57 protein-coding genes and 1 pseudogene are annotated in these 55,881 nt (G+C 63.4%); 35 read left to right on the top strand and 23 right to left on the bottom strand.

Translation table 11 applies throughout. From position 1 onward, the window contains the following. Positions 1-70 precede the first annotated feature (70 nt). The gene (locus tag K289_RS0128290; RefSeq protein ID WP_027554590.1) at positions 71-526 is read left to right on the top strand and encodes an iron-sulfur cluster assembly scaffold protein; all 456 of its coding nucleotides are present in this window, start codon (positions 71-73) and stop codon (positions 524-526) included. A gap of 86 nt (positions 527-612) precedes the next feature. Here K289_RS0128290 and K289_RS0128285 read toward each other — a convergent pair whose 3' ends face one another. Continuing rightward, positions 613-1,470 carry a hypothetical protein gene (locus K289_RS0128285; protein WP_245284022.1) on the bottom strand — a complete coding sequence of 286 codons (858 nt, stop codon included), beginning with the start codon at positions 1,468-1,470 and terminating at the stop codon, positions 613-615. Positions 1,471-1,762: 292 nt separating this feature from the next. Between K289_RS0128285 and yidD the strand changes: the two genes are divergently transcribed. After that, positions 1,763-2,101, top strand: a complete 339-nt coding sequence (gene yidD, locus K289_RS0128280) for a membrane protein insertion efficiency factor YidD (RefSeq protein ID WP_027554588.1) — start codon at positions 1,763-1,765, stop codon at positions 2,099-2,101. Positions 2,102-2,192: 91 nt separating this feature from the next. Continuing rightward, positions 2,193-2,405, top strand: a complete 213-nt coding sequence (locus K289_RS0128275) for a hypothetical protein (protein ID WP_027554587.1) — start codon at positions 2,193-2,195, stop codon at positions 2,403-2,405. Here the strand turns inward: K289_RS0128275 and K289_RS0128270 are convergent, their stop codons facing one another. Continuing rightward, positions 2,406-3,620 (bottom strand): hypothetical protein, encoded by a 1,215-nt coding sequence (locus tag K289_RS0128270; RefSeq protein ID WP_156918223.1) that lies wholly within the window; start codon positions 3,618-3,620, stop codon positions 2,406-2,408. Beyond that, positions 3,605-4,990 (bottom strand): APC family permease, encoded by a 1,386-nt coding sequence (locus K289_RS0128265; protein ID WP_027554585.1) that lies wholly within the window; start codon positions 4,988-4,990, stop codon positions 3,605-3,607. The genes K289_RS0128270 and K289_RS0128265 overlap by 16 nt, the downstream gene beginning before the upstream one ends. 312 nt (positions 4,991-5,302) lie before the next feature. Between K289_RS0128265 and K289_RS0128260 the strand changes: the two genes are divergently transcribed. Together K289_RS0128260 and K289_RS0128255 are read left to right on the top strand one after the other, a co-directional pair. After that, positions 5,303-6,616, top strand: a complete 1,314-nt coding sequence (locus tag K289_RS0128260; RefSeq protein ID WP_035686060.1) for an alpha/beta hydrolase — start codon at positions 5,303-5,305, stop codon at positions 6,614-6,616. A 299-nt stretch (positions 6,617-6,915) separates the two neighbouring features. After that, the gene (locus K289_RS0128255) at positions 6,916-7,242 is read left to right on the top strand and encodes a GrlR family regulatory protein (RefSeq protein ID WP_027554583.1); all 327 of its coding nucleotides are present in this window, start codon (positions 6,916-6,918) and stop codon (positions 7,240-7,242) included. A 48-nt stretch (positions 7,243-7,290) separates the two neighbouring features. Here K289_RS0128255 and K289_RS0128250 read toward each other — a convergent pair whose 3' ends face one another. After that, complete coding sequence (locus tag K289_RS0128250; RefSeq protein WP_027554582.1) at positions 7,291-7,665, bottom strand: hypothetical protein; 375 nt, start codon at positions 7,663-7,665, stop codon at positions 7,291-7,293. Positions 7,666-7,753: 88 nt separating this feature from the next. Then, positions 7,754-8,929, bottom strand: coding sequence for an MFS transporter (locus K289_RS0128245; protein ID WP_027554581.1), 1,176 nt, complete (start codon positions 8,927-8,929; stop codon positions 7,754-7,756). Positions 8,930-9,115: 186 nt separating this feature from the next. On the opposite strand from K289_RS0128245, the gene thrS reads away from it, so the two are divergent. From thrS to K289_RS0128230, 3 genes are all read left to right on the top strand, one after another. Further along, positions 9,116-11,158 (top strand): threonine--tRNA ligase, encoded by a 2,043-nt coding sequence (thrS, locus tag K289_RS0128240; RefSeq protein WP_051310888.1) that lies wholly within the window; start codon positions 9,116-9,118, stop codon positions 11,156-11,158. A 94-nt stretch (positions 11,159-11,252) separates the two neighbouring features. After that, positions 11,253-11,816, top strand: coding sequence for a nitroreductase (locus K289_RS0128235; RefSeq protein WP_027554579.1), 564 nt, complete (start codon positions 11,253-11,255; stop codon positions 11,814-11,816). Between the two features lie 63 nt (positions 11,817-11,879). Continuing rightward, positions 11,880-13,148: a serine hydrolase gene (locus K289_RS0128230; protein ID WP_027554578.1), complete on the top strand. Its 1,269-nt coding sequence runs from the start codon at positions 11,880-11,882 to the stop codon at positions 13,146-13,148. On the opposite strand, the gene K289_RS0128225 is transcribed toward K289_RS0128230, so the two are convergent. Continuing rightward, positions 13,134-15,596: a bifunctional diguanylate cyclase/phosphodiesterase gene (locus tag K289_RS0128225; protein WP_027554577.1), complete on the bottom strand. Its 2,463-nt coding sequence runs from the start codon at positions 15,594-15,596 to the stop codon at positions 13,134-13,136. The genes K289_RS0128230 and K289_RS0128225 overlap by 15 nt on opposite strands. Before the next feature lie 222 nt (positions 15,597-15,818). Then, positions 15,819-16,670: a LysR family transcriptional regulator gene (locus tag K289_RS0128220; RefSeq protein WP_027554576.1), complete on the bottom strand. Its 852-nt coding sequence runs from the start codon at positions 16,668-16,670 to the stop codon at positions 15,819-15,821. Between the two features lie 107 nt (positions 16,671-16,777). Between K289_RS0128220 and K289_RS0128215 the strand changes: the two genes are divergently transcribed. Further along, on the top strand, positions 16,778-17,770 hold the full coding sequence (locus tag K289_RS0128215; RefSeq protein ID WP_245284021.1) for a zinc-dependent alcohol dehydrogenase family protein: 993 nt from the start codon (positions 16,778-16,780) through the stop codon (positions 17,768-17,770). Between the two features lie 103 nt (positions 17,771-17,873). Here K289_RS0128215 and K289_RS0128210 read toward each other — a convergent pair whose 3' ends face one another. Further along, positions 17,874-18,068, bottom strand: coding sequence for a hypothetical protein (locus tag K289_RS0128210; RefSeq protein WP_027554574.1), 195 nt, complete (start codon positions 18,066-18,068; stop codon positions 17,874-17,876). A gap of 262 nt (positions 18,069-18,330) precedes the next feature. Continuing rightward, on the bottom strand, positions 18,331-19,314 hold the full coding sequence (locus K289_RS0128205) for an aldo/keto reductase (protein WP_027554573.1): 984 nt from the start codon (positions 19,312-19,314) through the stop codon (positions 18,331-18,333). Between the two features lie 104 nt (positions 19,315-19,418). Here K289_RS0128205 and K289_RS0128200 point away from each other — a divergent pair, with 104 nt between their 5' ends. Beyond that, the gene (locus K289_RS0128200; protein WP_027554572.1) at positions 19,419-20,312 is read left to right on the top strand and encodes a LysR family transcriptional regulator; all 894 of its coding nucleotides are present in this window, start codon (positions 19,419-19,421) and stop codon (positions 20,310-20,312) included. A 153-nt stretch (positions 20,313-20,465) separates the two neighbouring features. Here the strand turns inward: K289_RS0128200 and K289_RS0128195 are convergent, their stop codons facing one another. Further along, a complete protein-coding gene (locus tag K289_RS0128195) occupies positions 20,466-21,539 on the bottom strand; it encodes a hypothetical protein (protein ID WP_027554571.1) in 1,074 nt (357 codons plus the stop codon). A 238-nt stretch (positions 21,540-21,777) separates the two neighbouring features. Here K289_RS0128195 and K289_RS0128190 point away from each other — a divergent pair, with 238 nt between their 5' ends. Next, positions 21,778-22,806, top strand: coding sequence for a patatin-like phospholipase family protein (locus K289_RS0128190; RefSeq protein ID WP_027554570.1), 1,029 nt, complete (start codon positions 21,778-21,780; stop codon positions 22,804-22,806). Between the two features lie 7 nt (positions 22,807-22,813). Here the strand turns inward: K289_RS0128190 and K289_RS0128185 are convergent, their stop codons facing one another. Together K289_RS0128185 and K289_RS0128180 are read right to left on the bottom strand one after the other, a co-directional pair. Beyond that, positions 22,814-23,242, bottom strand: coding sequence for a CBS domain-containing protein (locus K289_RS0128185; RefSeq protein ID WP_027554569.1), 429 nt, complete (start codon positions 23,240-23,242; stop codon positions 22,814-22,816). Between the two features lie 190 nt (positions 23,243-23,432). Next, a complete protein-coding gene (locus K289_RS0128180) occupies positions 23,433-24,239 on the bottom strand; it encodes a rhomboid family intramembrane serine protease (protein ID WP_027554568.1) in 807 nt (268 codons plus the stop codon). Between the two features lie 500 nt (positions 24,240-24,739). On the opposite strand from K289_RS0128180, the gene K289_RS50740 reads away from it, so the two are divergent. Continuing rightward, a complete protein-coding gene (locus K289_RS50740) occupies positions 24,740-25,030 on the top strand; it encodes a hypothetical protein (RefSeq protein ID WP_156918222.1) in 291 nt (96 codons plus the stop codon). A 15-nt stretch (positions 25,031-25,045) separates the two neighbouring features. Here the strand turns inward: K289_RS50740 and K289_RS51755 are convergent, their stop codons facing one another. Together K289_RS51755 and K289_RS45380 are read right to left on the bottom strand one after the other, a co-directional pair. Beyond that, entirely contained in the window at positions 25,046-26,218 is a 1,173-nt protein-coding gene (locus tag K289_RS51755; RefSeq protein WP_245284020.1) for a gamma-glutamylcyclotransferase family protein, read from the bottom strand. Further along, the gene (locus tag K289_RS45380; protein ID WP_051310886.1) at positions 26,130-27,128 is read right to left on the bottom strand and encodes a hypothetical protein; all 999 of its coding nucleotides are present in this window, start codon (positions 27,126-27,128) and stop codon (positions 26,130-26,132) included. The genes K289_RS51755 and K289_RS45380 overlap by 89 nt, the downstream gene beginning before the upstream one ends. Before the next feature lie 635 nt (positions 27,129-27,763). Between K289_RS45380 and K289_RS0128165 the strand changes: the two genes are divergently transcribed. Together K289_RS0128165 and K289_RS45375 are read left to right on the top strand one after the other, a co-directional pair. Further along, positions 27,764-28,318: a PAS domain-containing protein gene (locus K289_RS0128165; protein WP_027554567.1), complete on the top strand. Its 555-nt coding sequence runs from the start codon at positions 27,764-27,766 to the stop codon at positions 28,316-28,318. Between the two features lie 223 nt (positions 28,319-28,541). Next, positions 28,542-29,330, top strand: a complete 789-nt coding sequence (locus K289_RS45375; protein WP_035686055.1) for a Crp/Fnr family transcriptional regulator — start codon at positions 28,542-28,544, stop codon at positions 29,328-29,330. Positions 29,331-29,607: 277 nt separating this feature from the next. Here K289_RS45375 and K289_RS0128155 read toward each other — a convergent pair whose 3' ends face one another. Next, on the bottom strand, positions 29,608-30,099 hold the full coding sequence (locus K289_RS0128155; protein WP_245284019.1) for a phasin: 492 nt from the start codon (positions 30,097-30,099) through the stop codon (positions 29,608-29,610). A 423-nt stretch (positions 30,100-30,522) separates the two neighbouring features. Between K289_RS0128155 and K289_RS0128150 the strand changes: the two genes are divergently transcribed. Then, positions 30,523-31,656: a DJ-1/PfpI family protein gene (locus K289_RS0128150; protein WP_027554565.1), complete on the top strand. Its 1,134-nt coding sequence runs from the start codon at positions 30,523-30,525 to the stop codon at positions 31,654-31,656. A 72-nt stretch (positions 31,657-31,728) separates the two neighbouring features. On the opposite strand, the gene K289_RS0128145 is transcribed toward K289_RS0128150, so the two are convergent. Beyond that, positions 31,729-32,118 (bottom strand): hypothetical protein, encoded by a 390-nt coding sequence (locus tag K289_RS0128145; RefSeq protein WP_027554564.1) that lies wholly within the window; start codon positions 32,116-32,118, stop codon positions 31,729-31,731. 146 nt (positions 32,119-32,264) lie between these two features. Between K289_RS0128145 and K289_RS0128140 the strand changes: the two genes are divergently transcribed. After that, the gene (locus K289_RS0128140; protein WP_027554563.1) at positions 32,265-32,786 is read left to right on the top strand and encodes a GNAT family N-acetyltransferase; all 522 of its coding nucleotides are present in this window, start codon (positions 32,265-32,267) and stop codon (positions 32,784-32,786) included. Between the two features lie 36 nt (positions 32,787-32,822). On the opposite strand, the gene K289_RS0128135 is transcribed toward K289_RS0128140, so the two are convergent. Next, complete coding sequence (locus K289_RS0128135) at positions 32,823-34,778, bottom strand: DEAD/DEAH box helicase (RefSeq protein ID WP_027554562.1); 1,956 nt, start codon at positions 34,776-34,778, stop codon at positions 32,823-32,825. 378 nt (positions 34,779-35,156) lie between these two features. On the opposite strand from K289_RS0128135, the gene K289_RS0128130 reads away from it, so the two are divergent. Next, on the top strand, positions 35,157-35,510 hold the full coding sequence (locus tag K289_RS0128130; RefSeq protein ID WP_027554561.1) for a cupin domain-containing protein: 354 nt from the start codon (positions 35,157-35,159) through the stop codon (positions 35,508-35,510). A 22-nt stretch (positions 35,511-35,532) separates the two neighbouring features. Here K289_RS0128130 and K289_RS0128125 read toward each other — a convergent pair whose 3' ends face one another. From K289_RS0128125 to K289_RS0128100, 5 genes are all read right to left on the bottom strand, one after another. Further along, positions 35,533-36,045 carry a hypothetical protein gene (locus K289_RS0128125; RefSeq protein WP_027554560.1) on the bottom strand — a complete coding sequence of 171 codons (513 nt, stop codon included), beginning with the start codon at positions 36,043-36,045 and terminating at the stop codon, positions 35,533-35,535. A 200-nt stretch (positions 36,046-36,245) separates the two neighbouring features. Next, positions 36,246-36,671 (bottom strand): VOC family protein, encoded by a 426-nt coding sequence (locus tag K289_RS0128115; RefSeq protein ID WP_156918221.1) that lies wholly within the window; start codon positions 36,669-36,671, stop codon positions 36,246-36,248. 41 nt (positions 36,672-36,712) lie between these two features. Beyond that, positions 36,713-37,195 carry a DUF5680 domain-containing protein gene (locus tag K289_RS0128110; protein ID WP_027554558.1) on the bottom strand — a complete coding sequence of 161 codons (483 nt, stop codon included), beginning with the start codon at positions 37,193-37,195 and terminating at the stop codon, positions 36,713-36,715. A gap of 3 nt (positions 37,196-37,198) precedes the next feature. Continuing rightward, a complete protein-coding gene (locus K289_RS0128105) occupies positions 37,199-38,350 on the bottom strand; it encodes a zinc-binding dehydrogenase (RefSeq protein ID WP_027554557.1) in 1,152 nt (383 codons plus the stop codon). A gap of 174 nt (positions 38,351-38,524) precedes the next feature. After that, positions 38,525-39,193 (bottom strand): HAD family phosphatase, encoded by a 669-nt coding sequence (locus K289_RS0128100; RefSeq protein ID WP_027554556.1) that lies wholly within the window; start codon positions 39,191-39,193, stop codon positions 38,525-38,527. Positions 39,194-39,436: 243 nt separating this feature from the next. On the opposite strand from K289_RS0128100, the gene K289_RS0128095 reads away from it, so the two are divergent. The 18 genes from K289_RS0128095 to K289_RS0127985 all read left to right on the top strand — a co-directional run bounded on the left by K289_RS0128095 (position 39,437) and on the right by K289_RS0127985 (position 55,110). Beyond that, positions 39,437-40,678 (top strand): MFS transporter, encoded by a 1,242-nt coding sequence (locus K289_RS0128095; protein WP_027554555.1) that lies wholly within the window; start codon positions 39,437-39,439, stop codon positions 40,676-40,678. A 73-nt stretch (positions 40,679-40,751) separates the two neighbouring features. Beyond that, positions 40,752-41,942 carry an MFS transporter gene (locus K289_RS45365; RefSeq protein WP_051310884.1) on the top strand — a complete coding sequence of 397 codons (1,191 nt, stop codon included), beginning with the start codon at positions 40,752-40,754 and terminating at the stop codon, positions 41,940-41,942. Positions 41,943-42,009: 67 nt separating this feature from the next. Continuing rightward, positions 42,010-42,621, top strand: a complete 612-nt coding sequence (locus tag K289_RS0128085) for a PilZ domain-containing protein (protein ID WP_027554554.1) — start codon at positions 42,010-42,012, stop codon at positions 42,619-42,621. A gap of 331 nt (positions 42,622-42,952) precedes the next feature. Continuing rightward, positions 42,953-43,579, top strand: coding sequence for a transglutaminase-like cysteine peptidase (locus tag K289_RS0128080; RefSeq protein WP_027554553.1), 627 nt, complete (start codon positions 42,953-42,955; stop codon positions 43,577-43,579). A 255-nt stretch (positions 43,580-43,834) separates the two neighbouring features. Beyond that, positions 43,835-44,038, top strand: coding sequence for a hypothetical protein (locus tag K289_RS0128075; protein ID WP_027554552.1), 204 nt, complete (start codon positions 43,835-43,837; stop codon positions 44,036-44,038). 177 nt (positions 44,039-44,215) lie between these two features. Beyond that, positions 44,216-45,349, top strand: a complete 1,134-nt coding sequence (locus K289_RS0128070; protein ID WP_027554551.1) for a hypothetical protein — start codon at positions 44,216-44,218, stop codon at positions 45,347-45,349. A 586-nt stretch (positions 45,350-45,935) separates the two neighbouring features. After that, positions 45,936-46,610, top strand: a complete 675-nt coding sequence (locus K289_RS0128060) for a recombinase family protein (RefSeq protein ID WP_027554550.1) — start codon at positions 45,936-45,938, stop codon at positions 46,608-46,610. Between the two features lie 1,144 nt (positions 46,611-47,754). Continuing rightward, positions 47,755-48,159, top strand: coding sequence for a hypothetical protein (locus K289_RS45355; RefSeq protein WP_051310882.1), 405 nt, complete (start codon positions 47,755-47,757; stop codon positions 48,157-48,159). Continuing rightward, positions 48,156-49,730: a hypothetical protein gene (locus K289_RS45350; RefSeq protein WP_063614204.1), complete on the top strand. Its 1,575-nt coding sequence runs from the start codon at positions 48,156-48,158 to the stop codon at positions 49,728-49,730. Before K289_RS45355 ends, K289_RS45350 begins: the two co-directional genes overlap by 4 nt. After that, entirely contained in the window at positions 49,727-49,990 is a 264-nt protein-coding gene (locus K289_RS0128030; protein WP_027554549.1) for a hypothetical protein, read from the top strand. Before K289_RS45350 ends, K289_RS0128030 begins: the two co-directional genes overlap by 4 nt. After that, entirely contained in the window at positions 49,987-50,682 is a 696-nt protein-coding gene (locus K289_RS0128025; RefSeq protein ID WP_035686041.1) for a hypothetical protein, read from the top strand. The genes K289_RS0128030 and K289_RS0128025 overlap by 4 nt, the downstream gene beginning before the upstream one ends. Positions 50,683-50,699: 17 nt before the next feature. Continuing rightward, a complete protein-coding gene (locus tag K289_RS0128020) occupies positions 50,700-51,077 on the top strand; it encodes a hypothetical protein (RefSeq protein WP_027554547.1) in 378 nt (125 codons plus the stop codon). Between the two features lie 17 nt (positions 51,078-51,094). Next, the gene (locus K289_RS0128015; protein WP_027554546.1) at positions 51,095-51,283 is read left to right on the top strand and encodes a hypothetical protein; all 189 of its coding nucleotides are present in this window, start codon (positions 51,095-51,097) and stop codon (positions 51,281-51,283) included. Between the two features lie 4 nt (positions 51,284-51,287). Beyond that, positions 51,288-51,866 carry a hypothetical protein gene (locus K289_RS0128010; protein WP_027554545.1) on the top strand — a complete coding sequence of 193 codons (579 nt, stop codon included), beginning with the start codon at positions 51,288-51,290 and terminating at the stop codon, positions 51,864-51,866. Next, on the top strand, positions 51,867-52,127 hold the full coding sequence (locus K289_RS0128005; protein ID WP_027554544.1) for a hypothetical protein: 261 nt from the start codon (positions 51,867-51,869) through the stop codon (positions 52,125-52,127). It abuts the gene before it with no gap. Beyond that, positions 52,124-54,028 (top strand): phage tail tape measure protein, encoded by a 1,905-nt coding sequence (locus K289_RS0128000; protein WP_027554543.1) that lies wholly within the window; start codon positions 52,124-52,126, stop codon positions 54,026-54,028. The genes K289_RS0128005 and K289_RS0128000 overlap by 4 nt, the downstream gene beginning before the upstream one ends. Before the next feature lie 207 nt (positions 54,029-54,235). After that, the gene (locus K289_RS49060) at positions 54,236-54,442 is read left to right on the top strand and encodes a cold-shock protein (protein ID WP_027554542.1); all 207 of its coding nucleotides are present in this window, start codon (positions 54,236-54,238) and stop codon (positions 54,440-54,442) included. Between the two features lie 8 nt (positions 54,443-54,450). Then, a complete protein-coding gene (locus tag K289_RS0127985) occupies positions 54,451-55,110 on the top strand; it encodes a hypothetical protein (RefSeq protein ID WP_027554541.1) in 660 nt (219 codons plus the stop codon). A 500-nt stretch (positions 55,111-55,610) separates the two neighbouring features. Here K289_RS0127985 and K289_RS45340 read toward each other — a convergent pair. Further along, positions 55,611-55,881: pseudogene (locus K289_RS45340) on the bottom strand (IS256 family transposase); the annotation flags it as partial.

Raw genomic sequence — 55,881 nt, 5'->3', positions numbered from 1 at the left:
CGACCCTATATAGGACCATGGACGGCGCCCGCCAAGGCCGATCCGGCCCGGAAGTGTTGAGCTCCATCACATGCTAAACGACATCTACAACAAGCGGATCATCGAACTGGCCGGGAATATTCCGCGCCTCGGGCGGCTTTCGGACCCCGATGCCACCGCTACCGCCCACTCCAAACTGTGCGGCTCGACCGTCAAGGTGGACCTGAAGATGGAGGGCGACACCGTCACCGACTTCGCCCATGACGTGAAGGCCTGCGCGCTGGGCCAGGCGTCTTCATCCATCATGGCAAGTCACGTCGTCGGCTCGACTGCGAGCGAACTCCGTGAGTTACGCGAAACCGTTCGCAAGATGCTGAAGGAAAACGGCGCGCCGCCGGACGGAAAATGGGCCGAGATCAAGTTCCTCGAGCCGGTCCGTGACTACAAGGCGCGCCATGCTTCGACGCTGCTCACCTTCGACGCCGTGGTCGATGCCATCGGCCAGATCGAGGCCAAGGTCAAGCAGCCGGCCGCGGCGCAGGGCTGAGCTGTCGCTCCCGTCGTTCTGAACCGTCATTCCAGGGCGCCCGCGAAGCGGAGAACCCGGAATGACGAGAGCGATTGTCGTTGGATTTACTTCTGCGACGCAGCCACGGGCGCCGCGCCCGTCGGCACCGCCGCTTCCGCAGTCTTGGTCGACTTGGCCGGATGCGGCTGCTCCGATTCCTCGCCGAACCTGTCCTGCGTCTTTGGCGCAAGGTCGGCCATCGCGGGCGCCGAGACATCCACGTTCGGCAGCACGTCGGCGACCAGATCCGTGGTCACGAGATTGGTCAGCTTCAGCTCGCCAGCGTCCAGCTCGTGCAGGTCTTCCCACGGCGGCACGCTCAGCGCGAGCGACAGCAGATCACCGGCGCCGCCCATGTCGAAGGTGTATTTGGCGAGCCGGCCGATGTCGCGCTCCACGATCATCAGGTCCTGCGCGCTGTAGCTCGCCGCCTTGGCGTCGTCGGCGCGGTCGCCCATCCAGATCTGATGGACCCGCACATGCGCAGCGTCGGGCACGTAGCGCTTCTTGCCGGCCAGCAGCAGGAACGCGCACATGGATTCGCAATAGGCCTCGGGCGCGACCGCCGGACGAACGCCCGGCCTGCCGCGGTTCTGCTGGGTGATGCCGACCGTGGTCATGAGACCGAGGTTACGGAAGCGCCGACCAAGCGTGATCGCGTCGTTGACGGAACCACCGCTGGAGTCGAGCACGACGGTCGCGCCGCCAAGCTGGCGCCCGCGCGCGAAGTCCTCGAAGTCCTTCGGCGTGTCGGAGGTGATGATGCCGACTGCGCTGACCCAGCCGCGGCAGTTCGGCTCGCACGCGACCCAGTTGAACTTCATCGGCAGCTTGCGCTCTTCGAGCGCAGCGCCGGCATGTGCAGAAGAGGTGAAGGTCGCGACTGCGCTCGTCAGCGCGAAGCAACAAGCGGCGGTTCCCATCAGCAACCAACCGCGAAGATCAAGCGACCTCAGGAGTTTCAAACTGGTTCCTTCCCCAAGTCCCAATATTGCGCGAGTTATCCCCGCTTCGCGCCCGATGAGTCCATCATACAGACGTTTGTTCCTATCCCACGAGTGTCACAAAAATGGTATCCGGGGGAATACAGATCGTCCATAGGTACTTGCTGCACTGCTCCCAAAAAGCACGCAAAATATGGCGCGCTTACAACAACTTGCAGTTCCCTGCATCGGAACCGCGCAACGTGCTGCACAGGATCGTAGCAAGCCGCTCATGAAGCATTCAGCGTCCGAACAAGGGGCCAGTATCGTTGCGGTCGTGCTGCGACTGCCGCGCAGGTTCGGCCGCGCGCTGATCTGGCTCTACCGCCACACGCTATCACCGCTGGTCGGCTACAATTGCCGGCACCTGCCGACCTGCTCCGTCTATGGTGACGAGGCGATCGAACGTTTCGGACTCTGGGCCGGCGGCTGGATGACACTGGCGCGGCTGTTGCGCTGCCATCCCTTCGGCACCTCAGGTATCGACCGCGTGCCGCTCACCGCCCCCGAAGGTGCGCGCTGGTATCTTCCGTGGCGCTATGGCCGCTGGCGGGGCGTCAATGCGTCCTGAGTTTGCTGCGGTGCTCTGCGCATCGCTGCCCCGACCGGAACTGGAACTTCCCGCTCGCGTTATTTTGATACTCCCGCGGGAGGAAACAACAATGCGCTGGAAAATCAGCCCTCATTTTCACTTCAACCTTGGTTCGCATCTGCGAATTGGCCCGAGGGGACACGATCCCAGAACGATCGATCTGCTCGCAATCATTGCGCTCCTGGCGCTCGTGCTTGGCTCCGGCTGGTATCTGGCAACAAGCTTTTCCACGGCGCCGAGCACGACGGCGTTCATCGTGCCAAGTCAGAGCGTGCACTGGTAGCTAACGGAACCAGAAGAAGCGCCCGGGCGATGGCGGGATCGGCTCGGGCGGGCGCAACCGCTTCGGACGCGCCGGTTTGGGCGGAGGCTCCGCGGACGAAGTGGCTTCCACCGCCGGCACCGTCTCGCTGCCTGGCACTTTCACGGACAGCAGCAGGTTCGATTCATGCGTGCGCCAGCGATAGCCGATGCCGAAATCGATCGGCTGGGCGCGCGTGAACAGTTCGGCGTAGCGTTCCTGGTAGCGGCCGGGGAATTCGTCGATCGGCCCGAGATAGCGGCCGAACGGGAAGAAGCGCCATTGACGCGCGTTGTAGTTCGCAAGCGGTATTCCGGAATCGTCCTGGATAATGGTCGCGCTGTTCGCGAGCAGCCAGTCGCGCACCGTGGTGAAGTTGCCGGAATGCAGGAGATAGGACGCGCTCTTGAGCAGGCTGTTGCCGGGCCCGAGCGTCTCGCAGAATTTCAGGAAGCCTGTGCCGCGCGCACTGGGATTGGAGAGATCGGTCGAGAAATAATACAGCGTGCGCACCTCGCCGTCGCTGCCGACGAAGGTGATGCGGACGCCGCGCGTGGCGTTCGGTCCGGGATTGTCGTTGCCGGCATGCATCCCGGCCTTGTTGTCGAGCGCGATCATCTCGACGTTGCGGATGGTCTTGCCGGAGCGCGCGAGGAAGACATAGAGGATCGGCAAGGTGCCGTGGACCTGGTTCGCATGCAGGTCGACCTTCATGTGCTTGGTGATGAAGAAAGAGAAGCTCAGGATCGAACTGAGCGAGCGCTCGACATTGTAGAGCGCGGTACTGACCGCACCGCGCGGCACTTTCGTCAGGTCGGGTACCACACCGACCGGCTCGAGTGCGCCGAGCACATAGGTGCTCGCCTTGGAATAGAAGGCGTCGGCGTAGAGGAAATCCGGGCCGCTGAACATGTAGAACATGGTCGGCCTGGGTGCGGCGAGATTGACGTCGGCCCAGTTGCGGATCTTCGACAATTGCCGCTGATCGAGCTGCGCGAAGGCGCCGTCGAAGAATTTCGCGTGGTGCTGCCAGGCAGGGTCCCTGGTCAGCGCCACCAGCGGCGAGTCCGCCGAAGGCTGCATGCCGGCAAGGAAGCGCGCGGTATCGTCAAAGGTCACCTCGGCGGCGCGCGCGGAGGGGACGACCGCAAACAGCAGGGCAAGAGCGACGGCCGCAATCTTCATGGGTCGAAACATGTCTCTTCGCGGTGTGATGAATCGGCAGCGGCGACCGGCCGCCTGCGGAAAAGGGCATAAATCAGCAGGCCCGCGAGCATGACGAGCATCCCCGAGAGCGACTGCACCGGCCGCTCCATCAACAGGTAGTACATCATGAAGGCAGTCACGAGCAGGAAAACCAACGGCGTGAACGGGTATCCCCAGGCCCGATAGGGACGCGGCAGATCGGGATCGGTGATGCGCAGCTTGATGACGCCTGCGACCGTGAAGAACGAACAGAACAGCAGCGCGAACTGAATGAAGTCGAGCACCGCCTCGAAGCTGCGCGTGAACAGGAGCAGGTTGGCGACAGCGAGCTGAAACAGGATGGCGTAGGCCGGCGCGCCGCTCACCGATCTCCGTGAGAACATGCGCAAGGCCGGGATGTCCTCTCCCATCGTCATCATCACGCGCGGGCCGATCCACATCATCGCGCTGATGGAGGAGATCAGGCCGACACAGATCATCGCGCCGACGATCCTGCCGCCGATGCCGCCAAAGATGGCGCTGCCGGCGACGCTCGCGACATCGAGCTGGCCCGCGAGCGCATCGATCGGCGTCGAGTAGAGAAACACCGCGTTGAGCGCGACGTACAGCACGAGCACGATCAGCGTGCCCGCGAGCAGCGCGCGCGGCAGGCTCTGCTGCGGCGTGCGCATCTCGCCGATGATGTAGGTCGCAGCATTCCAGCCCGAGAACGAGTACATCACGAAGACCAGCCCGATCGCGAAGGGGGCGCTGGCGATATGGCCGAGGTCGCCGGCCTGCGGCGTGAAGGAGATCGGCTGTCGCGCGCCGATGACAAAGCCTGCGACCAGGAACGCGACGATGAGCACGACCTTCAGGATGGTCGAGATCAGCTGAAAGGTCGAGGAATGCCTGACGCCGGTCAGCTGCACGATTGAGACCAGCCACACCACGCCGATGGCGAGCGGGATTGGCGGCAGATCGGGAAAGACCGACTTCGCATATTCGCCGAAGGCCATCGCCGCGAGCGCGACGGGTGCCGCAAAACCGACCGTCGCCGAGACCCAGCCGGCAAGAAATCCGAAGGCGGGATGATAGGCGCGGCCGAGGAAATTGTATTCGCCGCTGGAGCGCGGAAACATCGCACCCAGCTCGCTGTAGGAGAACACGCCGCACAAAGCGACGATACCGCCGACGGTCCAGAGCAGCAGGATCGAGAAACCGGACGGGATGTCCTTGACCTGGAAGCCGAGGCTGGTGAAGACGCCGACTCCAACCATGTCCGCAACGACGATGGCGGTCGCGACCAGAGCGGAAACGCCGCCCGCCCTTCCGGTCAGCCGGCCAGTCCAAGGCGCAGTACCCGCATCTGATGCCGTCATCGGGGTCTTAACCTCAGGCGTCACGCCTCGTGGGAAAGCATCGCGCAGTTTGGTCCAGTCAATTCAAGCAGGGTTAACAAGGGTTAAATGAGGCAGCCGAAATAGGTATCTCGCCACCTCTTATGCCATTCCAAGGCGATAAACCCGTCCAGACCCGTGAAAATCCGCAGTCCCCTCCCACACTCAGGACACGATTGCATGGTCCTTTCCAGTGTTCCGGATGTGGGGAGTTTCTCCGGACATTTAAGGTCGCCTAAACGCCAGTCGGCTCAATTAGCCTAAAGATTGCCGCTGGATCGGGGTCATGGGTGGATGGTCGGGGCCGTTCCGAAACTGAGAGCTGACACGCGTGCGCACCGGACGACGTCCGGTGTGTACGCTCGTGCGCTCCGGATCGGCCTGATCTCCGCGTTGGTGCCACTTTCGCTGACGCTGGTTCAATGCGGCAGGGCGCCCAATCCGGCAGCGCTCGCGGCCAACTCGCAAGCCAACACGCAGGTCGTTGCAAAGACCAAGGCAGCGAGCGGCGACACGTTCGACGATCGCTTCCCTGCCCCGCAATTCACGGATCGCTTCCCGTCCGCCAGTGAGAGCCTCCTGCAACGGCAGATGTCGGACTTCTCGCCCAAGCGCGCCGTGCAGCAACAGCCGGAGCAGGCCGCCTACAAGGTAGCATCGCTGGAGCCGCAGGTTCCGTACCAGCGTCCGCAGCGCGAGGACCTGACGACTCTCGTCAGCATGAAATCGTCGGCCTTCCCCTATTTCGGCAACAACCCCGCCTCCGACGCGCCGTTCCTCAACATTTCCAAGGGCGACCGCCGCGGCCATCGCAGCTATTCGGGACGCGTCTACTGGCAGGACGAAACCTACAGCGACAGCCGCGTGCTGGTGCACGTCCCCGAACACTTTGACGTCCGTAAGCCGGGCGTGATCGTGGTGTTCTTCCACGGCAACGGCGCGACGCTGGAGCGCGACGTGCGCGACCGGCAACTGGTGCCGCAGCAGGTCACCGATTCCGGCGCCAACGCCATTCTCCTTGCACCGCAGATGGCGGTCGATGCCGCCGATTCCAGCGCCGGCAAGTTCTGGCAGGCGGGCGGACTGAAGCGCTTCATGGCCGAGTCGGCCGATCACCTCGCCCGCCTCACCGGCGATCCCAACAGCGCGCGGGCCTTCGCCAACATGCCCATCGTGATCGTCGGCTACAGCGGCGGCTTCCTGCCCACCGCCTGGAGCCTCGAGGTCGGTGGCATCAGCGACCGCGTTCGCGGCGTCGTGCTGCTCGATGCCGTCTATGGCGAGCTCGACAAGTTCGCCTCATGGATCGAGAGCCATCGCTCCGGCTTCTTCGTCAGCTCCTACACTCACTACACCGCGCGGCGCGACCGCGAGCTGATGAGCACGCTGCGCCAGAAGGGCATCAGCGTCTCCGAGGACATGGACGGGCCACTGCGTCCCGGAAGCGTTGTGTTCGTCCAAACCGGCGACGGCATCACGCATCGCGATTACGTGAACCGCGCCTGGACACGCAATCCGCTCAAGGACGTGCTGGTGAAGATGTCCGAGACGCCATCCCTGGCGCTGACGCGCGTCGCGGCCACCAATTCATCCGCGTCGAGCCGCTAGAGCATGATCCGGAAAAGTGTGCAGCGGTTTTCCCTCGCGACAAACGCGGAACGCGTTTGCGCGGAGATCATGCTCAAACAATAACCTAAAGCGCGATGACGATTCATCCTAATCTCATCGCGCTTTAGGCCGGATATTGCGCGAGCCGGTATTTGGCTGCACTGCCTGCAATTCCGTCAGGTGTTGATCAAAATCTGATGTTGATGGCCGAAGTCCCCCGGGAGCTACCGGATTGCTTCCACGAGCGTCGGTCCTAATTTGCCAGCCGGGCTGCAATTAGAATTCTGCGGGAACGGACAGTGCGCCAGGGTCTCTACAAGGTCGACTTCCACACGGTTCACGGCACCGGCTGTGGCGTGGTCTATGTGGCCGATGGCAAGATGCGGGGCGGCAATTCCGCCTTCGCTTTCATCGGCACCTATACGGGGGAAGGCGACGGCATCAAGGTCAAGATATCGACCGAGCGATACAACGACGATCCGTCCTTCAAACCGCTGTTCGGGACCGACAGGATCACTCTGACGCTCACCGGCCGCGAAGACGGCAACATGGCCGAGTTCGAAGGCAGCGCGCTGCAAGTGCCGGGCGTTGCCTTCCGGGCAGTGCTGAGCCGGATCAGCGACTGAGCGCTGCACTCAGTCTTGTTCTACTCAGATCTCTACTCAGGTCTCTACTCAGGTCTTGGGCAGCTTCGGAATGCTCTCGGCAAAACCGTTGAAGCAGGCCAGCCGTTCGTCCTCCTCCTTGAGGAAGCGGCAGTCGGCCACGCCCTTGGCCTTCGGCGCCTTCGGCTTCGGCGCCGGCGGGATCACCGCGTCGTAGCAGCTGAGGCGATCCTTGGTGCCGTCGTCGATGTCGAGGCAGGCCTGCAGCCGCACCGCGATCGACTGCGGCTTGCCCTTCGGCGCCGCCACCGCGGTGGTGGCCGCCGCCTTCCCCTTGGACTGGACCTGCACCAGCGGCTTGTCCCCGACCATTGGTGGCTTGTCGGCTTGCGCGAACGCGGAGGCCGAATAGAGCACGGCGGCAACCGCCAAAATCATCCTCATCTCAGTCAACTCTCTTTGGGTCCCCAAGCCCTGCCTTCTAGCGCCCTCCCGCGCCGTTTGCCAAGCGCCTTGCGCAGACGACCCAGGGCTAGGCCCGCGCGGCGGCGGCCGGCCGTGGCCGGGTCAGCATGACCAAAAGCAACGCCAGGACGACGAAACCGACCGCCACGAAACCGAGTGTGTGCAGGAGCTCACGGGCAAACAGGAGCCCGCCGACGGCGGAGCCGACAGCCTGGCCGATATAGAGGACCGAGGTGTTGAGCGCGACGGTCACCGAGGCGAGCGGCGGCGCGGCCGCGACCAGCCGCACCTGCTGCATCGAATTGGTCGAGGCAAAGCCCAGTCCCCAGATCGCGACCGAAGTGGCCATCATCACATAGGTGCCGGCGCTCAGCGCCCAGCCGGTGATGCCCGCAAGCAGCAGGCACGTGAACAACAGCGACGTGCGATACGGCCCCCAGGCGTCGACGATCCGGCTGGCGACGGCGGCGCCAAGGAAACCGCAGATGCCGTAGAGCGCGAACACCAGGCCGATCGCATCCGGGCTTGCGTCGGTCAACTTCTTGAGCAGCGGCCCCATGAAGGTGAACACCACGAACTGCCCGGACATGTGGAGCATCGTGATCGCAAGCAGCAACGGGATCGTCCGGCTACGGCCGACCGCGCTCCAGGTCTTCAGGTCTACTGGCGTGCCTTTCAATCCCGCGGGCAACCGCAGCAGCAATAGCAGGAAGCTGACACAGCCGAGCGCACCGATCCCGCCATAGGACGCACGCCAGCCGTAGCGGCTGGCGATAAACGTGATCAACGGCAGACCAACGGCGGCGGCGAGCGACCAGCCGAGAAAGACGTAGGCGATGGTGCTGCCGCGCCGCTCCACCGGCACGATGAGTGCCGCCGTGCCGGCCGCCTGCGGCGTATAGAGCGCGCCGACCGCGAGCATCACCAGGCGAACGGCGAGCAGGTTCGCGTAGTCGGGAGCAAACGCCGAGGCGAGATTGCCCGCGGCAAGCAGCGCAAGCGTCACCGTGAGCAGCGTCCGCCGTTCGATGCGGCTGGTCAGCCAGGCCGTCAGCGGCGAGCCGATGCACAGCGTGATCGCGCCGAAAGTGATCAGCAGCCCGGCCGCACGGACGCTGACGTCGAGCCCGGCGGCCAATTCCGGCAGCATCCCCGCCGGCGCCAGCACCGAGCAGCCGGTGACGATATTTCCAAGCATCAGGGCGGTGGGCGCGAAACGGCCGGCGGCGGGGGCACTTTTCATGCAGCTGCATGTAGCGGGCGTCAGGGGCGAGTTAAAGGGCGCGGCGCGAAATAGTTGTTGCAAGGCAGGTGTTTCACGCAGCCATTTTCTTGGAAATGCCCGATTGCACGGGCCGAATCGCCTGATATATCGCTCGTTCCCGCTTACCTGCGCTCGTTCGCAGGAGTGAGCCTCAGGAGAAATGCAATGACTGACCAGCCCAAGTCCGAGTCCGGCTTCCAGTACAGCCTCAGCAACCTCAAGCCCGTGACGCCGACTCCCAAAGTCACCCTCACCTTCCCCGACGGTGCCCAGCGCCAGTTCGACAAGGACATCACCGGCCTCGACATCGCCAAGGGCATCTCGCCGTCGCTGGCCAAGCGCACGGTGGCGATGGCGCTCGACGGCGAGCTCGCCGATCTCAACGATCCCATCGAGGCCGATGCGAAGATCGAGTTCGTCAACCGCGACGATCCGCGCGCGCTGGAATTGATCCGCCATGACTGCGCCCACGTGCTGGCCGAGGCCGTGCAATCGCTCTGGCCGGGCACTCAGGTCACGATCGGCCCGGTGATCGAGAACGGCTTCTATTACGACTTCTTCCGCAACGAGCCGTTCACCCCGGAAGATTTTGCCGCGATCGAGAAGAAGATGCGCGAGATCATCGCGCGCGACAAACCCTTCACCAAGGAAGTCTGGGATCGCGAAAAGACCAAGCAGGTGTTCCGCGACAAGGGTGAGGCCTTCAAGGTCGAGCTGGTCGACGCCATTCCCGGCAACGAGCCGATCAAGATCTACTACCAGGGCGACTGGTTCGATCTGTGCCGCGGCCCGCACATGACCTCGACGGGCAAGGTCGGAAACGCCTTCAAGCTGATGAAGGTGGCCGGCGCCTATTGGCGTGGCGACAGCAACAACCCGATGCTGACCCGCATCTACGGCACGGCGTTCGCCAAGCAGGAGGACCTCGACGCCTACCTCAAGCAGATCGAGGAAGCCGAAAAGCGCGACCATCGCAAGCTCGGGCGCGAGCTCGACCTCTTCCACTTCCAGGAGGAAGGTCCGGGCGTCGTGTTCTGGCATCCGAAGGGCTGGACCATCTTCCAGCAGCTCATCGCCTATATGCGGCGTCGCCTGACCGGCGATTACAGCGAGGTCAACGCGCCGCAGATCCTCGACAAGGTGTTGTGGGAGACCTCCGGCCATTGGGGCTGGTACCGCGAGAACATGTTCGCGGCGCAATCCGCCGGCGACGAGGCCGAGGACAAACGCTGGTTCGCGCTGAAGCCGATGAACTGCCCGGGCCACGTGCAGATCTTCAAGCACGGCCTGAAGAGCTATCGCGACCTCCCCTTGCGCCTTGCCGAATTCGGCGTGGTGCACCGCTATGAGCCGTCCGGCGCCATGCACGGGTTGATGCGCGTGCGCGGCTTCACCCAGGACGATGCGCACATCTTCTGCACCGAGGATCAGCTCGCCGATGAGTGCCTGAAGATCAACGATCTGATCCTGTCGACCTATGCGGACTTCGGCTTCACCGGCGATCTCACCGTGAAGCTGTCGACCCGGCCGGACAAGCGCGTCGGCACGGACGCGATGTGGGACCATGCCGAGCGCGTGATGGCGACGGTGCTGCGCGAGATCCAGACGCAGAACAACCACATCAAGACCGAGATCAATCCGGGCGAAGGCGCCTTCTACGGGCCGAAGTTCGAATATGTGCTGCGCGATGCCATCGGCCGCGACTGGCAGTGCGGCACCACGCAGGTCGACTTCAACCTGCCGGAGCGGTTCGGCGCATTCTACATCGACCATGACGGCGGCAAGAAACCGCCCGTGATGGTGCACCGCGCGATCTGCGGCTCGATGGAGCGCTACATCGGCATCTTGATCGAGCACTATGCGGGCAACTTCCCCCTCTGGCTGTCGCCGGTGCAGGTCGTCGTCACCACCATCACCTCCGAGGCCGACGAATACGCCAAGCAGGTGGTCGAGCAGGCGCGGCGCGCAGGCCTTCGGGTCGAGATCGACCTGCGCAACGAAAAGATCAACTACAAGGTCCGCGAGCACTCGCTGGCCAAGATCCCGGCGCTGCTGGTGGTTGGCAAGAAAGAGGCCGAGACGCAGTCGGTCTCCGTCCGCCGCCTCGGCAGCGACGGGCAGAAGGTGATGACGACGCAGGAGGCGATTGCCGCGCTTCTCGACGAGGCGACCCCGCCCGACGTCCAGCGGATGCGGGGCGCGGCCTGATCCCTGAAATCGATCTAAATCGGCTTTCGGTTGCGGGCGTGCATGACTATCTCCAGCGTGCACGGCCGACGACCAGCTGAAGAGGATACCGAAAGTGCCCGACGCCATCGAACTCCTGAAGACCCGCCGCTCGGTCAAGCCGCGCGAGATGACCGGGCCCGGTCCCTCGCCTGCCGAGCTCGAAACCATCTTGACCATCGGTGCGCGCGTGCCCGATCACGGCAAGCTCGCGCCCTGGCGCTTCATCATCTTCGAAGGCGACGCTCGCGCGCGTGCCGGCGAGGTGATCGCCAAGGTCTTCGCCCGGAAGAATCCCGGCGCAGCGGCGACCGACATCGACATCGAGCGCAAGCGGCTCACCGACGCGCCGCTGGTGATCGGCATCGTCAGCTTCACCAAGCCGCATCCGAAGGTGCCGGCGTGGGAGCAGGAATTGTCCGCGGGCGCGAGCGCCATGAACATCCTCACGGCGGCGACCGCGCTCGGCTACGGCGCCTGCTGGCTGACCGGCTGGTTTTCCTTCGATCGCGACGTGCTGGACGGGCTTGGTCTCAAGCCCGACGAAAAGCTCGCCGGCCTCGTGCACATCGGCAAGCCGACCAAGCCGAGCGAAGACCGCCCGCGACCGTGCCTTTCGGAAATCGTGACGCGATTTTAATCGATGTCTTGTTGACGCCTGCAACATCCTGCGGCTTTGATCCCGTCGAGGGAGGAAGCCCGGATGAAGCGCCGCGAATTTCTGCTGGGGGCCGCGATGCTGGCCGGCACGATGGTGCGAGGCCGCGCTGCCAGTATCCCTGCTCCTGCTCCCGAACAGCTCGACCGCATCACGGCGTACTTCGACAATGAGGTGACGAGCGGCCGGCTGCCGGGCGCCGTGATCCTGGTGCAGCAGCACGGCAAGCCCGTCTACTTCAAGACGTTCGGCGTGCGCGACGTCAGGACCGGCCTCGCCATGACGCCGGACACGATCTTCGCCATCCACTCGATGACCAAGCCGATCACGTGTCTTGGCGCAATGATGCTGATCGACGAGGGTAAGCTTGCGCTTGCCGATCCCGTGTCGAAATACATCCCCCTCTTTGCCGACACCAAGGTGGGACTGGAGGTCACGAAGCCGGACGGCACACTGGCGCTCGATCTCGTGCCGCCGGCCCGCCCCGTCAACATCGAGGACCTTTTGCGGCACACCTCGGGCATCAGCTACGACTATATCGGCGGCAAATGGGTCGAGCAGGCTTATCACGCCGCCAACATCTTCGCCGGACAGTTCGACAACAAGGAGTTCGCCGAGCGCATTGCCAAGCTGCCGCTGGCGCGTCAGCCGGGGACGCTGTGGCGCTATGGCCATTCCACCGACGTGCTCGGCGCCGTCATCGAGATCATCTCGGGGCAGACGCTCTACGAATACCTGAAGCAGCGCATCCTCGATCCGCTCGGCATGAGCAGCACCAAGTTCGTGCTGACGACGAAGGACGAGCTTGCGCGGATGGCACGGCCCCTGCCCACCGACCAGATCCTGCTGGATGCAGAGCATGATCGCCTCGCCCATCCGGAATGGCAGTCGGGCGGCGGCGGACTGCTCTCGACCATCACCGACTATCAGCGCTTCGCGCAGATGCTGCTCAACGGCGGCGAGTTCGAGGGCAAGCGCTATTTGAGCCCGGCTGCGTTCAAGGACATGACGACCGATCACATTGGACCGGGCTCCGGCGTCGGGCGCGACTATTTCTATTTTCCAGGCGACGGCTTTGGCTATGGCTACGGCCTCGCCGTGCGTACTGATCCCGGCAACGCGAAGCCGCCGCCGCCGGGTTCGATCGGCGAGTTGAAATGGGACTCGGGCAGCGGCACCTATTTCGGCGTCGATCCCAAGCTCGACATGGTCTACCTCATGATGCAGCAGACCCAGAACGAGCGCGGCCGCATCACGCCCGCCTTCAAGGCGCTCGTCTACGACTGCTATCCGCCCGAGCTACGCCGCCCGTGAGGCGCGCTGGCCGAAATCGGCGAGGAGCTTTGCGATCTCGCCGGCCGGCCGCGCCGCGCTGAACAGAAAGCCCTGCACCTCGTTGCAACCTTCCGCGCGCAGCCAGTCGAGCTGATCCTCGGTCTCGACACCTTCCGCGGTCGTCGTGATGTTGAGGCTGCGTCCAAGCCCCGAGATGGCGCGCACGATCGCACCGCAGTCGGGCCGCTGCGCGAGGTCTTTGACGAAGGAGCGATCGATCTTGATCTTGTCGAAGGGGAAGCTGCGGAGATAGCTGAGGCTGGAATAGCCGGTACCGAAATCGTCCATGGAGATGCCGACTCCGAGCTCGCGCAATTGATGCAATATCGCGAGGTTGGCATCGGTCTCGGCCAGGAAGATCGACTCGGTGATCTCGAGTTCGAGCCGCTTGGGCGACAGGCCGGATTGCGCCAAGGCCGAGATCACGACCTGGACCAGGTTGCGGCTGCGGAATTGCGCCGGCGACAGATTGACGGCGACTTTGATGTCGACCGGCCATTTTACCGCTTCGGCGCAGGCCTCGCGCAGGACCCACTCGCCGAGCTGGGTGATGAGGCCGATGTCCTCTGCGACCGGGATGAACTCCGCCGGCGAGATCATTCCCTTGTCGGGATGACGCCAGCGCAGAAGCGACTCGAAACCGGAGATGCGGTCGGATGCGATCGACACCAGCGGCTGGTAGTGCAGCTCGAACTCGCCATTGGCGAAGGCGCGGCGCAGATCGACTTCCATGTTGCGCCGCTTCTGCGCCTGGAGGTCCATCTCCCGCTCGAAGAAACGGTGCACGCCGCCGCCGTCCGACTTTGCCCGGTACAGCGCCATGTCCGCATTGCGCATCAATTCCTCCGACGTCGTGCCGTCGCCGGGCGACAGCGCTATGCCGATGCTCGCGCCGATCACCGTCTCGAGCCCGTCGACGTCGTAGGGCGCGCTCAGCATCTCGATCAGCAGCGTGGCGCAGGCGCTGGCCTCGTTCGGCGAGACGTCGGCCGCCAGGATCACCGCGAACTCGTCGCCGCCGAGCCGTGCTGCGAGATTGCCGCCGCGGATCGCGATTGCGAGCCGCTCGGCCACCTGCTTCAGCAGACGGTCGCCGACCGGATGGCCGAAGGAGTCATTGACGTTCTTGAACAGGTCGAGATCGATGCAGAGCACACCGACCCGCTTGCCCCCGGCGTGGTCGAGCGCCTGCTTCAAACGGTCCTGGAAATATTCGCGGTTCGGCAGGTCGGTGAGCCCGTCATGGTGCGCCATGTGGGCGATCCGCGCCTCGGCCTTGCGCCGCTCGGTGATGTCGACCACCGCAACCAGATAGCCGTCGCGGTCATTGAAGGTGACGCGGCGGCCGAAGGTCAAAACCTCGATCTCGCTGCCGTCGGCGCGCAGATGCCGCCAGTTGCGCGAGGAATGGTAGGTATCGCCGATGCGCTCGAGCGCTTCGGCGTGGCTGTCCCACTCGTCCTGCGGCCAGATCTCCGGCAGCGTCATGCGCAGGAAGGTGGCGCGGCTGTAGCCGTAGTGCTGGACCGCGGCGTCGTTGACGCCGAGGAACTTCTTCGTCTCCGCGTCGAACACCCACATCGGCATCGGGTTGTTGTCGAACAGCAGACGGAACGAGGCGTCGCGCCGCTTCAGCGCGGTGACGTCGGAGATCGTCAGCGAGACGATATCGGCGAAGGCAGTGGCACTCAGGCGGAGATTGCGGCCGTCGGCCTCGATCTCGAGTTGCTCGCTGCGGCCACCGGAGACAGCCGCAAATAGCATCGCCATGATTTCGGCTGACGCCAGCAGCGTTCCGCCCTCTCGGACGCGGCACCACTGCAGGCCGCCAGCCGCCACATTCAACAGCAGCTCGGCGCTCTTGTTGTGATGGACGACCTGGAGATCGAACGGCTGGCCAAGCGCGTCGCGCAGCGTCGCCAGCGACACGACCGCATCGTCGGTCGACGAGAAGATCGCATCGAGCAGATTGTATTGCGCGCCGCGCTCGTTGACATAGGCGCCAACCAGAGTCGCACCCCAGCGTGAGGCGGTCGGCAGCGCCAGCACGTCGTAGGTCCTCACCATGCCATCGCGTACACAATGCGCGCTTGCCTGATAGGGACGTCCGTTCTCGAGCGCGCTTGCCACGGCTTCGGACAGTGCGGTGGCGCAATCAGGCGCCAGCGCGGCGACCGGAATGTCCCAGCGCTCGTCGCCCAGCCATTTCTGCACGTAGCGTCCGCTGCGCGACAGTTCGAGCCTGCCATCGCCCTTCAGCAGCGCGATGTGGTCGGCAAGCCGGCCGAGGCTGCCGAGCATCACGTCCTCGTAGCGCGGCAGCCGCTCGCCCGGCCGTAACGCAGCACGCCATTTGCGCTGAAGCACCGGCATGTCGTCGAACATCTCGGTGGCCGGTTTTCCCGGCGCTTTCCTCGCGGCACTCATCGTCGTCCCCAACGCACTTTCCCGCCGCATCCAATGCAGGCCCGCTTAATGGCATGTAAAAAGCGTACGATCGTGCGGCGCAAAGCGCGATTATGACAGTTTTAAGTCGGGCGATGGTTAGCGGGCGTTAGAGACTATGACGGTTTCTTTGCACGCGCTGACAGCCGTCGCAGAGCGCATGGACGCGCCACATCCGCGGTGTCGCCCTGGCTTTCGCCAGGATCATCCCGCCAGCCGTTCGATCACGAGATCGAGCAGCGCACGCAGGCGGGCCAGACGCCGCAGATCGCGGTGATAGCCGACGAAGGTGTCGCGGCCGGGCGGGACCGCGCCGATGTCGAGCGCGACCAGCCGGCGATCGCGATCGCCGAGCGGCCGTGGCAGCACGGCAAGTCCGCCGCCCCCCGCGCAGAGCTCCGCCTGTGCCTGCCTGTTGTTGCTGCGAAAGGCGACCTCCGCGTTCGGCAGCGTGCGCTTCAGCCAGACAGCGTCCGGCATGTCGGCGAATTCCGCGTTCATCGTCACGACGCGGGCGCCGCGTCCGTCGCCGGCGCGCGGCGGCTTGCTGCCCTTCCGGCCGTAAAGCGCATAGGGAATGTGGAGCAGCTTCCTGGAGACGACTTCAGGCTCGTCGAATGCCTTGATGCGGAAGACGAGGTCGGCCTCGCGTCGCGGGAGGCTGTAGAGGCGCGCATCGGTCAGGAGCTCGACAGCCACCTTGGGATGGCGCTTGCCGAAGGCGGCGATGACCGGCGACAGCATGACCGTCCCGAACCAATCCGACGACGATACCCGCAGCAGACCATCGAGCTGCGTCTCCGCGCCGGACACGTGCCGCTCCAGCGCGATTGCCTCCTCCTCGATCCGCTCGGCATGCCGCATCACCGCGCTGCCCTCGTCGGTCAGGACGAAGCCGTCGGCGGTTCGCTGAAACAGCGTTTGTCCGAGTGACTGTTCGAGCGCGCGAAGCCGCCGCCCCATTGTTGGCTGGGTCTGGCCGATCTTACGCGCGGCGGCGCCGAGCGTGCCTTCGCGCGCAATCGCCAGGAAAATACGCAGATCGCTCCAGTCCATTGGGATCGCCTCGTCAAACAAAAATGTATGACGATCGTACAACCTCGTTCCTTTTCATGCAAAAAATCATGGGCATATTGGGTGGCCGAGAACGGAGGAAGACGATCATGACGACACAGTCGACAATGCGCGCCGCGATTCTGGAGAAGCACGACGCGCCGTTGCGCGTCTCACAGATCTCCACGCCCGAGATCGGCCCGAGGCAGGTGTTGGTGCGCCTGCGCGCGAGCGGGGTCAATCCGCTCGACACCAAGATCCACGCTGGTGCTGCGGCGCATGCGCGCCATCCGCTGCCCGCGATCCTCGGCCTCGATCTCGCCGGCACGATCGAACGAACCGGCCGCGACGTGACGCAGTTCAAGCCAGGCGACGAGGTCTATGGCATGACCGGTGGTGTCGGTGGCGTGCAGGGATCGCTCGCCGAATTCGCGGCTGTCGACGCCGACTTGCTGGCGCTGAAGCCCGCCAATCTCAGCATGCGGGAGGCCGCCGCCCTGCCGCTCATTTTCATCACGGCCTGGGAAGGCCTGGTCGACCGCGCGGCATTGAAAGCCGATCAGAAAGTGCTGATCCATGGCGGCGCAGGCGGCGTCGGCCATGTCGCGATCCAGATCGCGCGTGCAGTCGGAGCTGAAGTGTTCGCCACTGGCTCGGCATCGCAGCTCGCAACCATCGAGGGCTTTGGCGCAACCTTCATCGACCGCGATACCACCGTCGAGACTTACGTCGCGGAGCATACGGCAAGCCGGGGCTTCGATGTCGTCTACGACACCGTCGGCGGCAAGGTGCTCGACGCCTCCTTCGAAGCCGTGCGTCGCTTCGGCCATGTGGTGAGCGCGCTCGGTTGGGGCACGCATGCGCTTGCGCCACTCTCGTTTCGCGCGGCCACCTATTCGGGCGTGTTCACACTGCTCCCGCTCCTGACTGGCGAAGGTCGCGCGCATCACGGGGAGATCATGACGGAGGCAACCCGCCTTGCCGAAACGGGCAGGCTCGTTCCTTTGCTTGCCGCCCGCCATTTCACGCTGGAGACCGTTGCGGACGCCTACGCGCTGATCCGGGACCACGCGGCCAAGGGCAAGCTGGTCGTCGATATCTGACGTCAGGCGCGGCGAAGTCCTGCAGCCCCGATGGAGCCAACGGGGCTACGGAGCTGTGCCGCTCGCCTCGAGCGCATCGACATCGATCGGCGCTCCGCGTAAGTCAGTCTTCGCTCGAGGCTGCGGAGCGGTTGTTCAGATAGGCCTGCGACAGGAGAAAGAACAGCGCACGCTCGCCGTGATACTTCGCGGCCGGGCGCGTGCGCTCGAACCCGTCCGCAAATATCTTGCCGGACTGGTCGCTGACCTGCCATCGCCAGCCAAACCGCTTGCGCCTCGTTAGGACCACTTCGAACATGCCGACGGGCTGGGCCCCCTGCTCACTGCCGGTGGCGCAGGCGTCGATGCTCCGCGCTCCGGCCCCTTGGACGGACGCACGACATATAACGCAGCGGTGCGGAAAGAGAATAAAATTGATTATCGGAATTGCGCCGCAGGCCCGGTGTTTCCCCAGACCTTGCGGCGCGAACACACCTTTGTAGTGCTCACACGCGTATTCAAATCAGAACACAAGATGCCGGCGTCCGGTAAGCGATTGCTCACCGGACGTGCGGCAGATATCAGCGGCCAACCCGCGCCTGGAGATGAGCCGGATAGCGATCGCCCTGCACCGTGACGTTGCCCAATACCTCGGCAATCGCCGCGAGATCGGTTGCCGACAGCGTCAGAGCGGCTGCCCCGATGTTCTCCTCGAGACGGTGCAGCTTGGTGGTGCCCGGGATCGGCACGATCCAGGGCTTTTGTGCGAGCAGCCACGCCAGCGCGATCTGCGCCGGCGTCACCTTCTTCGCTGTTGCGATCTCTCCGAGCCGATCGACCAGGCTCTGATTGGATTTTCGTGCGCTGGATGAGAAGCGCGGTACGATGTTGCGGAAATCGCTCGTCTCGAATGTCGTCGTCTCGTTGATCGCGCCGGTCAGAAAGCCCTTGCCGAGCGGGCTGAACGGGACGAAGCCGATGCCGAGTTCCTCCAGCGTCGGCAGGATCTCCTGCTCCGGCTCGCGCCACCACAGCGAATATTCGCTTTGCAACGCGGCAACGGGCTGCACGGCGTGGGCGCGGCGGATGGTCTGTGCGCCGGCCTCCGATAGGCCGAAATGCCCGACCTTGCCGTCCCGGATCAAGTCCTTCACGGCGCCCGCCACGTCCTCGATCGGCACTTCGGGATCGACGCGGTGCTGATAGAACAGATCGATGCGATCGGTCTTCAGCCGTTTCAGCGCGGCATCGGCGACCGCCTTGATCCGAGCAGGCCGGCTGTCGAGCCCGTCTTCGACCTTGCCGTCCCTGAAGCCGAATTTGGTGGCGATCACCACCTGGCCGCGGAATGGCGCGAGCGCCTCGCCCAGAAGCTCCTCATTGGCGAACGGGCCGTAGGCTTCGGCGGTGTCGAAGAAGGTCACGCCGTGCTCGAAGGCCGTCCTGATCAGCGCGATCGCCTGCGCCTTTTCAGTCGCAGGACCATAGCCATAGCTCAGGCCCATGCAACCGAGCCCCAAGGCCGACACCTCCAGACCACTTTTGCCCAATGTGCGCTTCTGCATCGCCAGCTCTCCTTGCAAGATCATTTTCGCCGGCGAATTTAGGGCGCGCTCCTGTCTGCGATTAGGTGATAAAATCGGTATGTACTCATGATCCGGATTCATCAATGGCGCGACCCAACATCAATGACCTCCTCGCCTTTCTCGCGGTCGCGCGCGAGCGCAGCTTCACGCGCGCCGCCGCCCAGCTCGGCGTGTCGCAGTCGGCGCTGAGCCACACCGTGCGCGGCCTCGAGGAGCGGCTAGGACTGCGGCTCCTCACCCGCACCACCCGCAGCGTCGCGCCGACCGAGGCCGGCGAGCGCCTGCTGCGCAATGTCGGGCCGCGCTTCGACGAGATCGATGCCGAACTGTCGGCGCTCACGGAGCTGCGCGAAAAGCCCGCCGGCACCGTCCGCATCACCACCGGCGAGCACGCGGCGCACACCGTGCTGTGGCCGGCGCTCGCAAGGCTCCTGCCGCGCTATCCCGACATCAAGGTCGAGCTCGTCGTCGACTATGGCCTCACCGACATCGTCGCCGAGCGCTACGATGCCGGCGTGCGCATCGGCGAGCAGGTCGCCAAGGACATGATCGCGGTGCGGATCGGACCGGACATGCGCATGGCTGTGGTCGGCGCGCCCGCCTATTTTGCCGCGCGGCAGAAGCCGAAGCGGCCGCAGGACCTCACCGAGCACAGCTGCATCAACATCCGCCTGCCGACCTATGGCGGGATCTATGCCTGGGAGTTCGAGAAGCGCGGCCGCGCCATGAAGGTACGGGTCGACGGCCAGCTCGTGTTCAACACCGGCACGCTGCGCATGAACGCAGTACTCGCCGGCCTCGGCCTCGCCTATCTGCCCGAAGACCTCGTGAAGCGGGAGATCGCCGACGGCCGGCTGATCCGCGTGCTCGCCGACTGGTGCGCGCCGTTTGCCGGCTATCACCTGTATTACCCCAGCCGCAGGCAGCCGACCCCGGCGTTCGCGGTGCTGGTCGAGGCGCTGCGGTATCGGAAATGAGGGGCCCTCCCCCGTCATTGCGAGCGCAGCGAACCAATCCAGACTGCCTCCGCGGAAAGATTCTGGATTGCTTCGCTGCGCTCGCAATGACGATGTGGAGGCAGTGGCCCGCTGAAACGGCGATCCGGCACTGCGTCCGGGACGCGAGAGGCGCTACCGCGCGACGACTTCGACTTCGCCGTCGACGCCGTTCACGACATTGAAACCGCGCTCGTAGACCTTGCCCTCGTTCTTGGCGATGGCGCGGTATTCGCCTTCGGAGAGCACGACGCGCGGGAAGGCGCCGATGGATTCCTTGATGACGTCGCCGCCCGGCGTCAGCACCGACCAGGCGGTGTTGGCGAGTGCCTCGCCGCCCTTGTCGCTGACGAGCTTGAGCGTGATCACGGCGGCGCGGTGGGTGATGGTGACGTCGGTGAGCTTGCCGGCCTGGACGCGGATGTCCGATCGCACCACCGAGTTGGCGTCGCCGTAATTGGAGATGATGTAGTAGGTGCCCTCCGGCAGCAGCACGACGTCGCCGGCGGCGACGTTCGGCACCAGCGAGGCACGCTCGCCGGACTCGAACTGGCTGCCCTTGTAGATCGCGAACGAGATCTGGTTCTGCGGAATGCGGCTGGTGCCGACGCGGCCCTCGATGCGCAGGCCGCCCGCCGGCAGCACGAAGGACTCACGGTCGGTCTCCGCCTTCAGGCTCACGGTGCGCACCGCGCTGACGAGGCCGAAGGCAACGTGCACGACGTAGCTGCCGGGCGGCAGCACGATGTTGGGCGTGGCGCTACGGTCCTCGCGGATCAGCTTGAACGTGCCGTTCTCGTCCGGACGGTCGGCAAACACCCGCCAGACCAGGCCGCTGCTGATCGGGGCCGAGTCCTTGCCGTATTTCGCGGTGAGCGACAGCACGGCCTGTCCGGGGGCGGCGGCGTTGAGCGGCGCGGACGGGGGCACGGTCGTGACCGCCGGCGGGATAGTCGGCGAATTCGGCTGCGTCAGGGTCGGCGGCAGGCTGGGCGGCACACCGGATCCTGTTCCCGAGGGCGGCGCCAGGCTCACCGCGCCGCCGGGGTCGGGCACCGAGGCCGGTGGCACCGGAGGCGGACGATCGGAGAAAAGCTGCGCTTTGGCGGCGTTTTGGCCGAAGATCAGGAGGCACGCGGCAAGGGTTAGCGCCGGCAGCAGCCGTACGCTGCGCCGCCATCCAATGATGCCGTCACCCCCGCTAATCATGTCACCTGCTTTTCACCGAAAACGCGGCAAATTCAAGCCTCAGGAACCCCAGGAAATACGGTCATTTGGAACTCGGTTGACGCCTGCGTGATTAGACTTAAGGCAACCGCCCATCGCCATACTCCTGCCCCGTGCCCTTCCCAAAGCGGCATAAACCATGCTTCGTCCTGGTTCTGGCGGCCCCATGATGTGGCGCCTAGTCTGGTGATGCGGCTGGCCCCGGCGTAGGAGAGTTTCGGTGCTGGACATGTTGAAAGGTCGGGGCGCGAGCGTCTCGAATGGCGAGAAGGTCGGCCTCGGCAGCATTCGCCGGCCGGTCATCGGTTTGGCCCTTGGCGGCGGCGCAGCCCGCGGATTTGCCCATATCGGTATCCTCCGAACCCTGCTCGCGAATGGCATCGTGCCCAATGTCGTGGTCGGCACCTCGATCGGCGCCGTGGTCGGCGGCGCCTATGCGGCCGGGCAGCTCGACACGCTAGAGGAATGGGGACGCAGCCTGCAAGGCGTGCGCAACATCCTCGGCTATCTCGACATCCGCCTCAACGGCTCGGGCCTGATCGGGGGCGAGAAGCTCGCAACAAAGCTCGAGGCGGCGATCGGCTCGACCCTGATCGAGGACCTCGGTGTGAAATTCGCGTCAGTCGCGACCGAGGTTCGCACCGGTCACGAAATCTGGCTGACGCATGGCCGCGTGGTCGACGCGATGCGGGCGTCCTACGCCCTGCCCGGCATCTTCTCGCCCGTGCTGGTCGGCGACCGCTGGCTGGTGGACGGCGCGCTGGTGAACCCGGTGCCGGTCTCGGCCGCGCGTGCGCTCGGCGCGGAAATCGTCATCGCCGCAAATCTTTCCAGCGACATATTCACCCATTCCACGACAATCTATTCGCATGGGGCGATGCCCGCCCCGGTCGCACCGGTGGCCGAAGAACCAGTGGCCAAGCGGCGCTTTCCGCGATTCTTCTCCCCGGAGCGCACAGTGAAGCGCGAGTTCTTCGGCGGCGGCGGACGGCCCGGCATCTCCGCGGTGATGGTGGACGCCTTCAACATCATGCAGGACCGCATCACCCGCGCGAGGCTCGCCGGCGATCCGCCGGACATGCTGATCACGCCGCGGGTCGGCCAGATCGGCTGGTTCGACTTCCACCGCGCCGATGAGCTGATCGCATTCGGCACCCGCGCAGCCGAGCGCGCGCTGGACTCGATCCAGGAGGCGATCCATGTGCTGGCGCCGGCACCGGACGGCACCGCGCCGAAGGCAAGCGAATAAGGCCGGTTCAGGCCGTCTTGATGTAGTCGCGCAGGGCTTCCTGCTCGGTCTCGTATTCCTGGACGCGGCGCTTGACGACGTCGCCGATCGAGATGATGCCGACGACCTTGCCATTGTCGACCACGGGCAGATGCCGGAACTTGCCGGTGGTCATCGTCTCCATGAGCTCGGCCACCGTGTCGGTTTCCTTGCAGGTCACGACCTTGCGCGTCATGACTTCGCTCACGGGCTCTTCCAGCGCGCCCGCGCCGCGGTCGCCGAGCACGCGCACGATGTCGCGCTCGGACAGGATGCCCTCTAGCCGGCTCTGATTCATCACCAGCACCGCGCCGATCTTCTTCTCGCCGAGCAATTTCACCGCGGCCGCGAGCTTGACGTCGGGCTCGACGCTCATGATCTGGTGACCCTTGGTATTGAGAATGGAACGTACCGTCATTGTTGCCTCCCTGAATCCGATCCGTCCGCTTTCCGCGGTCCGGACTTGTTCGCGAGTCTTCAACTAACAGTTACAGCGCCGGTTTCACGCTTCAGGCGCCTGTGGAAGCACCGCCACTAGCGGCTTGTTGCTTCGGAACATTCTTCGGCTGCGATGATGGATGAATTCGGGCCGGGCCGCAAGCGCCGCCTCAAATACGGTTCGAAATGTCCCGTGATGACGCATCCGCAGCATCGCTTCGCGCACGCGGCACAGGATCGAACAGCGCAAACAGCAACAGCCCTGCGAAGAAGCCGCCGATATGGGCCTGCCAGGCCACGCTTGCCCCTTCGGTTTCGATACCCAGTGCACCGACGCCGAAGATGATGTTAACGCCGAACCACACCGCGAGGAAGGCGAGCACCCGTCCGTCGCGCAACGCCCGCGACAGCGGCAGCGCCGGAACCTTTGCGGCGGTCTCGGCATCCGTTCGGCTGAACGACAGGAAGCTGCCTCGTGCAAAGGCGAAGCGGATCGCTGCCGCCATCGCACCCGAGACCGAGGCCGAGGCGCCGATCATCGGCGCCACCGCATGCTCATGGGTGACGAGATGGGCGAGCGCGCCCGCCGCCGCCGTCACCGCCAGGAAGATAAAAAACCGTATCGCACCAAAACGCCGCGCCAGCGCGCTGCCGAACGGCAGCAGCCACAGTACGTTGAAACCGAGATGGGTGAGATTGGCGTGCAGCAGCGAATAGGTGACGAAGGTCCACACCTTCGCGCCGGCGCCGCCGGGGATCTGCAGATTGAGCAGCGAGGAATCGTAGCGCTTCGGGATGAAGCCGAAGACATCGATGGTCCAATTCTCAAGGTCCGGCGGCAGCAGCACCCGCAGATGGATCACGGCCAGCAGGACGACATAGGCCGTCAGCGCGAACGGCAACGTCAGGACCGGCTCGCGCGGAGCCTCCTCGATTGCGGCCGGCTGCTCCGGCGGGAGATTTGGCGGGGAGTCCAAGGGGTACTTCGCTTTCAGGCGCGATCGGAGCGACAGGCTTGGAGATAGTCGCCTTTGCCGGCCTTGCGCAAGTGCACAAAAGGAAAAGGGAGGGCTCTGGGAAAAGCCCTCCCTGTCCATGTCGGCCTTCCGGGCACCTAAGAGGGATAAGGAGTATCCCCACCCCTCCCCGCGGCCCGTGACCAAACTGTTTGACGCCTGTGTACATGCCCCGCCGAGAACCTGGAAGAAAGCGGCGAGGCTTGCGACCGCGATCACCATAGCAGGCGCCCACGATGCGCAAAGCCCATCGTTAATTTAACGTTAACGCAAGGCCGCCCAACGCAGCCATAAATAACATGCTGCGTTTGGCCTGAGTATCTGTAATCACATTATTTTTAAGACCCTTCATCGTTAACGTTTGCCGCGATCAATGCGCGGTTTGGCGTCCGCGATCAGCCAATTTTCCTTATTTGGCATCAGCCGCCAACCACGCCCAACAAAGGCAAAGGGAGACGGTGATGTCACTGCTCAAGCTGATCGAAAAAACGATTACGAAGCGGCGCGCACCTGATCCATCTGGAAAACAAGTGCTGCATTGGGAGAGTGAACTAGAAGGCTTTGCCGTGCTGTGCAGCGGTGTCAGCTATGCGCGGACCTATGTCCGTGCAGCGCACATCACCGGATGGCAAGACGCGACGCGTAACGGTTGGTGCCGTCAACGAGCCTCGCGGCTGTCATCATCAGCCAAGTATCGCGATGTCGAGGTGCTGAGGGTGGCGCAAAGGATCATTGCCAGATGGACGCGATGAATGGTCAGGTGCGCGCTATTCGGTCGTTGGACTTCCAAGCGTGGCCCGCTGCTTCTTGTCCCGTGCCTTGTTGGGATCTTCGATTGCTTCAACCAACTGGATATATTCTTCAATATACTCGGGCGGCAGGTCGTGTTCCCTAGCACCGGCAAGGACAAAGTCCTTGTACCAACCGTAGGGTTTGAGGCTGTCGTCGATGTAGTCGGGGGTGGCAAGATAGGTAAGGACCTTCCGCCTGCGACCTTTCTCGTTGATGACCGTGACCATCGCGTGTTCATAGCCGCTGCCGACGCCTTCGGCCTGATCCAGCTTGTCGCGCTCTGCAGGATCGAAGCTAAACAGGACTCCGATCACTTCATTGTTGTTGCCACTAGCAAATGCGTTGCACTTCCCGGACTTGTCTATGCTGCGCTTATGAAAGCGAAGCTCGTGACCCGGCAAGGTAGCAATGCCGAGTGGCTTGCAGCTCGGCATGCGCTCTCGTAGCCGGGCGGTCGACATGTTGGACCCGTAGGCAAAATAGACGACCGGCTTCGGTGGTCCGGTTTCTGTTTTCTTTAGCGGCTCGATCGGCGGATCACCCGGCCTAACGATCGTGCGAAGCGGAACTGTCACGATGCTATGGTCTCCGGACCCTCCGCCTTCACGGATGATAATGGGCTGTCCGTCCTCGAGATCGAGGATTGGGACGGGTCTGCCGGTCCATCCGCAATCAGCGCAGCGCGGTCGTTCCCATAGTACGCCGGGTGCGGCGATGTTTTCGGCCTGCTCTGGTTCGAGATGCGGCAGGCCGCAGTTCGGGCACTCATCAGGTACACCGCGCAACCCGCGAACAATGAATCGCGCTGCCATTCCGCAGGCAAGCTGGATCAATGCGTGCGCCATGTCGGGATCAAGCCAGGTGGCGGACTTTGAATGCGTGAGCCAGTTGGAAAACGTCCACGCGGACTCCAGCGCACTTTTGACGGCCCCGCGACGCTCTTTGTTGGTGTCGCCCGGCAGAAGATCGTTGCAGATGATTTCCGTCCACGCGCGGAAGTTCGCACGCTGCGGCGGTTTGTCGGTCCATATTGCCGCGTCCTGCGCGACACCGATCAGTTCAAGTAGTGCTTCGCGGCAGCGGACGCCGACAGCCTGATAGTCGGTGAGGCTCTGAACCTGTGTCAGGGCGGTGCCGACTTCCTCCATCTTCTCGAAAACGGAATCCTAATTCGTAAAACACATTTGGGTTTCTGGTTGTCAGTTCAGCAACAAGCACCTTTGCCGCATTGATGCCTTCCCAAATTTGATCGATGATTTTTCCCGTTCCGAAGATATCGGCATCGGCGCGGACTGGTCGTAAGCCGGCTCTCTTGATCGCTTGCTCATAGATTTGCTGATAGTAATCGCCGATCGGAGAGCCGAACGGCATCAAAACAAAGCAGCTATCACTCGCGCTGACGTTCGCGGCCGTGCTGAGTTTCTTGATTGTAGCTGCACCGTCTCCTGCGGCTGCTGCTGTATCCAAGATACGATACTTATCGTCTTTCTTTTCAACAAGCTTGGCGCTTTGGAGAGATGAGAGAAAAATTTCCTTAAACTCGGCAACCTTCTCGGTAGGGATCGAGAATTTGTCTTCGAGTGCATGCTCGAAAAAGCCATCGTCAGGAAGATACTCGCCCCGATAGTGCTTGTAGACTTCTGAAATTTCCGGCGCTTCTAATACTGCTTCGCGAAAGGCATCGACATCGTCGCCTTGGTTCTGTGGGCGGATCGCCTGCCTCGCCCTATCCGTAACCTTGATTGTGCCGGCGCTCGGCCGAGAAAGAAATCCGTATTTCAGCGCCGAACTGACCTCGACTTTGTAAGGTCCATTGTATCCGACGCCAACATATTCGGCGCTCTCCGCTTCTGTGCAATCGCGCCCGGCGTTCTGGTCAATGATTGCTTTCGGTATCCGGAGTGCTTTCTCAACGCTGTGCCGAGGAAACTTCGCCGTTCCGCCTGTCTGTGCTTTGGCCTTGGCAGCCTTCTTGGCCTTCTTTGGTTTCTTCGCCCGCTTGACAGCTTTCTTCTTCTTTTTTGGAGCCGCGTCGCTGCCCGCTTCCTCTGTGCTCATATCCTTCCCCCCCGCGCTGCAAAAAAAATGTTGGATGGCCGCATTCGACGTTCATCCAAACTCACTCGGAATGCGCGAACAAGTACTTGCACTAAATCTTCTGGTGGAGAAGGCCGCCTTTTGGCCAGTGCAGCGACCGCGTGGCGGGCAGTGGGCTGGCCAGACTGATGCTAGGCCGCCTTTAAGGCTGGCGGTCTTTGGCGGCCCGGTCAGACAAGGCCTTGGCAGGCTGCCTGATGGCATCGCCAAGCCTTAACCGCGAGTCGCTGATGCGTTTTTGCGGCGTGGCTGGCCTTTAGGGCCGCCAGATCAGCAGAAACGGCTGCCTGAGGCTGCCAGCCGGTCGGGCCGAGCGCCGCCTCGTCGCAAACCCGCCATTTTTCGTTATTCGCGGGCCGCGCCAAAGAAGGTTCAGCGCCGATTTGTCAATGATCTGAGTCGCTTATGGCGATGCAAAGGCCGCGCATCGTTAACTTAACGTTAACGATGCAAAGGCGGCCCCGGCGGGGAAGAAAACACGCCTGCGGCATGGACGCTGCAAATCCCCTCCTGCACAACAACCATAGGGATCGCGGGTGCACTGAAGCGGGACAGGTTTGTCCCGCGAGGTCGCACCCGGGGGTAAGCGTTCAGACATGAAACATCCGTCGAGCCGCGAATTCTTCGCATATTGGGACGAAAAGCGCGGCACTGCCCGGGCACCGGACAGGGCCGATATCGATCCGGCGGCCGTCCGCGGCCTGCTCGGGGACATCTTCGTCCTCTCCTGCGAGCCCAAGCTCGGCTTTCCATTCCGCGTCGCCGGCACCCGCGTCTGCGCGCTCGCCGGCTGCGACCTCAAGGACCAGAGCTTCGCCGCGCTGTTCACCGCGACGAGCCGCGCCGAGATCGAAGAGATCACGACGGTTGTCGCCGACGAGACACTCGGCGCCATCGCCGGCCTCACCGCGGCGCGCGAGGATGGCAGCAAGGCGCATCTGGAGCTCCTGCTGCTGCCCTTCAATGCGCGCCCGCACACGCCGGTGAGCGTCACGGGCGTGCTCGCGCCGTTCGACGACGCATGCGGCGCGCTCGGCGCCTTCACCCTCACCTCATGGCGCTATCTGCACCAGCCGGAGAAACTGTTGCCGCGTGCCATCCGCAAGCTGCAAATCGCACGCGGGCTGATGGTGTATGAGGGGTTGAGGTAGCAGCAGCCCTCGTGTCGGGCGCGCAGCGCTTGCACACGCCCCCGATCGTCATTGCAAAATTCTGATCGCGGTCAGACGCGCCGGCGCGCGGGCTTGCGCTTCGTCATCGGAACCTTAGCCTCCAAGGTGCGTTTGCCTTCTGCCGTGGCAGGCGGCAACGCGGCTCGGCCGGTGAAGATACGTCTGCTGACCGCCGGGCCTCCGTCCAGGGAAGCTTCCCGTGATGGAGCACGCGACAAGAGTTGGTAATCGCCTGTTAGCTGCGTTACCGCCGGCCGATCTCGCTTTGCTTGCACCGCATTTACGCAAAGTACCACTCCAGCACGACGCCGTCCTGGTTCGATCGGGTGATCGGATCGAACACCTTTACTTCCCCTGCAGCGGCGCAGTCGCTCTCATCATGGAGTTGCCGAACGGACAGACGGCCGCAACCGCCGTGATCGGCAACGACGGCGCCGTCGGACTCATGACGGCGCTCGGCCCCATCCGATCACCCATGACCGCGGTCGTCCGGGTGGCAGGGACCGCGCTGCAGATCTCGCCCGCGCGATTTCACACCGCGCTCGAGCGCAGTCCCGCCGTCGCAAGTGTGGTTCAGATTTTCACCAGGGCGATGCTGACGCAAGTCCAGCACGTCGCAGCCTGCAATGCGCTGCACTCCGTCGAAGCGCGCCTCGCTCGCTGGCTGCTTCACATTCACGATCGGACGGATGGCGGCGACGTCCTGCCCTTGACCCAGGAGACGTTGTCGGAATTGCTCGGCGTCCGCCGCACCACGGTCACGCACGTCGTGAGCGCACTTCGAGCATCAAGGGCCATCAGGTCCAGTCGGCGCGGCCAGCTCGAGATCGACAGGCAACGGCTCGAGGTCGTCGCATGCGAGTGCTACAAGGTGATGAGGCGCAGGATCGACCGGATCGTTTCGCAGGACGCGCCAAGGCTCCTTCACGCCGCGCCGGCGCGGAATGGCTGCCCGCCCCCGGACTTCCCGTTCGCCAAGACCGACTCGTAGACCCAGGCCTCCCTGGCGAACCACTCGTGCGTGGCAGCGCACATCTTGCAATAGGTGCGCGAAAAGAACACGGTGCTGCACCGAAACCTGTCGCGATCCATCTCGATGCCCGTCGGAATGGCACTTCCCGTTTCCGGGCACCTGATCATCACCATACCCATCCTGATTTCCTCCAGCTCGGCATCACCTCAACAGTGAGGGGGCCGCAATCGGCTGGATGGCGTCTCTTCTTGCGAAGACGCTCGTCCAGCCGATCCGCGCGGCCAACAGCGTCGATTCAAGCAGCCCTACGCAAGACCCGGTTGAAGCTTTGCTTGATCGGCTCGGCCGTTTCCGTCGCGACCTTCTGGGCGAGGTCCCAGAGCTCGCGGTTCTGGGCCGAAGTTGCTTCAAAGGTCTTGCGGCTGTGGGTCGTCGAGAGGTTTACGAGATCGGCAAACGACCTCGCATCCGCGAGCTGGGAGAGGAATTCCAGCGTGGAGGTGGCATTGGCGTTGGATATTTCGATGACCTTCGTGCCATAATCGGCGGCACGCATCGCATTGGTCGAACAGGCATCGCACAGAGCTCCGGTGATCTCCTCGGAAGCCGCCTTCATCTGCTCGAAATTTGCCTTGGCCCGCGTGGCGCCCTGCTCGGCGAGATTGCCGAACATCGTCTGGATATTGAAGAATGGTACGTTGAAGTGGAGCTTTGCGCTTCCGTTGGCCGCTTCGTTCAGCGGAGCGGCATTCGTGTCGACTTTCACATTGGCATCACTCACGGGCATTCATCCTTTCAAGCGAAACTGCATATTGGATTGAAGACTCCCCGACGCGTTCAGGTGCTTGCCGCACCGGAACACCAGTGCCCCAATTTTCATGACAATGGGATACTGCTGCGGGTCTACCGCTCTCGCCCCCTGCCGGAGCCGACTATGGTCGAGGGGACTCAAAATTTCTGTTCGCTTTCGGACTCTCAGCTTGATTTAATTCGAAACATGTGACGATGCGGCGCAAACAGCATTTTAAATCTCGGAAGTTGTTGCGATCGCACACACCAACTTGAGATCGGCGCCAAAACTCCCGCCGCGAGACCAATGATCGCACTTGCGGCATGACCTTTTTTGCCGGATTTGCGTCATTCCCGATGCCGTGGCGAGCGAGTAGCTTCCATTGCCAGCGTGAGGCAACGAAGATCGGGCGACACCATCATGAGCTGGCGCATTCTGACGTGGAGCGGCCTCGGCTGCGTGGCGCTGCTGCTGGCGGTCGGTGCAACCTGGCTGTTCCTTCTACCGGGCTCGCCGGCTCGCGGCACTGCGCCTGTAATATCCAGAGACGAATCCGAGGCGACGCTTGCCGCCCTGAAGCCGCCGAAGCGGAAACGTCCGCTGATCGCCGTCGTCGGAATCAACGACATGAGCGAGACCACCGACTATCTGATGCCGTACGGCATCCTCGCGCGCGCCGATGTCGCCGATGTCCTCACGCTGGCAACGCAGCCGGGCCCCGTCACGCTCTATCCCGCGCTGAAGGTGCAACCGCACGCGACGATCACCGAGTTCGATGCCGCGCATCCCGATGGCGCCGATTACGTCATCGTGCCGGCGATGACGCGCGAGGATGATGCCGTGGCCTTGCACTGGATCAGGAGCCAGGCCGCCAAGGGCGCCATCATCATCGGCGTCTGCGTCGGCGCCAAGGTCGTGGCCAACACGGGACTGCTTGACGGCAAACGGGCCACGACGCACTGGTTTTCCGTGCGCGATCTAAAGAAGAATTCCGCGATCCGTTACGTCGCAGACCGCCGGCTGGTCGTCGACCGCGGAGTCGCCACGACGACCGGAATTACCGCATCCATGCCGATGGCACTCACCTTGATCGAGGCCATCGCCGGGCGCGCCAAGGCCGAGGCGGTGGCCCGCGACATCGGCCTTGCCGCGTGGGACGGGCGCCACCGCAGCGACGCATTCCGGTTCACGCGCCCGTTTGCGCTGACGGCGATCACAAACACGCTCGCATTCTGGAACCGCGAGCAGCTCGGGATCGCGCTGACGTCCGGTATCGACGAGGTGTCGCTCGCGCTAATTGCCGATGCGTGGTCGCGGACCTATCGCTCGCGCGCCCTCACCTTCGCCGCTACCGCCGATGCGCAGCCGAGCCGCGGCGGCCTCGGTATCCTGCCCGACAAGGTCGCAGCCGATTGGCCGGTGACGCAGACGCCGCCGGCCGCCCTCGCCCTGCCACCGGTACAGGCATTGGACCAGACCCTGCTGGCGATCGACGCACGCTACGGAACGCGCACGGCTGACTTCGTCGCGATGCAGCTCGAATATCCGCGATAGCCCGACCGACGGCGCTGGACGGTGCGTCGCCTGCATCGGTAGAGCGACGCACCAGGCCCGCGCGCAACCCTGTTACGGCATCGCCAGATGCCACGCTCCGTTCAAGAAGCCGTCGCCGGTGATGTCACCGGGCTTCTGGTCCTTGGCGAAGGTATAGAGCGGCTTGCCCTTGTAGGCCCATTGCCTGGAGCCGTCGTCGCGCGTGATGATGGTGTAGCCCTCACCCGGCGCGTCGCTCGCCTCGGCCTTCAGCACCGGCCAGTTTGTCGCACACGGCCCGTTGCAGGCCGACTTGCCGTTCGTGTCCTTGTCGAAAGTGTAGAGCGTCATGCCCTTGGCGTCGGTGAGCACGCTGCCCTTGTCGGTCTTGCCCGTCTTGGTCAGCGGCGCAGCGAAAGCAGCGGGAACAATCGCCAGCGATGCTGCGAGCGTGAGTGCGAGGCGGATCGAGGACGCGGTCATGGTGTCTCCTGTCATGCAATTGGCTTGCATGAATAGGACGCCGCGCGGCGCGCCGTATTCCTGCGATAGCGGCAAGGATATTTTTCGCTGCGCATGGCGGCGTAACGGAATAAATTGCAATGGAAGAGACGGAACGACGGATCGACATGAGCAAGCCGCATTGGCGCCAGGCGCGCGCGTTGGACCTGCCGGCGATCAGCGCGATCGCGGAACGCATTCATCCCGATCTTCCGGAACGGCCGGAGGTGCTCGCGGAGAAGATGCGGCTCTGCCCGGACGGCTGCCTCGTGCTCGCCACGAAGGGCGAGATTGCCGGCTACGGGCTCGCGCATCCGTGGATGCAGTACCAGATCCCGCCGCTCGACGGCGTCCTGGAAAAGCTGCCTGGCGATGCGAACTGTCTCTACGTACACGATGTCGCCATGCTGCCTGCGTACCGCGGTGGCGGTGCGGCGCGCGCCTATGTCGCGGCCATCGAAAGCCTGGCGCGAACGACAGGCATCACCACGCTCGCGCTCGTTTCGGTCTATGGGACACGATCGACATGGGAGCGCCTCGGCTTCCGGGCGGTCGCAGCCGATGCCGTCTTGCGCGGGAAGCTCGCATCCTATGGCGAGAACGCGACCTATATGCTCCGCGAGCTCGCCGATCCCCGCGCCGGGACGTGATCTCCTCCGCCCGGCTCACGCGCTTTCGGCAACAACTCAGCCTCGACGCTTCTTCTTTGCCTTCTTTCCCGGCACGCCCTTCGCAGGCCACGGCGTGACCGATGGCGGCTCTCCGGCGTAGCCGGGCTTGTTCCGATGCTTCTTTTTCTTTCCGAAAGCCAGCGCATCGTCGAATTTCGGCCTGCGCTCGCCGTGCGACTTGCTGTGGTGCTTCGGCCCCTTCGCATCGCGCGAACGATCGGCGCGACGCTCATCGCGATCGCTGTCGCCGGCGTCGCGCCGAGGCACGTGTGACCGCTCTTCCGAAGGTGCCTGCCCTTGCGGCGCGTTTGCCAGCGGCTCGATGCGGATGCTGTCTTCCTTGTCCGGGCGCTTGATCTTGGCGGCGAAGGAGTCTGCAACCCGCTCGGATATCTCGAACTCGGTCGTGGTATCCATGATCTTGATAGCGCCGATGTCGCGCTTGTCGATGCCGCCACGACGGCAGATCATCGGCAACAACCAGCGTGCTTCCGCATTCTTTCTGCGTCCGATGGCGGCGCGGAACCAGACGCTTGCCTCCGCCATGCCGTGGCGCGAGGAGGTCTTTCCCGATTTCGATCGGGGCCTCGCCGGGCGATCTTCGCCGCCCTCGCCCTGAAATCTGTCGCGACCGCGATCGTCGCGCGGCCGGCCGCTTCGCTCACCCGGATCGATGATGTCCTCGGGCGATGGCAGTCGCGCGCGATAAAGCCGCGCCAGCGCCGCAGCGATATCCTCGGGCGATCGCTCGGCCAACAAGGCCTGCGCCAGAACCAGATCGTCGGCAGTCGTCTCCTCGGTGAACAACACGTCCTTCATGCGCTCATGATCGAGCTTGCGGATTTCATCGACCTGGGGCGCCGTCCCCCACTCCGCATCGATGCCGGACAGATTCAGCAGCAATTCAGCACGCCGCCGTCGCGCGGGCGGCACCAGGAGGACGCTTGTACCCTTTCGGCCCGCGCGTCCCGTGCGCCCTGAGCGATGCTGCATGACCTCCGCATCATTGGGCAGATCCGCATGAATGACGAGGTCGAGGCTGGGCAGGTCGATGCCGCGGGCGGCCACGTCGGTCGCCACGCAGACGCGGGACCGTCCATCGCGGAGCGACTGAAGCGCCAGGGTTCGCTCGTTCTGCGTCAACTCGCCGGACAGAGCGACCACGGAAAAGCCGCGCTCCAGGAGCGCCGCCTGCAAGTGCCTGACGGCATCGCGCGTGCTGCAAAACACCAGGGCGCTCGGCGCCTCGAAGAAGCGCAAGACGTTGACGACCGCGTGCTCGACATCGCCGGGGGCGATCCGGATGGCCCGGTATTCGATATCGGCATGACCGCCTTCGTCGCCCGCGACCTCGATCCGAAAGGCCTGCTGTTGATACTGCTTGGCCAGCGCGACGATGCCGCGTGGAAACGTCGCCGAGAACAGCAAGGTGCGGCGCGTGTCCGGCGTGGTCTCGAGGATGAATTCCATGTCCTCGCGAAAACCGAGATTGAGCATTTCGTCGGCCTCGTCGAGCACGACCGCGGTCAATTGGGAGATGTCCAGACGACCGCGCCGCAAATGATCGCACAATCGGCCGGGCGTGCCGACGACGATGTGAGCGCCCGCGGCGAGCTCGCGCTGTTCGCGGCGCGGATCCATGCCGCCGACACAGGAGACGACGCGCCCACCCGCATGTCCATAAAGCCAGGCCAGCTCACGCTGGACCTGCAGCGCGAGTTCGCGGGTCGGCGCCACGATCAAGGCGAGAGGCGCTGCAGCCGGCTCAAATCGTTCGGCACCGCCCAGCAGATTCTTTGCCATGGCGAGGCCATAGGCCAGCGTCTTGCCGGAGCCGGTCTGTGCGGAAACCAGCAGGTCGCGGTCAGCGGCTTCGTCAGTGAGCACAGCGAGCTGAACGGGGGTCGGTGAATCGTAGTTCCGCTCGGCCAATGCTCGGGCGAGCGGCGGGGGAAGGGTCGGAAATGACACGAGATGGAAAACCTTGGTTAATTCAGGCGCAAACCGGCGAGCCGCAGGACCTGAAACGCGCGTGCCGGCAAGCGGCCAGTCGCACGCGTGGCGATTTGGCCCGGTCTTTACGCCAGGCGGAGGCAAATCACCATAGCTATGCGGCATGGCGATGCCGGTGACCGCACCATTTCCCGCATAAGTCGGCGACAAAGCCGAAGCTTTTTGCTGCCCGCGACCTTGATACAGCTCGCGCCAAGGGCGCCGGTCCGCAGGCTTAGTGCGCCGCCCTCAGATATCGGCAGGGCAAGATCGCCGAGCCGACTGGATGCAAACCTTGTCGCATCGGCAATTCGACCCCAAATCGTGCCTCGCGAGAGAACAGGATACGGGTGAGACATGGCCGACGGAATATCGCTTGCCGACAAACTCGCGACCTTTCAGGATCTTTGGTCTCCGCGCACGATCACGACCTTCAACGATTGCGACGTGATGGTGGTGAAGGTGAAGGGAGAGTTTACCTGGCACAAGCACGAGGATACCGACGATTTCTTTCTCGTCCTGAAAGGCAGTCTGGACATCGAATTGCGGGATCGCACGGTGACGCTCGGTCCGGGCGAACTCTACGTCGTGCCCAAAGGTGTTGAACATCGCCCGGTGGCACGCGAGGAGGTCCACCTCCTGCTGATCGAGCCGACCGGCACGCCGAACACGGGCGACAAGGCGACCGCCGCAGCGCGCAAGGTCGTCTGAGGAGTACACGGCCCTTCGGACCCTAATCCCTGGAAGTCACCAGCTTGCTGAAGCCGCTGACCAGCCTTGCTCTGGCCTGCGCAACATAGTCCCGCGCCGCGTGGCTCAAGGCGCGGACGACCCGCCAGGCCTCGGTTGCTTGCAGCCAGGCCTTCGCCTCGGCGAACTTCGTATAGGCCCAAGCGAAAGCCGGAATCCTCATCAGCTTGTCGCGCGTGAGATGAAACAGGCGCTCGACCAGCACGAGCTTGAGGAGTTCGCCGATGATGAAGGTCACCGCACCGCTCAGGACCTGGCCCGTCGCGGCGAGGTATGCTGCCACCGGCTTGATCGGCTCCAGAATGATCACGGGCACCGAAAACAAGGCGAGCGATGGATAAGGCGGCAGCGATCTGATCCAGGCCCGCAATCGCTTGAATTCGAAATGCTGTCCAATCCAACGCGATATCGGCCGGGCCACGGCCATGAAGACCGCGTCGACCAGAAAGTAGATGGCGGCCAGGACGAAAGTGACGGGTTTCAGGATCTGCTTCACGGTACCTCTCCCGCGAAGTGAAAGCCGGAACTTGGACCTAAGTTTCACCTTAGCATGGATGACTCGCGGATTCCTGATGGAACTTTTTAGGCGTCGAGCCTGTTCCTGCGTCTTTTGGCCGCCATCATCCCGCCGGCTCCGGCCGCGGCACGATCGTCGACTTCACCGTCTTCATGCCAGCGCATCGATGGGACCCGCTCTCAAATCTCCGCAAAGACCTCCAGCAGATTGGCGTCGGGATCGCGGAAGAACAGCGTCCGATGTCCAAAGGACTGATCCGTCGGCGGCGACAGTGGCGCAACGCCCCGTCGAAGGAGTTCGTCGGCACACGCGTCGACTTCGGCCGCGGACACCTTGAAGGCCAGTTGGAGCGCCGCGCTGCCCGCCGGCGTCGGCGCGTCAGTCGCGGTCCGGCTCGGCCTTGCCAGCGCCAGCGTATTGGTGCCGACGCGATATTCGATCCAGTTCGGCGACAGCTCGCGCAGCAGTGGAAAGGCGAGGACGTCCTCATAGAAGCGACGCATCGCCGCCATGTCGCGGACAAAAATGACGGTGTAGTCGATCGCGCTGATAGCGCCGAAGGGCGAGCGGGCGCGCCGGCTCTGCTCGCCAGTGTGTTCGTCCATTTTCATGTCCTTCATTCCGTGGGGCACGTGCGGCGATATCATCATCGCAGCAGACCGCCGCTGTAGCGCAGCTCGTAGAGCAACGCGCCATCGCGACGCGAGATCGTCTCGACGCCGTGGAAGCGCTCGAGCGCGCCCTCGACGTCGTTGCGATAGGTCATGCCGGCCTGCTCGAACAGGCGCGGGCCGCGGTAGGGCTCCGCGACGTCGATGGCCAGCAGCGCCTGGCGCAGGAACTTGTAGATCTCGAGCAGGGTCTGCCGATCGGTGATCTCCGCGCGAGCGCCGCCGCTGTAGCTCATCGACCAGATGACCTGATCATTGCGCGACACCGTCTCCTGCCCGACAAAGAACCCCATGCCGAAATAGATGTCGCGATAGGCAAAAGGCGGCGCCCGATGCTCGAGCTGTTTGGAGCCGGCGAGCAGCGGCGTCGCCACGGTCGCCTCGTCATCCAGGCCCGCATAGGTCCGCCGCTTGGCTTCGACCAGAAACGCTGCGAGGCCGTGGAGGATTAACGACATGGATTACTCGACCAGTTCCGGCCACGGCACGATGGTCGACTTCACCGTCCTCATCGCCATCGCATCGCTCACGGCCTGCGCGACGCCTTCTTCCGAGAACGGATAGATCGTCTGCGTCTTCAGCCACGGATATTTGTCGCGGGTGCGATAGAGCATGTCGACGCCGAGTGGCAGATCGTTACCGGTAAAGCCCCAGGATCCGAGCACGTTGAGGTCCTTGGTGCAGATGCGGTGCCAGGAGGTGTCGATCGAGCCGGCGTCGGTGAACTGCCCCATCTCGACATAGGTGCCGCCGTCGCGCAGCATCTCGATGCCTTCGGGACCGGCGGTGGGATGGCCCGAGCAATCCATCACGAGATCGGCGCCGAAGCCGCCGACGATGTCGCGCACCGCTTTGATGCGCGCCTCGGGCGTCTTGAGCACTTCGATGTTGACGGTCGCTTCCGCGCCGAACTCGCGCGCGAGTCTGAGCCGTGGCTCCTCCGGCGCACCGACGCAGATCACCCGCCCTGCCCCCATCTCCTGCGCGGCCGCGACGGCCAGAATGCCGATCGGGCCAGAGCCCTGGATCACCACCGTGTCGCCCCAACTGAAGCCGCCGGCACGGCTCGCGCGGTTGAAGGCGCGGATGCAGGAGGTGAGCGGCTCCGACAGCGCGCCCAGCCGCAACGACATGTCGTCGGGCAGCTTGTAGATCTTGGTGCCCGGCAGCATGTCGAGATCGACATAGACATATTCGGCCCAGCCGCCCCACAGATGCGGCGCCTTGTCGAAGCCGAGATAGCGACCGTAATAGACCGGCGTCAGGCATTTGTTGGCGGTCTGCGGATAATGGATGCAGTAGTAGCAGCGGCCGCAGGGCATCAGCGGCGGGATCATCACCTTCGAGCCGACCGCAAGCGGCTTGCTCATGAAGTCTTCAGTGAACTCATCGCCGCATTCGACGATAACGCCGCCGAGCTCGTGGCCGAGCGTGAACGGCCAGGGCAACGGCTTCGGCCAATGACCCTTGAGGATGTGCAGGTCGGTGCCGCAAACGCCGCAGGCGCCGATCTTGATCAGCGCGCCCTTCCGGCCGACCTTCGGCCACGGCACGGTGCGAATGACGGGTTCAGTGCCCGGCCCGGCATGGGTGCAGACGCGGATTGATTCCATGGTGTGTCCTCGCCGCCCGCTTGTTATGATTGATTGGTGCGGGCCGAGAGCAGCGTATGTGAGATGCGCGGTCTCGCCAAGTTGGTTATTCGTAGCCCGCATGAAGTGAAACGGAATGCGGGGCCGGCGGTCCCGGATTTCGCGGCGCTCCATCCGGGCTACGGCGGATGAGTTCTAGCCGGCGAGCAGGCTTCCGACGATCCGCTCGACCTCGACATAGTCCGCAGCGATGTAGTGCGCGCCAGCATCCTTGAGTGTAGCGGCATGGCCCTGGCGGATGTGCCCTGCAGCCAGTAGTCCAATCACCGTTGCGCCCGCCGCGCGCCCGGCGATGACGCCACTCGCGCTGTCCTCGATGACGATGCAGTCGCGCGGCGACACGCCGATCTCGGCGGCGGCATGCAGGAAAATGTCCGGATGCGGCTTGCCTCGCGCGACGTTGGAGGCGCTGAACACCCGTCCCTCGAACAGCGAAACCATGTCCAGGACATCGAGACAGACGGCGAGCCGGTCCGGCGAGGAGGACGAGGCGATGCAGCGGGACAGCTCGGCGAATTTCGAGATGAAATCCCGCACGCCCGCGATCGGCGAGAGCTCGAGCCTGAACCGCGTCAAGGTGCGATCCTGATAGTGCTCGCCGAACGCCGGCGGCAGCGTTCGGCCGACCGCGGTCTCGATTGCTGCAATCACCTCGTGAAACCGCTTGCCCATGTAGTCGCGATAGGCGTCCTCGACCGTCGTCGGCACGCCCAGCTCGGTCACGATCTCGGCCAGCACGGTGTTGGACAGCACCTCGCTGTCGGCGATGACGCCGTCAAAATCGAATATGATCGCTTTGGTCATTGTGCCCTTCCCAGCCGGCGGCACATTGGGAGCCGGCAGTGAGAGTCGCAACTCACGTTTGGCTTCCAAATCTTACGACGCGCGTTGCAGTCTCGTAGCCCGCATGAAGCGGAGCGGAATGCGGGGCCGGCGGCCGCGGATTTCGCTACGCTCCATCCGGGCTACGTGCTCCACACACCCAAGTGTCTTGAGCACTCAGCGGCGAACGTGTAAGGCCCGCCCAACTCCTGCCCAGGTGATCGAGTGAATCCCCTCCCCCAAAATCCCGTGGTCGCGTCCGGCTCGTTCGCGGCCATGAAGTCCGTGCCCTACCGCCTCCAGTTCGTGGCTTACGTGCTCGCGATGATGGCCGACAACATCGAGCATGTGATCAGCTATTGGGTGGTGTTCCAGAAATTCCATTCGCCGGCGCTGGCGGGTTTTGCGGTGCTGTCGCACTGGCTGCCATTCCTGCTGTTCTCGGTCGCCGTCGGCGGGCTCGCCGACCGGTTCGATCCGCGCCGCATCATCCAGTGCGGCATGCTGCTGTTCATCGTGGCGTCGAGCGGATGGGGGTTCTTCTTCATCACCGACACCATTCAGATGTGGCACGCGATGCTGCTGCTCGTGATCCACGGCTGCGCCGGCGTGTTGTGGCAGACGCCGAACCAGCTCCTGCTCTACGACCTTGTCGGCCCGGCCGACCTGCCGAGCGCGGTGCGGCTCAACGCAATGGCACGCTATCTCGGCATTTTGGTCGGTCCGGCCGTCGGCGGCGTCATCATGCTGACGCTCGGCACCTCGCACGGCATCATCTTCAATACGCTGTTCTACCTGCCGCTGCTGCTCTGGCTGTTCTGGGCGCCGGTGCGCGACAAGAGCGTCGCGGTGCGGCGCTTCGCCGTCCGCGGCCTCGCCGACATCCTCCTCACCATTCGCGCCATCGGCACCCAGCCGGTCCTGACCGCAATGACGTGGCTTGCCGGCCTCACCTCCTTCATGATCGGCAACGCCTATCACGCCCAAATGCCGGGCTTCGCCGGCGATCTCGGGCATGGCGATCCCGGCGTCTCCTATAGCGTGCTGCTCGCTGCCGACGCCGCCGGCGCCCTGCTCGCCGGCATCGCGCTCGAATCCTGGGGACGACTCAAGGGCACGCCGCGCACCGCGATCACGCTCGCGATGCTGTGGAGCGTGGCGCTGCTCGGCTTCGCCTCGATGCGGATCTATCCTGCTGCAATCGTATTGCTGTTTGCCGCGGGCTTTTTCGAGCTGTCGTTCAACACGATGGCGCAGGCGCTGGTGCAGTTGAATGCGCCGCTTGACATCCGCGGCCGCGTCGTCGGCCTTTACAACATGGCAGGGCTCGGGATGCGGGCGTTCAGCGGCATCACCGTGGGGCTGTTCGGCGCGGCGATCGGCATCCACTGGTCGCTCGGCCTCTCGGCCGCGGTGCTATTGGCGCTGCTGCTGCTGCTCTATCAGCGCGCGGCCAAGAAGGCGTAAGGACGCAGCCTCACGCCGTTGACACCGGCCTCTCGCGACCGCACGCTCGCCACAGCGGCTGGAGGGTGAGGCGTTGCGCAATCGCTGGGGCATTCTTGCGATCCTGTTCGTGGTTCGCCTCACCATCGCATTCCAATTCCAGAGCGTGGCCGCGGTCGCGCCGCTGCTTCAACAGACCTTTGGCGTTGGCCTCGCCGATATCGGCATCCTGATCGGGCTCTATTTCACGCCGGGTGTCGTGCTGGCGCTGCCGGGCGGCGCGATCGGACGCACCTTTGGCGACAAGCCCACGACCATTGCGGCGCTGCTGCTGATGACGGCCGGCAGCCTCGTGATGGCCGTGACGGACGTCTGGGGGTGGCAGATGGCGGGTCGGCTCGCCTCCGGCGCCGGCGGCGTGCTGCTCACGGTGCAGCTCACCAAGATGGGCACCGACTGGTTTGCCGGAAAGGAGATCGCGACGGCGATGGCGATCTTCGTCAACTCCTGGCCGGCCGGCGTCGGAATCTCGCTGCTGGTGCTGCCGGCGATCGGCACGGCATATGGCGCCGGCGCGGTGTTTCTGTCAGCAGGCGCATTGACCGCGATCGGCATCGTGCTGATCGCGTTCTATCAGCCGCCGCCAACGACAACCGCACCCGCCGCAGCCGCGGCGCGTCTCGATCGACCTGCGCTGCTGGCGGTGATCGTCGCGGGCCTGATCTGGGGCCTCTATAATGTCGGCTTCGCAATGATCTTCTCGTTCGGCCCCTCGCTGCTGGCCGAGCGCGGCTGGGGCATCGCCGCCGCGGGATCCGCCATTAGCGTGGTGATGTGGCTGTCGGTGCTCTCGGTACCGACGGGCGGCTATCTCGCCGATCGCTTCAAGCGGCCGTTGACGCTTGCAATCGTGGCAAGCCTCATCGTCGCGCTGCTGCTGGCCTCGCTGCCCAGGTCGGATGCAGTGATCGCGATCCTCGTCCTCATCGGCCTCGCCAGCGGCTTTCCGGCCGGCCCGATCATGAGCCTGCCGGCCCGGGTGCTGGGGCCGGAAACCCGGGCGATCGGGATGGGGGTGTTCTACACACTCTTTTATGCCGCGATGATGCTGGGGCCGGCGGTCGCCGGGCGGCTCGCCAAATGGGGAGGAGGTGCGGGAGTTGCGCTCGACTTGGGCGCCCTCACCGTGATGGCCTGCCCGCCGCTGATGTGGCTTTTCGAGCGCATCCTCGCCCTCCGACGCCGACCCGGCCCAACCATTCCGGCCGCCGGCTCGCAATCATAACCGCGCGTTAACCCTATGCGCCTTAGGGTCGTACGGACTCCGCCCGGGCGGGGGTCGGGTAGTGAAGATGGCGTTGGCGAACAAGAAATTTCTTCCGGCCGCCGAGGAACGTCGGCGATTCCAGCGGGTGAAAGTCCACCTGCTCGGCCGCTACATGCTGCCGGACCGCCGTGAATTCCCCTGCCAGGTGATCAACATGTCGCCGGGCGGGCTGGCGCTTTTGGCGCCCGGCATCGGTAATGTCGGCGACCGCGTGGTCGCCTATCTCGACCATATCGGCCGCGTCGAGGGCAAGATCACCCGGATCATCGACAACGGCTTCGCCATGACGATCGGGGCAACGCCCCGCAAGCGGGACAAGCTCGCCGCCCAGCTCACCTGGCTCGCCAACCGCGACATCCTCAACCTGCCGGAGGATCGCCGCCACGACCGTATCGTGCCGCGCAACCCGATCGCGGTGCTGACGCTCGAGGACGGCACCAAGATGACTTGCCGCATCATCGACCTCTCGCTGTCCGGTGCGGCCATCGCGGCGGAGAACCGGCCGTCGCTGAAATCGATGGTCATGCTCGGCCGCGTCCAGGGCCGCGTGGTGCGAAACCTCGAAGACGGCTTCGCGCTCGAATTCATCCACGAGCAGCCGGCCGAGACTCTCGAAGAGAGCGTTACCGCGCGGTAAAGCGCAAACGCGACAAAACCCCTGCTTTTCCAGCCCCGAAGGCGGCCTTCGCAATGCGAACGCCGCCTTTTTCGCGTGAGGTGTTGGCGGTTTTGGCGGTTAACGCGCGGACGCCGTGCGCGCGGAAACGGCAGTTCCACCGATGATTCCGCGTTAATGCGTACAATTTGAATCAATAGCAGTCATTTCAAATTTTACGCGAATACTATTCAAGTATAGATCGAATTCGCTGTGCATTTTACTTGTATTCGTCTCGACTTGACTTGGCTGACTTAGCGCCAACTCAAAAGCTCCGTGCGAAATGTGGTCCCAACAAGAAACGGGGGCCACGATGTTCGACTTCAAGGGACAGGGCAAAGGGCTGGCGATCGCCGCCATGCTCTTCGGGATCAGCGCGACAGTGCAGGCCGGTGAAAGCCGCCTGCTCTACGCGAGCCTCGGCGACACCACGCGTGCGCCGATCGGCTGGGTCGAGTTCTGTGCAGAGAATACTGCCCAATGCCAGGGCGGGCCGACACAGCCGCGCGACATCGTGATGTCGCAGTCGGCATGGCGCGACCTCGTCAAGGTCAATCGGTGGGTCAACGAGACCATCAAGCCTTTGACCGACCAGGAGCACTGGGGCGTGATCGAGAAGTGGTCGCTGCCGACGGACGGTTACGGCGACTGTGAAGACTACGTGCTGTTGAAGCGCAAGATGCTGATCGATGCCGGATGGCCGCGAGAGGCCCTGCTCATCACCGTCGTGCGCGACAAGAAGGGCGAAGGACACGCGGTGCTGACGGTGAAGACCGACAAGGGCGAGTACGTTCTCGACAATCAGAACGAGAACGTCGTGGCCTGGACGGAGACCGGCTACCGCTTCGTCAAGCGCCAGTCGCAGAGCGATCCCAACGTCTGGGTCTCGCTCGGCGATACCAAGCCGGCGGTCTCCACCGCCAGCGCAAGAGATCAGTAGTTACGAGAGGACGAGTTACGCGACCCGGTCACATCCCCACCCCTCCCCGTCCCAGACCGGTTCGCGCGCGGCCAGCCATCCCCCAATGGCTGGCCGCAACTTTTTTGGCTCCCTGGAAAAGCAGGAAATCCCTACAAAACAAAGGGATTTAGGCCAGCGCCGATCCCTGCTTCATGACGTTTCGACACGGAACGACTCGGCAACACGACGCGCCGAGACGGGGAAAATCCGGGGAATTTGTTCCGGAGATGTTCGATGAGCATCGTCCGCCGCATCCGCTTCCCCCGCCCGCGCACGCCCGCCGAGCCGCTGACTGCAGTGGCTTATCCAATGGAGCCGATCGTTTGGCACGAAGCCGGCGGTTGGTCCGTTGGCTGGAGCGACGACGCGCCCGCGTTTGAGGCGCGCAACCTCGCCGTCGACACATGGCGGCGGCGGACGCACGCACGGCCGCCCTAAACGAAACGCCCCCGGCGATCAACCGAGGGCGCGTCTGAGAATTTTTCACCGACGCTCAAGCACCACCAAGAGCGGATTCACACTAAGAGGGTCATCGAAGTATGAACACACTTCAAATGCCAGAACGGGACCAAGAAAGCAAGGTCGTTCGCTGCCCTCTCAAACTGAGGGCCAACGATGACCATCTCGATCAATCCAAATGAATTCCTAAACGCCGTCCCTTTCCCTGAAATCGAGCTAGATGACGATAACTACGTCATTGCCGCTCGTGGCCGGTTGCGCCACGTCATCCAGGCATGGCTTGCCCATCGCGGTCTGAAAGAGATACCGCAGAACGATCGCGGCCGGGCCATCATCAAATGGCTCGCGGACCAAGCCTTTGTGGCCAACCCATCTGGACCGATTCGCGGTGTCCGCCGTTGGATTGAGAAGCTGGCGCCTTCTTGGTTCACCGCGGCCGACATCAAAACCCTCGTGGAATACGTCCGGACCTCCAACAAGAACTGGAGCCACGACCATTCCGCCTATGTCCTGGACGTCTCACTAGACGATTGCATCGCCATGAATTGCCGTCGCTGGATCGGCGCCAATGACGATGATAGCCGAGCCAAGCGCAAGGCCCTCAAACGCGCAACGGACGCCGAACGAGCCCGCCGTCGCCGATCCAGGAATAGCACCAGCGCCAAGCCCGGCAGGCCGTCCTTGGGACTCTCGCCTGATGAGATGAAGGCCCGAACCAACGCCCAAGCCGCTGAGCGCATGAAGCGCCGCCGCGCGTTACGGAAAACCCCGTCCGCTTCCTTTAAGAAGGACGTAGGTAGCGTGACGCAATTAAGCGTAACGCAAGACACTCACGCGGCGCGGGAACAGGCCGAAATTACCCCCGCTCTCAATTCTTCAAGCAAACAAAAACCTTCCAAGACCATCCAGCCGAAGGAAGAGGTTTGTTTGGGGAAGACATCACCATCGAAGCCGACCACCGCCACCGCCCGCGCCGCGTTACCGCAAGATGCCGTCGACAAGGCAATAGAGCTGATCCGCAAGGTGCGGGACACCGGCCACCATAAGACCATGAACCTCTCGACCAACCGCAAGACCGTGCAGCGAACGTTAGAGAGATTTTGGCCAGGATACGTCAGGAGCATGACCTCCACCGCAACCCGTTTCTACGGATCATTCAGGCCAGACAGAGACCTGAGAAGCTGGGAAGCGTCATTCCGGCTCAGGCTTGAGGGCGAGGGCGAGGCCACAAATCGGTATCTCGACCGCCGACGCAAATGGGACAAGAGGCGAAGCGAGACGCGGCTGTGAATGGGCTTCAACCAAGCCAAGCAGCGCAGGCTTGTGACTTGGGTAACGGGGCGGCGTACTAGGTTCCTCCAGCTTTCCGTAATCCAAAAGTGCTGAACCGAACACAGAATCGGCGAGCGTTGGAGTAATCTTGCTCTCGCTTTGGTCCGAGCTTGGGATCAGGCAACTACCTACCGGCCCCGGCTTCACGCTCCCCTAGCGACCGGGGCCGTTTTTTGGCCCCCAACGCGCAGGCGCGCATGGGAAAAAATTCCTGCCACCTTCCTCGGCGCAGCATGGTTGGTTGCGCGCGGCCGCACCGCCGCCGCCCGCGAATGAGGACACAGGCGACGACGGCAGGCGCGCGGCCTCGCCGAAGGGGCCGCGCTCCGAGACAACGCGCGGGAGGTTGGTCGGTTTCCTCGCAAGCAAAGCCCTCGCCGTGTAGCCGTGTTTGGCGGTCTATACCGAAAACCCACCCGAAAATGACGCGTGATGCGTACGGATATCGTTGACGAATTTGCTCGATGAAAGACCATACACAAGACAGTTGTTTTCGGTATGGCTTAGGGTATGATGCAGCGATCCCAATCGGAGGGCTGCGGCCATGAACAAGCGCGTCGGAATCTATCTCAGGGTCAGCACCGACGGTCAGACCACAGAGAACCAGCGCCGCGAGCTCGAGGCGGTGGCGGCCCGCTCTGGCTGGGAGATTGTCGATATCTATGAGGATGCCGGCATCTCTGGCCGTAACGGCCGGGAGAAACGCCCTGGCTTCGACAGGCTGCTTAAGGACGCCACAGCGCGGCGTATCAACATGATCGCCGCCTGGTCCGTCGATCGGCTCGGCCGCAGTCTGCAGCACTTGGTCGGCTTCCTGAATGAACTACAGGCCCTTCAGTGCAATCTGTATCTGCATCAGCAGGCGATCGACACGACCACACCGTCCGGTCGCGCCATGTTCCAGATGTGCGGCGTCTTCGCTGAGTTCGAGCGATCCATGATCGTCGAGCGCGTCAATGCCGGGCTTGCGAGGGCCAAGGCCGGCGGCATCAAGCTGGGCCGCGGCCACAAGAAGCCCGACAGCAAAGGCAAGGTCGAGCGGAGCGAGGACGAGAAGCGCTGGGGCATGAGCAGGCCCGAGCTGGAAAGGCGCATCCTGCGCCTCCACAAGGACGGCGTGGGCATACTGAAGATCGGCCGGGAGCTCGGGATCGGCACATCAGTTGTGCAGCGGGTGGTGAAAGATCAGCCGCGCCCTTTCGAGGCAAGCGCCGCCTGAAGCGGGCCAAGTAGCGCTCTCCGAAACTGAGCCGCCGGGGCTATGCCTATCGCATTTCGGCTAGTCACCATGCGGTAGCCGTCAGGAAATTCAACGAGGCAACTGTTCATCTTCCCTCGCGCGAGAACACGGCACAATTGGCCTTTGCGGTCTTGTCGGTCCCATCGGTAGATGTGCGGGAAATCCTGCATTTTACTTCACGCCCTCTCGCTCAAGCTCGAGATCGCCGACCAATCTTGGCCGAATGATGGACCGCCGCGCGGCATTTCCCGCGGTCCGCTTTGGCCCGCGCCATGCGCTGGCGGCCCCGGCCGTGCAGGACGCCAACGGATGCAGCCGTGCCACCGTCGCCAAGATCGCTAAGCGCGCTCAGAAGGCCGCCTAAGCTCCCCATCCTGATCAGCACCTCGACGGGCCGCCAGCCTGCGCTCGTGCGCGGCTATGGCCTCAAACAGCGCGACGATGGCGCCAACCACGGCGAGCCCGGTCCCGGCCAGTAACAGAACCATTTCGCCCATGGATGCCCATCCCCATCAGCGGGCCTGGCCCCGCTTTTGCGCTTAGCCTGACGACGGCCATCGGCCTCGGGGCGCGCGCCGAGGCGGTCGCTGTCTAGCGACCATCACCGCGCGAAGGCGATGATCGCGATGCCATCAGCTGCGAGCGTGAAAGCTTCCACGGCAGTCCCCTCCGATGTGAGCGCGCCGGTAGGCTAATCGAGTCTCGGGGCTCCCCTCGGTTCGCTTTCTGACACTTGCACCTTCAGTGAGGACTGCGGCCCTTTGGTCTTGCGGCCGACGAAGGTGTCGGAGGCATCTTTGCGATCGCCTGCTCCAGCTCGAAAGCGATAGCTCGATAGCGGGCGAGCAGCCTCGTGTAGATGTTGCGCCTGGTTTCGCTCTTCGCGCTCGCCCGAAGGCGCTCGCATTCGGCGATTTGCCCGCGGAGCAGTTCGAGATGGGCCCGCATGTCCTTCATGCCCGTAAAACGCCGGCCGGGGTTCCAGGTTCCGTGCCCACCAATCCCGCCATCACAAGGGATGGTGTCACGCGGTCGTGATGACGCTATGCCTTGTGGATCGCTTGCATTATTATGCGGATTAGTACACAATTCATGCATGGTTCACGGAAACAATGCGCGAAACATGCAAGCACAGCGTCGAGTATGCACGAACCTGCGGGACAAGCTCAGCAATGGCACCCGTTTGATGCCGGGCGTTGACCTGCGTTCGCCCTCAGGGCGGCGGTTCCGGTATTTGCTCGCCGCCTACGCCGAAGAATTGGGCGGCGCACTGAGTGAGGCCGACCAGGCTTTGCTACGTCAGGCGGTGGGGCTCCAGCTCCAGTCCGAAAAACTCCAAGCTGATATCGTCAAGGGAGCACCGGTCGATACCGATCAGCTCGTTCGCATTTCCAGTGAGGCCCGCAGGGCCCTCGCAACGCTCCGCACGAAGGCAGACAGGCGCAAGCCGGAGGCGGAGAGCGTCGCCGATTACGTCGCCCGCAAGTACGGCGGGGCCGCTGAGGCGGAGACTTCTGAGGCGACATGACCTCGCACTCCAAGCCCCCCATTACGATCATCGACGCCTGCCTGGACCCGCAGATTTTTGGTCCCTGGTTCCGCGACCGGCAGAGCTGGGCCGCGTGGTTCTGTTTTCTGAAAGTCATGTTCGGCCTGCCTCTCGACGAGGCCGAGTTGGAGCTCTTCAAGAGCTGTACCGGTCGAGATTCGCCCAACGTCGCGGGCTACCTGTTCGCCACGCTCGTGATCGGGCGCCGCGGCGGCAAGTCGCTTGTCATGGCGCTGATCGCAGCCTTCCTGGGCTGTTTCTACGACTGGTCTCCCTACCTCACTGGCGGCGAGCGCGCGACCATCGTGATCGTGGCGGCGGACCGCAAGCAGGCCGGCGTCATCTTCAAGTATCTCCGCGGCATGCTCGGCATCCCCCTACTCGCCGGCATGATTGAGCGCGAGACCCTCGACACGATTGAGCTGAACAACAGCGTCACGATCGAGATCCAGACCGCCTCGTGGAGAAGCATTCGCGGTAGAACTGTTGCCGTCGCGCTCTGCGACGAAGCCGCCTTCTGGCAAAGCGACGACAGCGCCAATCCTGACACCGAAATCATCGCGGCATTGAAGCCGGCGATGGCCACGATCCCGATGGCGCGGATGCTCATCGCCAGCTCGCCATATAGCCGGAAGGGCATCCTCTGGGCCGACTACGAGCGCCACTACGGTCGGAACGATAGTCCGACCTTGGTCTGGCAGGCCGACACCAGGACGATGAATCCGAGCGTGCCGGAAAGCTTCGTCGCTCAGGCCTATGAAGATGACGCTGCCTCGGCCGGTGCGGAATACGGTGCACAGTTCCGAACCGACGTCGAGACTCTATTCAGCAGAGAGGCCATTGCGGCCGTCACGGTCGCCAGCCGTCTCGAGCTGCCGAAGGCCCCTAGCGCCAACTGTGTCGCATTTTGCGATCCGTCCGGTGGCAGCGCCGACAGCATGACGATAGCCGTCGCGCATGTTGAAGGTGGCGTTGTGGTCCTGGATGCCGTGCGAGAGCGTCGTCCGCCTTTTTCGCCGGAAGATGTGGTCGAGGAATTTTGCGCGCTGCTAAAGGCTTATGGCGTCAGAAGGGTCAAGGGCGACCGCTACGGTGGCATGTGGCCACGCGAACAGTTCTCGAAGCGCGGGATTCACTATGAGACATCCGAAAAGACCACATCGGATTTGTATCTCGAGTTCTTGCCCATGGTGAACGCCGGTAGCGTCCAATTGCTCGACCACAAACGACTATTGGCGCAGCTGATCTCGCTTGAAAGGCGAACAAGTCGGACCAATAAGGACACCGTTTCACACCCGCCGCACGGTCATGACGATATTGCAACCAGCGTCGCGGGCGTGATGGTGAACGCGCTGGGCAGCTCACGCAACACGACGCGAGTGGTTTCCTTGGATCACTTTTTTAGATGGGGTTTCGCACCGGCGCCCACCGACGAGGAAGACAATTATAAAGCCGCCGAAAAGGCCTTTGAGCACCGCCAACTTTCCGGCCGCGATTTGATGTGGTTCAAGTGCGAGCGCGAGCGGCGCAGGAAGGCGGGACTCGAATGAGTCAGGCGCTGCGGCGTTTCGAGGACTTGAAGCAAAAGTTTCGTCGCCAGATTCGGGCGCGCAAACTGTCGGCGGTGCAGCGCTATCACGTCATCTCGGCGGCTTCCAAGCAGCAAATCGCCGAGGTCACAATCGCTGAGATGGTCCTCGGCGCCCCGCATGATCGAGGTGTCGTCGACCGCCTGCAGGCCGAAGTCAGACAGCACCTAACACTGGCCGGTGCTAAGCCCCCAAGACAAGAGACAGGAGACAAGAGATGAAAGAGAATTTTTTGAAACATTTTCCGGAGAGCGCCAAGGAGCACCGCGAGATTGTCGAGACGGCCTTCGCCATCTTGACGAACGCGCAGCAGAAGGCGGCCGACATCCGTTCTGACAAGCGGCTGTCCGACTTTGGCCGAAGCGAACGCCTGGCCGAACTGATGAAGGGTGGACCCGGCGAGCATCTCGCGCAGCTTAAGTCGCGCTCTCAAGTCGTGCACGCTGGCATTGAGAGCCGTAAAAAGAACCTCCGACTGCCCGAGATCGACCGTGAGGATCGCTACGATCAAGAGGCGCGCCGGCAGATCGTCGATTACGTCAGGTCATTGCCGCTGGGAGAGCGTTTGCGCGCGGCCACCGCCACTCCGGAGGCCATGCGGGCAATTTTGAATGCGCCCATGCCGATCATGACCGGATTGTCCGATCATCAAATCGAACAGGTCAGGGAGTCGGCGGAGCAAGCTGCGTTTGGGCCGCAGCATAAGCAATTCGCGATAGAGGAGCGACATGCGGCCGTCATCGAAGACGCGATCACCTTCGTTGAGGGCCTGATCTCGAAGGAAACCGGCATCGTTCACGACAACACGCCGGAGGTCATCACCCGTGATCAGCTCGCTGCAGCTGATCCCGCACAGGCGGCTGAGTGGATGCGGGCTGTGTCCGATGGCAAGGCCAAGCTCGTCGACGCATAATTTAGAAGGAAAATGAAATGAGCCATCATATCTATTCCAATTCCAGGCCCGCCGTCGCCGCATCGTCTGGCAACGTTGCCAATGCGGTCGCTACTGCAACGCTGCCAGCTGCGGCCGGCCTCGTCACACACATCGGTGGATTTAGTGTTCACGGTCTAGGTGCGACCAGCCAAACAACTGTCCAGGTGACCGTCAGCGGCTTGGTCGGTGTTACGCTGACCTATCCGTTATTCATCGCGGCATCTAGCGCGACAGCCCCATTCACGCCGATTGTGATCAGCTTCGATCCGCCGCTCCCGGCAAGCACGGGCAACACGGCGATTGTCGTTAGCTGCCCCGCCCTCGGCGCCGGCAACACGAGTGTTGTCGCCAATGCGTTCGGCTATCAGGCCTAAATAGAAGGGAAAATCAGATGAGCGCGAAAAACGATCCGAGCCAGGGCCTTGGCCCCGCGCGCCCACGTCCGCAATCTGTCCCGACCAAGCGGCCGGTGCCGATGGCGCAAGGCGACCAAGCCGCCCTCAACGCGAAGGACAAGGCGCTCACGACGCCTCGGCCACCGCAGAAGGTCACGGGCAAAACGGATTGGCGCCGCGGGTGAAATCATGACGATTGTCTTCAATGCCACCGCACTGACCGGCACCGATGACGGCGGCGGCAACTCCAATGAAAATATCCGCGTCGTGTTGGTGACCGCCAATCTGTCGGCGGCAACGGGCAATCAGTGCCAGTTGGTCTTCCGGTTTGGCACCGGCTGCCCCACTGAAACCGGGTCCATCACGAGCGTCTGGTTTGGCCAGTCCGGTGGGACCGCCCCCAACTTCACCGGCGATCAGGTCCAGGTCTTCTTTGGTGGCGCCGCCACGATCAATGGATCGGCCGCCGGTGTCGTGACCTCTGACGTTTTCACGCTCGCTCAGAATTGGGACAACACCAAGAGCTACACCTGCGCCTTTCACTACAAGAATGGATCAGCGGCGACGAGTTCACAGCACAATCTATCATTTGGCAACGATCAGCTGTGGGCCGGGGCCGGCACCGACAGCTCGTCCCAGACTGCACCAACCGGGTTAAGCGGGGTTACCGCGGATTATTTCCTGCAGCAGGTGATCATCACCGCGGCGGGCGGCGCCAAACCTCCATACAACCCGTGGCCGCAATTGGCGCCGATCCTGGGGACATAAATGTCAGAACTGCATAACGGGGCCGGTGAATTCGACGGCTTCGGTATTCTGGAGGAAGCGGCCACGATGCTCTTGGACATTCCGGACGAAGTTGCATTTCTGGAAGTCTGCCGCGCTCACCTGCGGGAGCGCATGCTGGATCGCGGTGCGCAGCCAGACGAAGCCTCGCAACTCGCGGATCGGTTCGTTGAAATCATCCGTCGTCGCCGGGATGAAATTGTCATAGCGGCCGGCCTCAATTCAGTGAGAACTATCCAATGATTTCTTCGTTTTCCGTCGGCGCGACATTCCAAATCTTAAATGAGGCCAGCCCGACCCTCCTCAAGATTTTGCGCCAAGTCCGCGAGCTCCGCGTCGAGATCGACAAGGCCAAGGCCAGCATGGCTGGCTTGGCCAAGATGCCTGCGCTGGGCGCCGCGATCGGCGAAGCGGATGCTTTGGCTGCATCTTGGGGCCGAGTTGCCAAGGAGGCGGCCGCAGCCAATGGCGCGCTAGGTCGGGCGTCCACGGCTGCACGCGGCGCTGCTGGCTTCACTGCTGGCGGCGGCGGACGTGGCGGCCGTCATCAGCCTGGCTTTATGCGCGGTGGTGGCGGTGGCCACATCGGCGGCCCAAGCGTGCCGATCGCCGGTGGCGGTCACGTCAATTTCCGCGGGGGTGCTGCGGCGGCTGCAGGATTGCTCGGTTATGGCGCCTACGAAGCCGCCCAGATGGAAGACATCGTCTGGCAGATGATCTACCACTCTGGCGAGGCCAACACGGCCGAGAACCGGAACAGGTTCCGCAAAGTCCTGCAGGACTCGATGGCGGAGTCGGGCTACTCGCTGCACGACACCGGCAAAGCAGCGCTGCAGGAAATCCGGATGTTTCAGGGCACGCCGGGCCATGGTCTCGACGTCCTGCCGGAGATGATGCGCGCGGCGTGGATCGAAGCGCGGGCGAAGGATTCGAGCCTCGAAGAGTCGATGAAGTCATTCATCGGCTTGGCCCATATGACAAAGCAGTATGACCCGCAGGCGATCAAGAAGCTCGCCCCAGCGTTCGCGTATCTGTCGACGTCAAACCCGTCGTCGCTCTCGTCGATCGAGCGCTCGGCCGGCTACGCTGTGCCGATCCTTCAGTCCGGGCTCGAGGTCGATCCTCTCCAGACGCTCTTGCTCGGCACGGCGCTGACCCGCGCAGGCGCCACGTCGACCAAGTCTGGCACCTGGCTGCGCGAGATGGCCTTGCGGGCGATGCCGGGCACGTCGTTGATGTCGAAGGTGGCCTTCCACAAGCATGAAGAAGCTTTGAAAGCGCTCGGTCTGGTCGACGATCACGACAAGCCGACTTGGTTCACCGATGGAAAGCCCGACCTGCTCAAAATGCTCGACATCGCGGGCGGACGGGCCAACTCGATCCCCCTGGAGAAGCGCGCCGCCTATGAACGCCAACTCTTCGGTGCGCAGGGCGCGGGCGGCTTTGCACTGCTTTCCGATCCTGCGGTGCGCGAACAGGTCTTAGCGCTACAGAAAGAAATGAACTCACCGGAGTTTAAGAGCCGCTACGGATCGTTCTCGCAAGCCTATACGCAGGGCTCGACCGTACAGCAGGCCCGCACTGCGCTCGCCGAATTCAACAACACGATGATGGATCTCGGTCAGCATGTTCTGCCGCCGATCAACTCAGCGCTCGGCAAACTCAAGGTGATCCTCGAGGGTATCCGCGACGTGCTGCCGGGCGCGGGCGATCGCGACAAGGCATCCACCGCCGCCACCGTCGGTGGTGACGCGCTCCTCGGCGCTGGCGCTGGCGCGGTGTATGGCCTGGCAGGCGGTCCGGGTGGCGCGGTCGTCGGTGCAGGCGTTGGCGGTGTGCTCGGTGTCGCTGCCGGATTCATGGAGTCCTACGCCAAAAATGCAGCGAAGTCGCAGAACCCACAGGAAACGCGAGATTTCATCAAAGCGTTGAAAGAAAGCAACTCGAGCGCGGTCGCGGGAGGGCCGGCGCAGGTGGTGGTCAAGCCCGCCCCGGTCAATCTATCGCTCAATCTCGACGGGCATACGCTGGCGCAGGCGATGAGCAGCATCTTTGCGTCCTACTACTCGTTCGCCACGGGTGCTGCGGCGGCGGACGGGCTCGGATCTCTGCCGCCAGGCGACCACCAGTTCACTGGGAATTAGCTAACCGGCATGAGCGCGAGGTTACATTGCGTTATCGAGCGGCGTCCGCAGCAAGACCGTCACGATGCGGCGCGCCTCTGAGCCGTCGTCCGCCGATCCGAAACGCAAGCGATTGGATCGGGTGCCTGCACCTGATCCAGCGGGCCCGCTGACGCCGGATGAACGCGCGGCGGGCTCGCAACCTGACAACCTCAACGAGGAACGAAAGTGTCATTCGGAATAATCAAGAAGTGGATCGACGATCGCGGCTTTGGCTTCATCAAGCCTGACGAACGAGGCCCGGACGTGTTTATCCACGTCAAGATGCTGCCGCGTGGCTCGGCTCACCCGATAGAAGGCGACCGCGTGCGCTATGAGGTCGGCACTGATGATCGTAGCGGGCGCTCGTGCGCCGTGAATGTCCAGATCCTCTAAGCGCACACATGGCCCGCCGCGCCTGCGATGACGACGATGATTGCGACGATATCCCGTCTAGCCGGGGCCGGCCGCGCGCTCCCGAGGAATTTGGGCCACGAAAACCCTGGCCTCACGAGCGGACGGAATATTTCCGGCGGCTGCAGGCTATTCTAGATTCTCTCGAAATCCCCGACTTGGGTAGGGACGAGCGCTTGTATCTGCAGCTCATCATGTGCCGTTCCGATATGCTGCGGAGGGCCGATCCAAAGCGCTTCGCCGCCGTGGACGGTGTCGCGCATGTCATCCTGATTCTGCGGTCGATCGCGGAAACGACAAACGGCCACGAGGCATTGAGAGTGCTGATTATCCAAGCTCTCTCGAGCTGCATGCACAAGGCCTGGACGGACCGCGGATTGGACTGGCTCTCCGCGATGGACGAAGTGCCCCTGCTCGAGATCCAGCAGACGTTGCGCGGCCTCGGACTGGAGGACCAACTCGCGAACGCGATCCGCTGGCGGCTGATTCAGCTTCTGGGGTCTCCGGCACTCCCGAAACCAAAACCGAAACCGAAACCGAAGACGTGGGAGAAGCCGCCGAACATCTCCGAGAAGGCATGGACGGAGGCCGTGGCCATGTACAAGAACAAGAAACCAAAGCGGCCGAAGGCTGCGCGCGCGGCGGCATAAGTGGCAATAGAAACCGAAGGAAGCCAAAATGAGCATTCTTGATCACGTTCGGCTCAGGCCACTAGTGATCCGAGTTAGGCCGCACGTTTGGGAGGCTAACGGACTTAAGCATGTTGTTGACGTACTCCATTGCTTCTCGCCTGAAATCGTCAGCGTTGCGCGACCCGATATTGACGTCAGCTCTCAAGAGCGCGTCTTGGCAGACGGCGGAAACGTCGTTGATCCAAGCTTGGCCGGCTCCAGCTTGTGACGCCTCACGTTGCCAAGCCATCGCGGCAAGAATGGCTGTCACGAGAGTTCGAAGCGCAGCGAATTCCGCGTGGCTCACGATGACTGGGGGCTGCTCTTTAGGGAACGACAGAACTGCCTTTGCCACTGCGTCCATGTCTATCGGACCGCGTCTTTGGTCGTCTTCGGACATAGCTTGTTCCCCTAAGCCTAAACCGGGGATGTCCCGATCGCTGTTGAACTAGGTCGGGCCGACGTTGCCGGAATGAATGTTACGCGGCCCTCGTGACGTGGGCAACGGGGTTGATCGTCATGCGATTGTGGCGAGCTTGAAGAGCCGCACGCAGAACCGACAATTGCTTATGCGCCTTCAATCGTCGGAAGCCCTTGTTGGCCTCGATCATGCCGGCCGCGACCCATCGCAAGGCCATACCGGCATCCCGCCAGCGTTTGACGTTGCGCGTGACGCGGCGAATGGTGCCCATCATGTTCTCGGCGATGTTGGTACAGGCGAGCGATCGACGAAGCTCCTTCGGCAACTTC

The organism is Bradyrhizobium sp. Cp5.3, assembly GCF_000426265.1.
GTDB lineage: Bacteria > Pseudomonadota > Alphaproteobacteria > Rhizobiales > Xanthobacteraceae > Bradyrhizobium > Bradyrhizobium neotropicale.
This window is presented reverse-complemented; position numbering and strand designations above follow the sequence as displayed.

Bases quoted from the DNA above. Each gene is read 5' to 3' on its own strand.
- K289_RS0128155 (WP_245284019.1), bottom strand. From the start codon at position 30,099: ATGCCCGTGAGTGATGCCAATGTGAAAGTCGACACGAATGCCGCTCCG.
- K289_RS0128245 (WP_027554581.1), bottom strand. From the start codon at position 8,929: ATGAAAAGTGCCCCCGCCGCCGGCCGTTTCGCGCCCACCGCCCTGATG.
- K289_RS0128080 (WP_027554553.1), top strand. From the start codon at position 42,953: ATGTTCGACTTCAAGGGACAGGGCAAAGGGCTGGCGATCGCCGCCATG.
- K289_RS0128140 (WP_027554563.1), top strand. From the start codon at position 32,265: ATGAGCAAGCCGCATTGGCGCCAGGCGCGCGCGTTGGACCTGCCGGCG.
- K289_RS0128220 (WP_027554576.1), bottom strand. From the start codon at position 16,670: ATGGACTGGAGCGATCTGCGTATTTTCCTGGCGATTGCGCGCGAAGGC.
- K289_RS0128185 (WP_027554569.1), bottom strand. From the start codon at position 23,242: ATGACGGTACGTTCCATTCTCAATACCAAGGGTCACCAGATCATGAGC.
- K289_RS0128000 (WP_027554543.1), top strand. From the start codon at position 52,124: ATGATTTCTTCGTTTTCCGTCGGCGCGACATTCCAAATCTTAAATGAG.
- K289_RS0128010 (WP_027554545.1), top strand. From the start codon at position 51,288: ATGACGATTGTCTTCAATGCCACCGCACTGACCGGCACCGATGACGGC.
- K289_RS0128105 (WP_027554557.1), bottom strand. From the start codon at position 38,350: ATGGAATCAATCCGCGTCTGCACCCATGCCGGGCCGGGCACTGAACCC.
- K289_RS0128025 (WP_035686041.1), top strand. From the start codon at position 49,987: ATGAAAGAGAATTTTTTGAAACATTTTCCGGAGAGCGCCAAGGAGCAC.
- K289_RS0128215 (WP_245284021.1), top strand. From the start codon at position 16,778: ATGACGACACAGTCGACAATGCGCGCCGCGATTCTGGAGAAGCACGAC.
- K289_RS0128290 (WP_027554590.1), top strand. From the start codon at position 71: ATGCTAAACGACATCTACAACAAGCGGATCATCGAACTGGCCGGGAAT.
- K289_RS0128060 (WP_027554550.1), top strand. From the start codon at position 45,936: ATGAACAAGCGCGTCGGAATCTATCTCAGGGTCAGCACCGACGGTCAG.
- K289_RS0127985 (WP_027554541.1), top strand. From the start codon at position 54,451: ATGGCCCGCCGCGCCTGCGATGACGACGATGATTGCGACGATATCCCG.
- K289_RS0128130 (WP_027554561.1), top strand. From the start codon at position 35,157: ATGGCCGACGGAATATCGCTTGCCGACAAACTCGCGACCTTTCAGGAT.
- K289_RS0128200 (WP_027554572.1), top strand. From the start codon at position 19,419: ATGGCGCGACCCAACATCAATGACCTCCTCGCCTTTCTCGCGGTCGCG.
- yidD (WP_027554588.1), top strand. From the start codon at position 1,763: ATGAAGCATTCAGCGTCCGAACAAGGGGCCAGTATCGTTGCGGTCGTG.
- K289_RS0128225 (WP_027554577.1), bottom strand. From the start codon at position 15,596: ATGAGTGCCGCGAGGAAAGCGCCGGGAAAACCGGCCACCGAGATGTTC.
- K289_RS45380 (WP_051310886.1), bottom strand. From the start codon at position 27,128: ATGAGCACAGAGGAAGCGGGCAGCGACGCGGCTCCAAAAAAGAAGAAG.
- K289_RS0128230 (WP_027554578.1), top strand. From the start codon at position 11,880: ATGAAGCGCCGCGAATTTCTGCTGGGGGCCGCGATGCTGGCCGGCACG.
- K289_RS0128085 (WP_027554554.1), top strand. From the start codon at position 42,010: ATGGCGTTGGCGAACAAGAAATTTCTTCCGGCCGCCGAGGAACGTCGG.
- K289_RS0128075 (WP_027554552.1), top strand. From the start codon at position 43,835: ATGAGCATCGTCCGCCGCATCCGCTTCCCCCGCCCGCGCACGCCCGCC.
- K289_RS0128115 (WP_156918221.1), bottom strand. From the start codon at position 36,671: ATGGACGAACACACTGGCGAGCAGAGCCGGCGCGCCCGCTCGCCCTTC.
- K289_RS0128285 (WP_245284022.1), bottom strand. From the start codon at position 1,470: ATGGGAACCGCCGCTTGTTGCTTCGCGCTGACGAGCGCAGTCGCGACC.
- K289_RS0128265 (WP_027554585.1), bottom strand. From the start codon at position 4,990: ATGACGGCATCAGATGCGGGTACTGCGCCTTGGACTGGCCGGCTGACC.
- K289_RS0128015 (WP_027554546.1), top strand. From the start codon at position 51,095: ATGAGCGCGAAAAACGATCCGAGCCAGGGCCTTGGCCCCGCGCGCCCA.
- K289_RS0128250 (WP_027554582.1), bottom strand. From the start codon at position 7,665: ATGAGGATGATTTTGGCGGTTGCCGCCGTGCTCTATTCGGCCTCCGCG.
- K289_RS0128100 (WP_027554556.1), bottom strand. From the start codon at position 39,193: ATGACCAAAGCGATCATATTCGATTTTGACGGCGTCATCGCCGACAGC.
- K289_RS0128270 (WP_156918223.1), bottom strand. From the start codon at position 3,620: ATGTTTCGACCCATGAAGATTGCGGCCGTCGCTCTTGCCCTGCTGTTT.
- K289_RS0128070 (WP_027554551.1), top strand. From the start codon at position 44,216: ATGACCATCTCGATCAATCCAAATGAATTCCTAAACGCCGTCCCTTTC.
- K289_RS0128165 (WP_027554567.1), top strand. From the start codon at position 27,764: ATGAAACATCCGTCGAGCCGCGAATTCTTCGCATATTGGGACGAAAAG.
- K289_RS0128150 (WP_027554565.1), top strand. From the start codon at position 30,523: ATGAGCTGGCGCATTCTGACGTGGAGCGGCCTCGGCTGCGTGGCGCTG.
- K289_RS0128210 (WP_027554574.1), bottom strand. From the start codon at position 18,068: ATGTTCGAAGTGGTCCTAACGAGGCGCAAGCGGTTTGGCTGGCGATGG.
- K289_RS45350 (WP_063614204.1), top strand. From the start codon at position 48,156: ATGACCTCGCACTCCAAGCCCCCCATTACGATCATCGACGCCTGCCTG.
- K289_RS0128145 (WP_027554564.1), bottom strand. From the start codon at position 32,118: ATGACCGCGTCCTCGATCCGCCTCGCACTCACGCTCGCAGCATCGCTG.
- K289_RS45355 (WP_051310882.1), top strand. From the start codon at position 47,755: ATGCAAGCACAGCGTCGAGTATGCACGAACCTGCGGGACAAGCTCAGC.
- K289_RS0128260 (WP_035686060.1), top strand. From the start codon at position 5,303: ATGGTCGGGGCCGTTCCGAAACTGAGAGCTGACACGCGTGCGCACCGG.
- K289_RS50740 (WP_156918222.1), top strand. From the start codon at position 24,740: ATGTCACTGCTCAAGCTGATCGAAAAAACGATTACGAAGCGGCGCGCA.
- K289_RS0128005 (WP_027554544.1), top strand. From the start codon at position 51,867: ATGTCAGAACTGCATAACGGGGCCGGTGAATTCGACGGCTTCGGTATT.
- K289_RS0128205 (WP_027554573.1), bottom strand. From the start codon at position 19,314: ATGCAGAAGCGCACATTGGGCAAAAGTGGTCTGGAGGTGTCGGCCTTG.
- K289_RS0128030 (WP_027554549.1), top strand. From the start codon at position 49,727: ATGAGTCAGGCGCTGCGGCGTTTCGAGGACTTGAAGCAAAAGTTTCGT.
- K289_RS0128195 (WP_027554571.1), bottom strand. From the start codon at position 21,539: ATGATTAGCGGGGGTGACGGCATCATTGGATGGCGGCGCAGCGTACGG.
- K289_RS0128020 (WP_027554547.1), top strand. From the start codon at position 50,700: ATGAGCCATCATATCTATTCCAATTCCAGGCCCGCCGTCGCCGCATCG.
- thrS (WP_051310888.1), top strand. From the start codon at position 9,116: ATGACTGACCAGCCCAAGTCCGAGTCCGGCTTCCAGTACAGCCTCAGC.
- K289_RS0128275 (WP_027554587.1), top strand. From the start codon at position 2,193: ATGCGCTGGAAAATCAGCCCTCATTTTCACTTCAACCTTGGTTCGCAT.
- K289_RS0128110 (WP_027554558.1), bottom strand. From the start codon at position 37,195: ATGTCGTTAATCCTCCACGGCCTCGCAGCGTTTCTGGTCGAAGCCAAG.
- K289_RS51755 (WP_245284020.1), bottom strand. From the start codon at position 26,218: ATGGAGGAAGTCGGCACCGCCCTGACACAGGTTCAGAGCCTCACCGAC.
- K289_RS45375 (WP_035686055.1), top strand. From the start codon at position 28,542: ATGGAGCACGCGACAAGAGTTGGTAATCGCCTGTTAGCTGCGTTACCG.